Here is a 44,809-nt window from a genome sequence, read left to right on the forward strand (position 1 = left end):
GGCAAGGGTGCCGACCGTGGCGTCGAACGTGGGCCAGTCGACGTACCCGCTGCAGTTGGCGGGGTTGGTGACGGTCCCGGCGACACATCAACTGACCGATCTCAGAGCAACCGACCGAACTCGGACTACGGCGGAGGCAACCGCCCCCCAAGAGTGCGACCTGAGCATCAGGCGCGAGGACGTCAGCGCCTGATCTCAACAGGGCGGCTCGGGCGGGCGGGGGCGTCGTCAGTCCCGGCGATGCTGCTCAGCACCTCCGCGGCGGCGAGCTCGTCCCGCGCGGCGAGCCGGTCGAAGCCGTCCACCGCCGGGTAGGCGTAGCGGCCCAGCGTCGCGATGAGGACCGCGCCGACCACGAGTACCCCCATCAGGACCGGCATGACCGGGTCGTAGGAGCCCAACTCGTCGTAGCCAAGCCCGAGGAGCAGCGGCCCGACGGCGCTGCCCAGGATGAACATGGCCTGGACCGGGCCGATGATCTGGCCGAAGCTGCGCATGCCGAGGTAGCGGGTGATGAGGAGGGCGAGCAGGTCCCCCTCGATGCCGAACGCGACACCGATGAACGCGACCGCGAGGGCGGCGGTGGAGAAGGGTGGCTCGAGGAAGAACATCCCGGCGATCGGGGCGAGCATCACGATCGGGCCGACGACCGAGCCGTGGACCCGGTCGATGATGAAGCCGCCGACGACCCGGCCCACGAGCGAGGCGAGGCCGAAGACGACCAGCAGCTGTCCCGCCTGGCCGTTGCTCAGCCCGCGGTCGGTCATCATCGGCACGAGGTGCACCTGCAGGCCGACCACCACGACGCCGACCATGCCCAGGCCGAGCGCGATGCCCCAGAACTGGCGGGTGCGCAGCGCCTCGCCGAAGGTCAGGCCCGGGAGCTCCAGGCTGACGTCACGGTCCCCGACGTGGGCCTCCTGGACCAGCCGCCCGCGGACGTGCCGCTCGGCACGGCCCCGGACGAACAGGGTGATCATCGTGACGGACACGAGGGCGGCGACCACTGCCAGGTAGCCGTACGTCTGCCGCCAGCCGACGCTGTTGATGAGCGCGCCGGCCAGCATCGGGCCGAGGGCGGCGCCGAGGCCGATGATGCCCGTGACGACGCCGACGGCGAGCGCGCGGTTGTTGTCGAACCAGCTCACGACGGCGCGGGTCGCGGGGACCGCCGTCCCGCCCCCGAAGAACCCGACGAAGAAGCACGGGACGAAGTAGACGGCCTCGACGGGCGGCACCAGGCCGATCGTGGCCATCGAGGCGGCGTACAGCACGAACGCGGGGACAAGGATGTAGCGCGCCGCGTACCGGTCCACGAGCCGGCTGGTGATGAGCAGCCCGATGACCATCCCGACCGCGGCGACCGAGTACGCGCCGGTGACCGTCGTGCGGCTGAAGCCGGTCTCCTCGACGATCGGCAGCACGAACAGGCCGGTGGTGGCCATGTACATCTGAGGGCCGACGGCGTTGGCCGTGCCGGCACCGACGACCACCCACCAGGGGCTCCGGCGTCGGGCGGCGGGCTGGGGGACGGAACTCATGTGGCATCTCCTGCGGCTCGGCTCGCGGCTGTTGGCTGTGCGGTCAGGCGGTCGGGACGGTGGTCCTGGTCAGCTCCTCGGAGACCTGCCACACGCGCACGGCCTCGGTGAGGCTGCGCAGCGGCCGGTGCATCCGCTGCTCGGCCGGCGCGCCGCCGAGGGTGCCGGGGCCGCTGGGCCCGTACAGGGCGCCGGGCTCGGCGGCCGGGTCGGTCGCGGCCATGAGCGCGGGCAGCCCGGCGGTCTCGGCGGTGCCCAGCAGGATGCCGTGCTCGGAGAGCCAGCGGATCCGCCGGATGTGGGGCGTGTCCTCGCTGCGGCCGAGCTCGGGGCGGGCGGCCAGCAGGCTGGTGGGCGCGACGCCGGGGTGCGAGAGGTTGCTGGTGATGCCCCAGCCGTTGGCCCTGCTGCGGCGCTCCAGCTCCAGACCGAAGAGCCCGAACGCGATCTTGGACTGGCGGTAGGCGCGCATGCCGTCGTACGAACGCTCCCAGTTCAGGTCGTCCCAGTTGATGGCGCCGCTGGCCGAGGCGACGCTGACCTGGGAGGTCACGCGGGCGCGCCCGGCACGCAGGAGCGGCAGCAGATGGGCGACCAGGGCGAAGTGGCCGAGGTGGTTGGTGCCGAGCTGCACCTCGAACCCGTCGACGGTGGTCTGTCGTTCCGGCGGCCGCATGAGACCGGCGTTGTTGATCAGCAGATGGATCGGCTGCCCCTCCTCGCGCAGGGTCTCGCCGAGGGCTGCGACGGATGCCAGCGAGGCGAGGTCGAGGTCGCGCAGCGAGACCTTCGCACCAGGGGCGACCCGGGTGATCCGGGTGATCGCGGCCTCGCCCTTGGCCTTGTTGCGCACGGGCATGATGACCTCGGCACCGGCGGCGGCCAGGCGCCCGGCGATGCCCAGACCCATGCCGTCGCTGGCGCCGGTGACCAGCGCGCGCTTTCCGGTCAGGTCGGGGACGGTGATGTCGATCGGTGTACGTGGCATGGTCCTGCTCCTCGAGGTCGTGATGTCCGGGTCGGTTCGCGGCCCGCTCGGGCCATGACATCGATCCTCGGCGGACGGCGGAGACCTATCCAGGACCTCCCGATCACAGGCTGGCGAGGCCACCGCTGGCACGACCGACCGCCGGATGGGGGGATCGACGAGCCGTGGCTAGCGGCGTTCCCAGGCGGTAGAAACGACGCAGTACCCGAGACAGGAGCGTCATGATCGATCGCACCGGGCTGGCGAGCTTCTTGCGCCATCGCCGCGAGGCACTGCAGCCGGAGGACGTCGGCATGCCGCGCGGGCAGCGCCGCAGGACCAGCGGGCTCCGGCGTGAGGAGGTCGCCACCCTCTGCAACATGTCCGCCGACTACTACTCGCGTCTGGAGCGCGAGCGCGGGCCCCAGCCGTCGCAGCAGATGCTCGCCTCGATCGCGCAGGGGCTGCACCTGTCGATCGACGAGCGCGACCACCTGTTCCGGCTGGCCGGCCACAACCCGCCGCCGCGGGGAACCTCCAGCGAGCACATCAGCCCCGGCCTGCTGCGCATCCTCGACCGGCTGACGGACACCCCCGCTGAGATCGTCACCGAGCTCGGCGAGACGCTGCGGCAGACGCCGATGGGCGTCGCCCTGACCGGCGACACGACCCGGTTCACCGGGCCTGCCCGCAGCATGGGCTACCGGTGGTTCACCGACCCGAGAGCCCGGGACCTCTACGCGCCGGGAGAGCACGCGTTCATGACCCGGATGTACGCCGCCGGCCTGCGCGGGCTCGTCACCCTCCGCGGCCCCGACTCCCGTGCCGCCTACCTGGCCGACCTGCTCCTGGACAGCAGCGAGGAGTTCCGGCGGGTGTGGGACGAGCACGAGATCGGGATACACCCCCACGAGGTGAAGCACTTCGTCCACCCCGAGGTCGGCGCGCTGGAGCTCAACTGTCAGCGGCTGGTCGACCCCGACCAGGCCCACTCCCTGATGGTCTACACCGCCGTCCCCGGCACCGAGAGCTACGAGAAGCTGCAGGTCCTGTCCGTCATCGGCGCCCAGACGCTGAGCTGAACCAGCATCCGACAAGATTGGTGGCATCCCGGACTCCACATCTCGGCGGTGGGCGGCGTCTTAAGGGGGTACGCACATCCCCACCACCTGGAGGTCCACGTGACCAGCACCCCCAGCACTCCCCGCACTGCCCGCTCCAAGACCCTCCGCCTCACCGCGATCGGCGTAGCGGCCACCGGCCTGTGCCTCGGCGGCGCCGGGATGGTCGCAACGGCCAACCCCGCCTCGGCCTTCGGCCAGGCCGTCGGCACCGCCGTGCACGCCGTCGGCGTCGACTGGTCGGACATGCCCGCCGGCTACACCCAGGCGCAGTACGAGGCCTTCTGGGCCGCCGAGTACAGCGGCGAGGACCTCGCCGAGCTGCAGGCGCTCTGGTCGCTCGGGGAGACCGAGACCAAGTCCCGCGCCGGCCAGATGCTCCTGGACGGCGAGGCGCTCCCGTTCGCGCCCGGCACGCACACCACCCCCGAGCTCCCGGCGGACGAGCAGGCGGCGATCGCCGCGTTCTTCGAGGCCGGATACTCGTCCGAGGACGTCGAGACGCTCAACGACCTGTGGGACACCGAGCACGTCGAGACCAAGGCGCGCGCCGGGCAGATGATCCTGGACGGCGAAGAGCTGCCCATCGGCCCCGCCACCAGCTGATCCTGTGCGCCCGGCACCGCTGACGACTCGCCAGGAGGCGACCATCAACACCCTCACGTCGCGTATCGGCTTCGAGATCGAGCTGCTCGCACCCGCCGGCTCCGACCGGCAGGCGCTCGCGGACGCCCTTGCGGCCCGGAGCGACGGCCGGGTGCGCCGGTCGTTCCATACCGACAGCGAGCCGTCGCCGGTGCCGGGCGTCGGGGTCTTCCGGCACCTGTCGCCCGCGTTCGACGTGGTCGACGGCGCGGGCGCCCCGGTGGCGCGGCTCGTCGACGACATCACCATCGTGTCCGACCTGGCCGGGGCGACCACCCGTGGCCACCGCGGCTGGTACCGCGTGCTGTGCGACGAGGCGCGCCTGCTGCGCCTGATCGAACGGCGCGCGGACCCCTCCGCCGCCCTGCCCGACGTCCTGGCCCCCGTCGCCGAGCTGTTCGGCACCCAGGTCGAGCTGAAGGGCGGGGCGGCGCGGGTGAACGACGCGACGGGCGCAACGATCGCCGTCGCGATGCCGCTGCCCGCGGGGCGCGAGCGGCCCTGCGAGGTGGTCACCCCGCCCATCGCCGAGGACCACGGCCGGCGGCTCGACGAGCTGCTCGCTCCCGCGCGGGACCTCGGCTTCACGGTTCCCGCGGAGGCCGCGGTACACCTGCACCTCGACGGCGCGGCCTTCCGGCGGACGGCGTCGTTCGCCAACCTGGTCCGGCTGTTCGGGCACTGGCGCGAACCCCTGTGGGAGGCGCTGGGCACCAACGGGGCGTGCCGCCGGCTCGCGCCGCTGCCCGCCGAGCTGCTCCTGCTCGTGGAGCGGGACGACCAGTCCTGGGCGGAGCTGGGTGCCGCCGCGCGCGGGATCGGCCTGACGAAGTACGCCGACGTCAACCTCACGCAGCTGGTCGCCCCGCAACCGGTCCGCGACACGGTAGAGGTGCGCATCCTGCCCGGGGTGCTGGACGCGTCGGACATCGTCCCGCGGGCAGCGCTCGTCGAGCGCCTGATGCGGCGGTGCCTCGACGACACCCCGGTCCCGCGGCCCGACGGCGGGGCGGCGCACGATCCGGTGGGCGCCCTGCTCGACCTGGTGTCGAGGGGTGCCGCTCGATGACGATCTGGGTGGAGTCCTCCGGACCGGCGAGCGCGCCCACCCCGCGGGTAGGCGCGCCGGCGTCCCCACGCGGCACTGACGGCACCGGCTCGGCCGGAACGCTCGACGAGCTGGTGCGGACGCAGCTGCCGGGCCTGATCCGCTATGCGACGGTGCTCGTCGGGGACCAGCACACCGCAGCTGACCTGGTCCAGGAGGTGCTGCTCCGAGCGCACCAGCGCTGGCGCCGGATCGCGCTGACGGACCGTCCGGACCTGTACCTGAGGCGCATGGTCACCAACGAGCACCTCTCGTGGCGGCGGCGCTGGCACGTCCGCATGATCCGGCCCACCGCCCACGAGGCCCTGGTCGGCCATGCGGGCACCGGCGGGGACCCTGCGGAGCACCTCGCCCAGGAGGACGCGATGTGGCACCGTCTGGAACAGCTGCCGCCGCGGCAGCGCACGGTGCTCGTGCTGCGGTACTACGAGGGGCTGGCGGACGCCGAGATCGCGACGGTGCTCGGCACGTCGTCGGCCACCGTCCGTTCGCACGCCGCGCGCGCTCTGAACACGCTCCGGAACACCGACCCGAACCACCTGGAGACGCGATGACCAAGGACCGTCCCGCCGGTACGCCGGCGCCCGGACCCCGGCCGGGGGGCAGCGGCCGCGACGACCTCGCGGAGCTGGTCGCCGCCGCCCTGCGTTCGCGTGAGCCCGACGCCGCTGCCACCGCCGCGACCGCACAGCGCATCGCTGCCCAGGTCGAGGCGGCCGACGGCCGGGGCGGAGTCGTCACCCCGTTCGCCCGCCGCGCCGGCACCATCGCGGTCACCGGCGTCGTCGCGTCGGCGCTCGGCGTGGTCGGTGCCGGCGCCGCCGCCGCGGCCAACCCCTTCTCAGGCTTCGCCGTAGCGGTCGACGGCGTCGCGCAGGCGGTGGGCGTCGAGTGGTCCGCCATGCCCGACGGCTACACGCGTGAGCAGCACGACGCGTTCTGGGACGCCGAGTACTCGGCGGAGGACCTGGAGGCGCTCTGCGACCTGTGGAACGTCGACGCGCTGGCGGCCAAGGCCCGCGCCGGCCAGATGATCCTCGACGGCGAGACCCTCCCGGTGGTGCCGGGAGCGTCCGGCTCCGGCGAGGTGCCCTACCTGGAGCCGGACGCCCAGGATGCCCTCCGGGAGGCCGGGGTCACGTTCGAGGACGCCCAGCAGCTCGCCGAGCTGTGGGAGGTCGGCACGTACGAGGCGAAGGCACGCGCCGGGGACATGCTGCTCCGGGGCAAGACCCTCCCGCTGCCCTGACCCGGCGGCTCGCGAACGGGATCTCGGGCCGACCGGAGGGATGACACCTCCGGTCGGCCGAGCCGCCTACGCGACCGCGGTCGTGGCCTACGCCGGGACCGTCGTCGAGATCTCGAAGTCGAAGTAGGTGTCGGGGAACGGCTCGTCCCGCAGGGTGTAGTGCCACCACTCGTTGTCGTAGCGGTCGAACCCGCTCTCCTCCATGACCGTGCAGAGCGTCTGCCGGTTCCCGGCCTCGAGGTCCGGGACGCCCGCGGCTCCGTGGTGCGAGACCGGATCCATCAGATCGTGGTCACCGCCCATGCTCGCGAGCTCGCCGCTGTCGAGGTGAAAGAGCGTCAGGTCGACGGTGCTGCCCCGGGTGTGGCCGGACCTGGCCGCGACGTAACCCCGCGAGAACATCTCGTCCCGGGCGATGTTCGGGTAGTGGCGCTGCTTGGTCCGGCCGTCCTCCGGCTCCCGCGACCACTGCAGGAAGCGGTCCACGGCACGCTGCGGCCGGTACCCGTCCCAGATCAGCAGCCCGAACCCGAGCGACCGGGCATGCTCCTGCGCGCGCTCGAGAGCCGCGCACAGGGCCTTGGTGCCCACTATCCGGTTCGCCAGGTAGCCGTCGACGGGCCTGCCGGTGAAGTTGTCCCAGGTGGCGTACTTGGCATCCCAGCGGATGCCCGGGACGAGCTCGTCGACGAACGCGAACTCGCCGTTCACCGCGCTCCCTGCAGTGCCAGCGGCACCAGGCGGTCGATCACCTCGGAGAGCGGCAGCCCGGCCGCGGCCATCATCCGGGGGTAGCGGCTGTACGACGTCAGGCCGGGCAGGGTGTTGACCTCGTTGAGGATCACCTGGCCGTCGTCGGTCAGGAACGTGTCGACGCGGGCCAGGCCCTTGCAGCCCAGGGCGCGGTAGATGGCCTTGGCGGTCTCCTGGACGAGCGTGCGCTCCTCGTCCGTGATGTCGGCGGGGACGATGAACGTCGAGTTCTCCGAGCCGGTCTCGGGCGACTTCTCCTGGTGGATCCGGAAGAACCCGTGCGAGAGGTCGACGCGGTCCACCTCACCGGTGAACAGGTCGGGGTCGTTGCCCAGGACGGCGCAGCCGACCTCGCGACCGACCACGGCCCCCTCGATCAGGATCTTCGAGTCGTACTGGCGCGCGTCCGCCAGCGCGGCCGCCAGCTCGTCCGGGCCGGTGACCTTGCTGACGCCGAACGAGGAGCCGGAACGCGCGGGCTTCACGAAGACGGGGTAGGTGAGTGCGTCGGCGTCGACGGCCTCGTCACCCTGCACGATCTTGAGGTCCGGCGTCCGGATCCCCGCGGCCTGGACGACCGTGTAGGTGAGGGACTTGTCGATGCACACCACGGACGCCTGGACGTCGCAGCCGACGTAGGGGATGCCAGCGAGCTCCAGCAGGCCCTGGACGGCGCCGTCCTCACCCAGCTGGCCGTGGAGCACGGGGAAGACCACGTCGAGCCGGATCGCCTCGTACCCACCCTCCTCGAGCACGAGCAGACCGTGGACGCTCCGGTCGGGCGACAGCGTGACCGGACGAGAGCCGGCGTCCTCCCAGCCCTCCCCGGGACCGTCGCAGAGCCGCCAGTCGCCCTTTGTCGTGATGCCGATCCAGAACGGCTCGTACTTCTCGGTGTCGAGGCTCTTCGCGACCTCCCGCGCGGACTTCACGGAGATCGGGTGCTCCTCGGAGAGGCCGCCGAAGAGGATTCCGACATTGAGCTTGGACATGCAGTTTCTCGCTCTCGTAGTTTCAGGTAGTCGAGCAGGGCAGATATGAGCGGTTCAGATACTTATGTGGTTCAAGCAGTTGATCAGGCTGTTCTCGACGGTGTCCGCCAGCGCGTGATCCGTGAAGTACGCCGTGTGCGGCGTGATGACGACGTTCGGCAGCCCGTGCAGCCGCGCGAGCGCTCCGTCGTCGAGGGGCTTGTGTCGGCGGTCCGCGTAGAAGACCCCCTCCTCACCCTCGACGACGTCCAGCGCGGCACCACCCAGGTGCCCGCTCTCCAGCGCCTCGAGCAGAGCCTCGGTGTGCAGGAGCGGCCCCCGGCCGGTGTTGATGACGTAGGCGCCGGGCTTCAGCTGCGCGATGCGCCGCCGGTCCAGGAGGTGGTGCGTCGCCGCCGTCAGGGGGGTGTGCAGGGTGACGATGTCGCTCTCGCGGAACAGGTCGTCGAGGGGGACGTGGTCGTCCGAGGTCGCGGCGCGCGTGTCGTAGGCCAGGACGCGGCACCCGAAGCCGCGCAGGCGGTCGATGACCGCCGTGCCGATCCGCCCCGTCCCGACGACCCCGACGGTCAGGTCGCGCAGCTCCCGGCCGCGCGTCTCGCTGAGGCGGTAGTCATGAGCCTCGACGCGGAGCAGCACGGACTTCATCTGGCGCACGGCCATCAGCATCAGCATCAGCGTGTAGTCGGCGACGCTGTCGGGGGAGTAGGCGACGTTGCCCACCGTGATCCCGACACTCTTCGCGTACGACACGTCGATGTGGTTGTAGCCGACGCTCCGCGTGGAGATGTACTCGACCCCGACCCGGCTCAGCGCGAGCAGCGTGGGATTGGTGATCTGCGTCTTGTGGCCGACGCTGACGCAGCTGTTGCCGAGGGCGAGGTCTGCGGTCTCCTCCGTCAGAGCGGCATCGATGATCGTTGGCACGACGTCGAAGCGGGGCGCCATCGTCCGGAACAGGGCTGCCTCGTCTGCTCCGCAGCCGTAGACCGTGATTCCCGTCGTCGCGACAGTGGGCGAGGCGGACGTCCGTGACCGGACGTCGGAGGTCATCGCCGGTGCGGGTCCGCTGGAGCTTGTTCGACCAGTCAAGAGAGCGTCGTGTGGCCGGGGCGTATCGCTTTGTGCATACCCGGATGGTACCGGCCGTCCGGCTACCTGTGGACATCTCGCACCTTGTCCGGCTAGCGTTCCGGCCATGACGTCGCACCTCACAAGCCAGGACTGGTGGCCCGCCGAATAGGCGAGCCGCGACGCATCCACACACGTCCACGACCGCCTCGCCCCGAGGCGGTCGTTCGTGTTCTCCACGAGGCTGCGGACCGGGGCGGGGCACCCCGAACCGAGAGGCCCCGCATGTCCGACAGCCTGATCCCCGCCACCTCCGACCACCCCCTCCTCGCCCGTGTCCTGGCCTCCGACGGCACGCTCCCGTTCGCGCTCCTGCGCCGCGAGGGCAGCCTGGAGGTCGAGGTGCTGGTCGGCTCCGTCGTCGACGTCGACCTCCTGGGCGACGTCCCGCTCGACGGCGCGCCGGTGCTCGCCGTCGTCCCGTTCCGGCAGGCGGTCGAGCGCGGCTTCACCGTGCACGACGACGGCGCCCCGCTGCGCTGCATCGTCGTCCGCGAGTCGGAGCGCGTCTCCGTGGCGGACGCCGTCGCCGCGCTCCCGCCCGAGCCCGTCCCCGCAGAGCCGCTCGGCTTCGACATCCCCGACGACGAGTACGCGGGCATCGTGCGCCGCGTGATCGACGACGAGATCGGGCAGGGCGCCGGCGCCAACTTCGTCGTGATGCGCCGCTTCGAGGCGCGCACCTCCGCCGCGCCCGTGAGCACGCTGACGTCATGGTTCCGTGCGCTCCTCACGCACGAGATCGGCTCGTACTGGACCTTCGCGGTGCACGCTCCGGCGTCCGACGGCGAGGCGCTGTCCCTGGCGGGCGCCACGCCCGAGCGGCACCTGACCCTGCACGACGGCGTCGCCCGGATGAACCCGATCAGCGGCACCTACCGCCACCCCGCGACGGGCCCCACGCGCGACGGCGTCCTCGAGTTCCTGCGCGACACCAAGGAGAACGAGGAGCTCTTCATGGTGGTCGACGAGGAGATGAAGATGATGAGCGCGCTCTGCCCGGACGGCGGCCGCATCGTCGGCCCCTACCTCAAGCAGATGGCTCGCCTCAGCCACACCGAGTACCTGCTGGAGGGCCGGACCGACCTCGACCCCCGCGAGGCGCTGCGCCAGACGATGTTCGCACCCACCGTGACGGGGTCTCCCATGGAGAACGCCTGCACGGTGATCACCCGCCACGAGTCACGGCCGCGCGGCTACTACTCGGGATTTCTCGCCCTCTTCGAGCCCGAGGAGCCTTCCGTCGCCGGGCCCGGCTCCGCTGATCCTTCGGCGGACGGCTCCGCGCGCTACTCGCTCGACGCCCCGATCCTCATCCGCACCGCCTATCTGCACGACGGCGGCCGGGTGTCCGTCCCCGCGGGAGCGACCCTCGTGCGCCACTCGGTCCCCGAGCACGAGGTCGCGGAGACACGGGCCAAGGCGTCCGGCGTGCTGACCTCGCTCGGGCTCGTGCCGCGCGGTGCCGGGCCCGACGTCGCCGTCGACCTGAACGCGCAGCCCGGCGTCGCCGAGGCGCTGGCCGCCCGCAACAGCCAGCTCGCCGAGTTCTGGGTGCGCCCGCAGGACGCCGTCCGCTCCGTCACGACGACGGCCCTGACCGGCCCGAACGTCCTGATCGTCGACCACGAGGACCAGTTCACGACGATGCTCGCGCATCAGCTGCGCCACCTCGGCATGAACACCCGCATGGTCCGGTGGGACGCCGACTACGACGTCCTCGCGGACGACCTCGTCGTACTGGGCCCCGGGCCGGGCGACCCGCGCGATCACGAGGACCCGCGCATCGCCTCCATCGCGCGGCGCATCCACGAGCGGGTCGCCGCAGGACGGCCGCTGCTCGCGGTCTGCCTCAGCCACCAGGTCCTCGCCGGCCTCGCCGGCTTCCCGCTCCGCGCGCTCCCCGCGCCGCGCCAGGGCGTGCGGCTCGACGCCGACGTGTTCGGCAGCACGGCCGCCGTCGGCTACTACAACACCTTCGGCGCGCACGTCACCACCACCAGCGCCGCCGCCGACGGTCCGGTGCCCCGGCTCGCCCTGGAACCGTCCGTCGACGCGGACGGCGTGCTCACCGCGCTGCGCGGTCCGCGTGTCGCCTCGGTCCAGGGCCACCTGGAGTCGGTGCTCTCGTCCGACGGCCTCACGGTCCTCGACGCCCTCACCCGGCACGTCCTGGGTGTCTCGGCGGAGTCGTCCGCGGTGTGATGAGTCCGGTGCGATCTGTCGGGTGCGACGAGTGCGGGGTGTCGCCCGCTGCGTAGGCTTGCGTCATGGCTCGCATCCTCATCACCGGCATGTCGGGCGCCGGGAAGTCGACGCTGCTCGGCGAGCTCGCGCGGCGGGGGCATCGCACGGTCGACACGGACTATGACAGCTGGGAGCTGCCGGGCGCTCTGTGGGACGAGGACCGGATGAACGAGCTGCTCGCGGGGCACGACGACGTGGTGGTCTCTGGGACCGCCGAGAACCAGGGCCGGTTCTATGACCGCTTCGAGCACGTCGTGCTGCTGAGCGCCCCGGTCGAGGTCTTGATCGAGCGCGCGGCGACCCGTACGAACAACCCGTACGGGCGCTCGGCGGACCAGCAGGCCGAGATCCGCGAGTACGTCGTCGAGGTCGAGCCCCTGCTGCGGCGGGGCGCGGACGTCGAGCTCGATGGTCGCCGCCCGATCGCCGAGCTGGCTGACACGGTCGAAGGCCTCATGTGAGCGACCCCTACACGCTGCATGCGACACGCCGGTGACGCGATGCAGTGTGTAGGGGCCGCGAAACGGTCGGTCAGTCCTCGCTCAGGCCGAGGCCCTCGGCGAGGTCGGACAGGGAACCGGACGGCGCCGACGGGCTCGGCGACGTCTCCGGCGGCGGCGGTTGCCGGCTGGGTTCCGACGGGCCGGGTGACGGCGAGGGGGAACCGGAGGGCTCCTGGCCGGGGTCCGAAGGAACCGGCGTCGGCGACGGGACGGGCGACGGAACGGGTGACGGGACGGGCGACGGAACGGGACCGGTCGGGGGAGTCGTCGGCTTCGGCGCCGGCTTGCTCGGCGTCGGCTTGGGCTTCGGCTCGCTCGGGCTCGGCTTGGGCTTCGCGACCGGCTTGGCTGGCTTCTTGGTCGGCGGCTTGGCGCTCGGCTCGTCCTTCGGCTTCGTCGGTCGCTGACGGGCCTCGGCACCGGGAACGTCGTCCTTCGGCCGGCGGTCGACCGCCGGTGTGGGACGCGAACCGGTGTTCCCGGAGGAGGTCGACGCGAAGGGCGGGCCCCACGTGTCGACGTCGGACGGGTCGATCGCGCGGTCGGGAACCGGCCCGGCCGCGAAGAACTCGAAGTGCCACGGTTCGGGCTTCGCTCCGCCCAGCCGGGCCCACGACGGGTTGTCCCACCCGTAGTCCGGACCGTGTATCCGCAGCCAGGTGTACTCCGGGGACGCTCCGCCCGAGATCGGGTCGCTGAGATCCACCGCGAGGCCCCAGCCGTGGTTGGACGTGCCCGGTACGGCGGCCAGGTGCGGCTTCGAACCCGCGAGGCTGATCTGCTCCACGTAGGAGCGGTACGAGTCGGTGATCGGGATCGGGTAGCCGAACTTCCGCTCGAACTTCCTGCTCAACGCCGTCAGCCGTTCCGCGGCGTCACAGCGCAGCATGTGCCCCGGCGCGAACTCCAGGTCGCAGAGCACCGCTGCCGGGATCCGGCCGTTGGCATAACCGAGCGTCGAGTCGCCGAACACGGCGACCACGTCGTGCAGGTTCGAGCGCAGCGAGGAGCCCTGACGCCCTGGACCGCCCGCGAGCAGCGGTGAGCCCTCGAACCGGTCTGTGTGCTGTACGTCGACGGAGGCGTCGGGCATCGACTCGTCCAGCATGCCCGCCAGCCGCACCGCCGCGACCGCCACCTGGTCGTAGGTGACGAGGCCGGTCTCCGGGCCCACCCCGTGCGGCTCCCCCTCCGCGGCGGGCCGGCTGTCCGCATGCGAGTGGCCCTCCGGGGCGCGCACGTAGGACACGGCAACTGCCGACAGGACCTCCTGCCGCGCGGGCTCCTCGACGTTCTGCGGGCGCTGGCCCTTCTTGGCGGCACGTGCGACCGGCGCGTCCTGGACGCGCAGGCCCCCGTCCTGCTCGCCGGACGGCTGCTGCTGGGCCTCATAGGTCGTGTACAGCATCCCGAGCTCTGCGGCTGCCTGCGCGATCGTCGGGCTGAAGTCCGGGCCCTGCTCTCGCGCCAGCGTCTCGACCCGCTCCAGGAGCACCACGATCTGCTCCACGCTCACGTCCGCGGGGACGGCCCTGACGACCGGCTCGGTCCTGATCTCTGCGGGAGGCTCGGCAGAGTGCTCGGCGGAACGTTCGCGGTCGCTGTCGGACAGCTGCCCGGGTGGGACATTCGCCGAGACGGTGAAAAGCAGACCTCCCGCAGTCACGGTGGCGACAATGCCTGCCCAGCCAGTGCGGACCCATCTTTCATGGAGAGATCTGTGAGAAACCGGTTCGGATACGGGCATAGCGAACTTCTTCGCCTCGTCCTTCACACGTCGCTCCCTCGGTTGGTGCGTTCATTCGTGGTGCGTGTCGTTCGGATCTGTCCACGGCGGTTAAAGGATCTCTTGGGGGCCGTTAAAGGAGTATCACGAGTTGGGTTGACGCACGAGGTGAAACCCGTGCGGCAGTCGCTCTTCCGGTCGCGGAGACGTAGGCCGGCCGTAGGCTTCCTCTGGCATTGCCCATTGAAAGGCATGGGAGTTTCCTGAAAGGGAGCGAGCGTGGATCCAGAGGACGGGCCCTGGGCGGGCGGCTGGTCGGCAGGATCGTCGGGGCAGGCACCGGACCAGGGCGGTGGGGGGCTGGATCGCGTGGTTCACGGCCGGGAGCGGGAGCTGCGGCTCATCGAGGCGTTCGTGACCGGTCTTGATCCCACGACCCTGGTCGTGAGTGGCCTCAGCGGTATCGGCAAGAGCACCACGGTGCTGGCCGCGTTGCACCGGATCGGCGCACAGGCTTCGGCGGTGCGGCTCGTGCGGTCGTGCTCGTCGCGTCCGTACGCCCAGGCGCTCTCCGGTCGGCTGCATCTCGATCTGTCGGCTCACTCGGTGCCGCTCGGATCAGTGCCGGTCGGTTCGGCGCCGGGGCACGAGCTCGACGCGGCCGGCCTCCTGGACGCGGTGGGCTCCGCCGTCGGACCGGAGCACACCGGGCCCCGGATCCTGTTCGTCGACGACCTGGACGTGCTCTCGGCCGGCCGGGCCGCCTGGTTGCAGCAGCTGGGGGACCTGGCCTACGAGCGCGGCTGGCGCATCCTGGCCGCAGCCCGGCACGTTCCCGTAGGCCCGCTGCCCGACGACGTCGAGGTGCTCGACCTCGGGCCGCTCGACCCTCGGTCGCTGCGCCTCCTGCTGGACGCCGCGCTCCGGACACCACTGGCCGCCGACGTCGCGGAACGGCTGCACTGGTGGAGCTCGGGCAACCCGCGGATCGCCCTCGAGCTCGCCGACGGGCTCAGCCCCGGGCAGCGGCGCGGCGGCGCGCACTGGCCGGGGCCGGACGCCGTCGGCCCGGTGGCCCGGCGGGCCTTCCAGGTGCTGCTCGGCGGGCTCGACGAAGCCGCGACGTCCCGTCTCGCGAACCATCCGGTCCTGGCGGCGGCAGGCGTGCTGGACCGCACGGTCGACGACTCCGCGCAGTGGAGCGTCGGCCTCGGCACCATCTCGGTTCCGCCGGGACCCGGCGACGTGAACCGGCTGGCCGCGCGCTACCCGCTGCTCGCGCTGCTGTGCCGGGAGCAGGCCCGCGAGGCGGCCGACGGCGAGTCGGCCGACGCGGGACCATCCGGCGCCGGGCCATCCGACGGCGGCCCGCCAACGTTCCCGGTCGCCGCCACGCTCGCCGAGGTGATCCTGAACGGGCTGCACCTGGACGCCGTCGACGGGCTCTCCGCGGGCGAGCGGGAACCGCGCGCGGCGGCCCGTGCGGTCGGCCTGACGCTCCTGAGCGGCGCCACCTGGGCGGACGACCGCGCCCGCTGGTGGACGCCCGCGACGGTCGGCCCGGAGTGGACGGATCACCTGTGGTGGAGCGGAGCGCCCGCCGTCGAACCCGCGCAGAGTGCCGCCGGAGAACGCGCCGCCGCCGCGCTGATCCAGCTCGAGCGCACCGGCTGTCTGGCCGATCCTGCCGGCCTTCGTGCGGACCTCGATGTGATCGGGTCCACGCGACGCCTGGACTGGGTGGGCGTCTGCCTCCAGGTACGGGCCCGGTTGCTGCTGGGCGACGCGGCCGGAGCGCGTCGGCTGCTGGACAGCGAGTCGGGGACGTCCTCCGGGAGAACCGTCGCGGAGGTCGTGGCACGGCACCTCGCCGCCGCCAGGGTCGCGATGTTCGAGGGGTGCGCGGCCGACGTCCGGCAGTGCCTCGCGCAGGTGACCGACCTGCGCCCCAGCGTCGGGGACTGGCTCCCGGTCCAAGGGCTGCGAGCCGCCGCTGACGCGATGCTCGACGGCAGGGCGCCGACCAGCTCGGTGCCGCTGTCGGCCGAGGCGTGGTCGACCAGGGCGCTCGGCGAGTTCGCCGTGGACCTCGGCGCGGCGCACCTCGCCGTCGGGCAGGCCGAACGGGCCGCCGAGCTCCTGGCCCTCGGGCTCGAACGCTGCCAGTGGCCCTACCGGGGCCGGGTCCAGGCCCGGGCCGACCTGGTCGAGGCGGTCCTCGCCTCGAGGGGTATCCATGGCGAGGTGCCCCGGGCGGCGCTCGCCGACCCGCCGATCGAGGACCAGGAACGGGCCGGAGCGGACACCGGTGCGGCCTACGCGCGGCTGCAGGCCATGCTGGCGGCCGCAGGCCCGCAGGGGGGCAGCGTCGAGGACTGGCTGCCTGCCTCGCACCTGGTCTCGCCGTGGCAGCGGCTGCGGTCGCTCGTCGCCTACGGCCGGTACTGCCTGGCCCACGGCGACCGGGCGGCCTCCGAGCCCGCTCTGACGGAAGGCCGGGTGCTCGCCCGGCTGGCCGGCACACCCGGCTGGCGCAAGGCGATCGACGTCTGCTTCGCCGGCTTCGGCGCCTCGGACGGTCCCGGCTGGGCTCGGCTGAGCGGGAACGATCGTGAGTTCGTCCGCCTGGCGCTCCGGGGTGTCACCAATGCGCGGATCGCGGAAGCGGCATATGTCTCCGAGCGCACGGTCGCTAATCGCCTGCGCCAGATCTATGCGCTTTTGCGGGTAAGAGATCGCAAGGAATTGATGGAACTGGCCGAGATCGACCCGCCCGGCTGGCTCGCCGGTAACGGCTGAGGTATTTTTCACCCACTCCTTTTCACCCTCTTTCGTCGTTTGCTGGGCCAATGACCGAAATTCCCTGTCCTTTGTGCCGCGAGTTGTCCGTTGTTGCATCGACGCACTTCGTCATGCGTTGTCGTGCGCTCGTGCATGATTGCCCTTTACGCGTGGCAGATCATTTCATTCCTGTGTCTTCTGAGGGCGGGCACGTACCGGATCTGGTGCGGGTCACAGCAATTCCGACGCCGTTGCAGCAGGCGCGAACGTGAGGAGTGATCTTCTTGATCTCGACGCATGTGCCGTTCATCCGAAGGCGAGATTCCCGAAGGCGAGTGCGAGGTGGCGCGACGTTGCGCCGGGGCCTCGCCGCAGTGGCCGCCTCAGCACTCCTGATCACAGCGGTCGGCGCTCCCGCCGTCGCCGTGGACAACTACCCCGACGAGCCTTCAGAAGCGGAAGCCAGCGTGCTGGCGTCCGAGCTCATGCAGCAGGAGCTGCTGGGCGCGGCCACCTCCGACGCCGGGTCGCTCAGCAACCCCGGCCCGAACACGGAAAACCTCAACGTCGACCTCCTCGGTTCCCAGGTGCTCGCGCTCGGCGACATCCAGCTCCCGGTGGACCAGTTCCTGGACTTCGGACAGATCGGCGCACTCGCCAGCACTAGCGAGGCATCCGGTCCCGTGGACGCGCACGCGGTGTCCGGCCTGCTGGGCGCTGACGGCGGCGTCACGCTGGACGGCGCGGAGGACTCCTTCGGCACCGCGTCCATCGACGTGCTGTCGCTGGCGGACCTCGTCGGCGTGGACGGCATCACCGACGCGGTGGTCGACGAGCTGACGATCGAGCTGGGCGCCCTCGGCGCCGAGGTCATCGCCGAGGACGGCGTGATCCTCGACCCCGACGGCGGCGTGACCGGACCGGGGCAGTACCGCCTCGCCGACGGCACGCTGCGCCTGCACTCGCCGGTCATCGAGGGCGCTGCCGACACCATCTTCGACATCGGTGGTGCGATCGACACGCAGATCGAGACGCTGGTCAACGACACGCTCGACATCGACGCACTGACGGCGCTGCTCGCGGCCGTCCCCGGCATCCCGGAGCCGACGGTCACCGTCGACTCGGACATGCAGGAGACGCTGTTCCAGTCCGTCGTGGGGGAGCCGATCACGTCGGCGAACCAGCTCGTGACCCTCGACCTCTCCACCGGTGAGCTGCAGGTCCACCTGGAGCACCTGGTCGAGGGCAACGACCCCTGGGGTGGTGGCGACGACGTGGGCATGAACGGTCTCGCCCCCAACTACGAGCTCATCGACGACCAGACGTACCCGCAGATCGCCGAGGGCGTGCACGAGATCATGCAGGAGGCCACGCGCATCCTGATCGGTGCGATCGAGGACTCCCTGAACGCGGTGACGATCGACATCGCGTTCTTCGACCAGTCGCCGCTCGGCACGCTCGACGTGTCCTGGTCGGTACCGCTGGCGGACGCCGTGAACGGCGACTTCCCGCAGGCCGTCAACAACAGCACCGGTGTCCAGGCGGTCACCGGAGCGCTGCTGGCGACGACGATCAACGGCCTCGGCAACGCCGCCGCGCCGATCTTCGGGGCGGTCTACGACCTCATCATCAGCGACGCGGGCGACCAGATCTTCGAGCTGCTGATCAACGACATCAAGACGGGCATCACCTCGACGATCGGGGCCGCGCTGTCGCCGGTGTTCGACATAGTGGTGCAGTTCGTCTCGCTGCAGATCAACCACCAGGAGACGGCTACCTGCACCACCGCCGACGGCACGGAGCTGCTCGGCCAGCTCGAGGTCTCTGCGCTCAGCCTCGGGCTCGTCCAGGCGGCGGACGCCGGCCGGATCGGCCTCGGCAACGCCGGCGTGCGGATCGACGCCTGCGACCTGGCGGCCATCGCCCCGACCCTGGCGGTCGACCCGGGCGAGGTGGCCCCTGGCGGCACGACGACGGTGACCGGTGAGGGCTACACGCCGAACGCTACGGCCACGGTCCAGCTCACGGACGCCGACGGCAACCCCGTCGGTGAGCCGATCACGGTGGACACGGACGAGAACGGCGCCTTCACGACGCCGCTCGTGGTGCCGGAGGCCGCCGAGCCCGGTGACTACACGGTCGTCGGCACGGACGACACGACGGATACGCCCGCCGAGGCGCCGCTGGTCGTGACCCCGCCGTCCGCGATCACTCCGGAGCTGACCGTCGATCCGGCGGAGGTGGCTCCGGGCGACTGCACGGAGGTGTCCGGCTCCGGCTACACGCCCAGCTCGACGGTCACGGTGCAGCTCACGGATGCCGACGGCAACCCGGTGGGCGAGCCGGTCGTCGTCGACACGGACGAGAACGGTGCGTTCACCACGGAGCTCTGCGTCCCCGAGGACGCCGAGCCGGGTGACTACACGGTGGTCGGCACCGACGACACGACGGGTACGCCCGCCGAGGCGCCGCTCGTCGTGACCGAGGCACCGGCGATCGACCCGTCGATCACGGTCGACCCGGCCGAGGTCGTGCCGGGTGGCACGACGACGGTGACGGGTGAGGGCTACACGCCCAACTCCACGGCGACGGTCCAGCTGACGGACGCCGACGGTAACCCCGTCGGTGACCCGATCGTCGTCGACACGGACGAGAACGGTGAGTTCACGACGCCGCTCGTGGTGCCGGAGGATGCCGAGCCGGGTGACTACACCGTGGTCGGCACCGACGACACGACGGACACGCCGGCCGAGGCGCCGCTGACTGTGATCACGGGTGCCGAGCAGTGCGAGTCGGCACCGGAGCTCACCGTGACGCCGAGCTCTGTGCCGGCGGGCGAGACCGTGACGGTGGTGGGCACCGGCTTCCCGGCCGGCGTCGACGTCACGCTCCAGCTCACCGACGCCGAGGGCAACCCGGTGGGCGATCCGGTCACGGTCACTCCGGACGAGGACTGTGGCTTCACGACCGACTACACGGTTCCTGAGGGGACCGAACCCGGTGACTACGAGGTCGTCGCGGAGCCCGAGGACGGCAGCGAGGGCGCCACTGCGCCGCTCACGGTCGAGCCCGCGGACATCGCGCCGTCGCTCACGGTCGACCCGGCGGAGGTCGTGCCGGGTGGCACCACCACGGTGACGGGTGAGGGCTACACGCCCGACTCGACCGTGACGGTGCAGCTGACGGACGCCGACGGTAACCCCGTCGGTGACCCGATCGTCGTCGACACGGACGAGAACGGTGGCTTCACGACGCCGCTCGTGGTGCCGGAGGACGCCGAGCCGGGTGACTACACCGTGGTCGGCACCGACGACACGACGGGGACGCCCGCCGAGGCGCCGCTGACCGTGATCACAGGTGCCGAGCAGTGCGAGTCGGCACCCGCGATCACCGTGGCACCCAGCTCTGTGCCGGCCGGCGAGACCGTGACGGTGGTGGGCACCGGCTTCCCGGCCGGGGTCGACGTCGTGGTTCAGCTGACCGACGCCGAGGGCAACCCGGTGGGCGATCCGGTCACAGTGACTCCGGACGAGGACTGTGGCTTCACCACCGACTACACGGTTCCGGAAGGCACCGAGCCTGGTGACTACGAGGTCGTCGCGGAGCCCGAGGACAGCAGCGAGGGTGCCACGGCACCGCTCACGGTCGAGCCCGCGGACATCGACCCGTCGATCACGGTGGCTCCGGCGGAGGTCGCGCCGGGTGGCACCACGACGGTGACCGGCGAGGGCTACACGCCCGACTCGACGGTGACGGTGCAGCTCACGGACTCTGACGGCAACCCCGTCGGTGACCCGATTGTCGTCGACACCGACGAGAACGGCGGGTTCACGACGCCGCTCGTAGTGCCGGAGGATGCCGAGCCCGGCGACTTCACGGTGGTCGGTACCGATGACACGACGGGTACGCCCGCCGAGGCACCGCTGACCGTCATCACGGGTGCCGAGCAGTGTGAGTCGGCACCGGAACTGACGGTGGCGCCGAGCTCTGCACCGGCCGGCGAGACCGTGACGGTGGTGGGCACCGGCTTCCCGGCCGGGGTCGACGTCACGATCCAGCTCACCGACGCCGACGGCGAGCCGGTGGGTGACCCGATCACGGTCACTCCGGACGAGGACTGCTCGTTCACCACCGACTACACGATCCCCGAGGGCACCGAGCCTGGTGACTACGAGGTCGTGGCGGAGCCGGAGGACGGCAGCGAGGGTGCCGAGGCGCCGCTCACGGTCGAGGCTGGCTCTGACCCCGAGGAGTGCACGGACCCGACCCTGGTCGCCGACCCGACGACCGTCGAGCCGGGGGGCGAGGTAACCGTCACCGGTACGGGCTTCCCCGCGGGTGTCGAGGTCAGCGTCACGCTGACCGACGCATCGGGTGACCCCGTCGGCGACACCGTCACCGTGACCCCGGACGAGTCGTGCGGGTTCACGGTCACCATCCAGATCCCGGACGACGCGGATCCCGGCGTGCACGTCATCGTCGCGGAGCCCGAGGACGGCAGCGACGGCGCCGAGGTGCCGATCACTGTGACGGGACCTGACTCCAGGACGCTGACCGCCTGGTTCGAGGAGGACTCGGTGAAGCCTGGTGCGAGCCAGACTCTCTACGCCTCGGGCTTCGAGCCGGGTGAGATGGTCGTCGGCGTGATCCGCTCGACGTCGGTCCGGCTGCAGGCCGCCGCCGCGGACGAGACGGGCAAGGTCGAGTGGACCTTCATCGTCCCGGCCGGGCAGAAGGCGGGTTCGTACCTCGGGACCGCCACCAGCCAGACGATCGGGGACTCCGCGGCTGCCTCGTTCAAGGTGGCACTGACGTCCACCGGTGGTGGCAACGGTGACGGCAACGGGAATGGTGACGGCAACGGGTCGGGGAACGGCAACGGGTCGGGCTCCGGCTCGGGCGGTCTGGCCTCTACCGGTGCGGACGTCGCCACCCTGGTGACCGTCTCGATGCTCCTGCTCGGAGCCGGTGCACTGCTGATCCGGCGTCGACGTGAGCTCGCGATGGCCGCGGCCACGGCCATGGGCAAGATGCCTGACAAGCAGTAGGAGGAAACCTCTGCCGGCCGGTAATCCGGCCGGCGGGTGAGCCGGCCCGGCACGAGAACCTTCGTGCCGGGCCGGCTTGCGTCCCCCTAGCGGGCGGGGGAGTGCCGGAGCAGTGCTCCGAGCCAGGTGGCGGCGTGCGTCCGGGCCGAGGCCGTCGCGGCGAACCGCGCGGCGTGGGCGTGGATCTCGGATCGTTCGTAGACCTGACGGCCCAGCAGGAGGGCTGCCTCCTCGCGGTGGTGCCTGGCGCAGAAGGCTCGGACCTCTGCTGCCTCGAACAGGTCCCACGACGACATCAGGTTGGACAGGCGGCCCGCGTGGACGAAGGCGGCGGCGGGCGCCAGGTCGTCGAAGAACGCCCAGCGGTCGGAGAGGTCCACGGCCGCTCCGCGGCAGACCCGGGACGTGGCGGTCTCCATGGCTCCGGGCAGCGTGGGCTGGTCGACGACGGCCGTGTACTCGCCGTCTGCCGTCGCGTGGGTGTCAGCGGTGTGGGGGGAGCGCTCGCCGTACTGCCGGCAGATCGACGTTGCGATCCCCTCGAGCACGGAGCTGGTGGTGCTGGGTGGCATATCGGTCCTTCACCTGGTCTTGCCCGGATCTGTTGGTGGGCATACGGGAAAGTATCCATGCAGAGGCATGGAATTCCGGTTGTCATTCACCCTGTGTGCGGAGCGATATGGGGGGTGCTTCGCCTGGGTGGTTCGGCGGATGTGCTGGCGATCAGTCGTTGGCCCTGGGGGCCATACGGTCATTCTGTCAAAAAAGGGTCGAATTCGCCCGGCGTACGCCCCGGCCGGCGACGGGGTCCATCTGTACATCGTGTTGTAACCGTGGTTACATCCATCCATGACCGGTGAATGGGTGCTGCTGAGCTACCGGCTGCCGCGGGAACCGTCGTCGCCGCGGGTGGCGTTGTGGCGTCGGCTCAAGCGGCTCGGCGTCGCGCAGATCTCCGACGGGCTGGTCGCGCTGCCCGCCGATGCCCGCACCCGTGAACAGCTGGAGTGGGCGGCCGACGAGGTGGTGGAGCACGGCGGCACGGCCAGTGTCTGGCTCGCCAGACCGGCGTCGGCCGCGCAGGAGCGTGAGCTGGCGACCGCCATGGCGGCGGACCGGGCCGCTGAGTACCTGGGGCTGGCGACGGCCGCCCGTGAGGCGCTGGCCCAGCGGCTCACGGAGCGGCGCAAGGTGCTCGCCAAGCTGCGCAAGACCTTCCGCGAGGTGTCCCGGAGGGACTTCTTCTCGCCGGACGAACGGGAGCGGGCGTTCGCGGCGCTGCGCGAGCTCGCGGAGCAGCCGCAGGCCGATGCCGACGGGCTGCTCGCGGCGACGGCGCCGACCGCGGCACCGGGTGAGCGGGGTGCGCGATGAGGTGGGCGACACGCGCCGGGGTGCACATCGATCGCGCGGCCTCCGCCTGGCTGATCCGCCGGTTCGTCGACCCGGACGCCGAGTTCGTGTTCGTGGGGGACCCCGCTGACGTGCCTGACGACGCCACGCCGTTCGACATGCGGGGCGTCGAGCTCGGGCACCACGGCGACCGGTGCAGCTTCGAGACGATCCTCGTGCGGTACGAGCTCACGGACCCGGTCCTGACCCGGATCGGCCAGATCGTGCACGAGGCAGACCTGGACGACGCGAAGTACGACGCGCCGGAGGCACCCGGTCTCGACGTCGTGCTGCGCGGGCTGTCCATGACAGGCGACGACGAGCACACCCTCGGAGTCTCCGGCCCGCTCTTCGACGGGCTCTACGAGTTCTTCCGGCGCTCGTACCTGCTCGGCCGGGAGCCCGCCTGATGACCGACCTGATGCCGACGACCGGATACCCAGGACCAGATGCTCATGACCAGGAGTGACATGACCGACGACGACACCGGCGCGACCTCTGCGGCCGCGTCGCCACCGCGAGACCTGATCCCCTTCCGGACCGCGGTGCGCGCCTGGTTCGCCATCTCGTGGCAGACCTTCGGCGGCCCGGCCGGGCAGATCGCCGTCATGCAGCGCACCCTCGTGGACGAGAAGCGGTGGATCGGGCAGGGCCGGTTCCTGCACGCGCTCAACTACTGCATGCTCCTGCCCGGACCCGAGGCGCAGCAGCTCGCCGTCTACACGGGCTGGCTGCTCAACGGCTGGCGCGGGGGCCTGGTCGCGGGCGGCCTGTTCGTGCTGCCGGGGATGCTCGCGCTGCTGCTCCTGTCGGCGATCTACGTCGCCTTCGGCGAGACCACCGTGGTCTCGGCGGTGTTCGCCGGCCTCGCGCCGGCCGTCCTGGCCATCGTGGTCCAGGCGGTGCTCCGGGTGGGCAAGCGGGCCCTGACCAGCCCTGCGCTCGTGGTCCTCGCGATCGCGGCCTTCGTGGCGCTCACCTTCTTCGCGGTGCCGTTCCCGCTCGTCGTGCTCGGCGCCGGTGTGATCGGGTGGCTGGTGCACCGCTACGCACCGGCCTGGATCGCCACCAAGCCGCGCAGCGACCAGGCCGACGGTCCCGCCCCGCTCATCCCCGACGACGCCCTGCACACCGAGAAGCCGTCCGGGCGCCGGGCGCTGCGCGTCCTGGTGCTGGGCCTCCTGGCCTGGTCGCTCCCTGTGCTCGCGGTCGCGCTGCTGACGGGGGTCGACAGCGTGTTCACCCAGCAGGGGCTGTTCTTCTCGGGCAGCGCCCTGGTGACGTTCGGCGGCGCCTACGCGGTGCTGGCCTACGTCGCGCAGCAGGCGGTGCAGACCTACGCGTGGGTCACGCCCGGCGAGATGACGCGCGGCCTGGCGCTGGCCGAGACCACGCCCGGGCCGCTGATCATGGTCGTGCAGTTCGTCGCGTTCCTCGGCGCCTACCGCAACCCCGGCGACCTCGACCCGTGGGCGGCGGCCGTGCTGGGCGCGCTCCTGACGACCTGGGTCACCTTCGTGCCGTCGTTCCTCTTCATCTTCCTCGGCGCGCCCTATGTCGAGCGGCTCCGGGGCAACCGGACGCTGAGCTCCGCCCTCACGGCCATCACGGCGGCGGTCGTGGGCGTCATCGCCAACCTCGCCCTCTACTTCACCACGCACACGCTCTTCGCCACCTCGAACCCCTGGACCGCCGGTCCGCTGTCGTTCGACGTCCCCGACCTCACCACGATCCAGCCGGCCGCACTGGGCATCGCCGTCGTCGCGGCGCTGCTGCTGTTCGTGGTGCGCTGGTCGGTGCTGCGGACGCTGGGTGTGTGTGCCCTGCTCGGTCTCGCGCTCGGCCTCGCCGGCCTGCTCTGACGTCGGTGTGCGCCGTCGCGCTCGCGGGACTCCGGAGCCGCCGGACAAAGCGCAGAAGTCGCCCCACGGCCCGGCAGGAACCCCTGGCCCGTGCAAATGTGGGTTGACGCCGACGTCGGTGTCGCAGCCACAACGGAGGGCAGCCGCATGAGTCTTACCGACATCCACGCCGAGCACACGACCGCCGAGCACCAGCACGGCGAGAGCTGCGGGCATGTGGCGGTACAGCACGAGGGACACGTCGACTTCCTGCACGGTACGCACCGCCATGCGCTGCACGGCGACCACTACGACGAGCACGAGTCGGTCGCCGAGCACACGGCGACCGAGCACGCGCACGGCCCGGACTGCGGGCACGAGGCGGCTCCGCACGAGGACCACACGGACTACGTCCACGACGGGCACAAGCACGCCGTCCACGGGGACCACTACGACGAGCACTGATCCGGGCGGGCACGTCCTCCTGCGGCTTCGGTCGCTCGTACGGCAGGAGGACGTGATCTTCCCCGTCACCTGAGATCCGTGTTCGGCTTTTCCTTGTCACCGTCGGTGCTGGAGGCGCACAGTGGGGCGCCGTCACCACCAGCCGTGGGGCCGGCGTCAGCCCCCGGTGAGAACCAAGGTGACGGAGCGCGATGCGCGAGCTGGATACGTCGGACGCGGTGCGGGACTGCCTGGCACCCCTCAGACCTGTGCACGCGGAGCTCTACGACCGCGCCGTCGGCTACGTGCTCGACGGCGCCGCGCCGCACGTGCTGCACACGCTCGCGACCCAGCGGCCGCTCGACGTCGCGCTGGTCGCGCGGCCGGACGCCGTCGCCGCCGAGGAGCGGCTCGACGCGGTTGCCGCCGCGCACCCCGGCTGGACCCAGGACGGCGCACAGGCCGCGCGCCGCGCGGTCTACCGGACGGCTCCGGCTCCGGTGCTCGCCCGGTTCGGACGGCTGCTGACCAGCGTGTCCCAGGACGACGGCGCCGACGTCACCGAACGGTTCGTCCGCCTCGTCGACGACGTCGGCCGGCTCACCGCGGGCGCCCGAGGGTGCCGGGGGAGCGAAGACGTCGAGGAGACGCTCGCCCGCTGGACGCCCGAGCTCATGTCCGAGGTGGTCCGCGAGTACGGGCTGCCCGACGACGCGGCGGTCGCCGTCGTGCTCCAGGTGCTGCTGCGCCGCGACCGGACGAGCGATCAGCGCCGCCGCCTGGTCCTGACCCCGGCGGTCGATGCGTTCCTGGTGCGGCACGCGGGCATCCTGGCGCGTGTGGTGACCGCGCTCGACGCGGCGGGCAAACGGTCCTTCCTCGACCTCGCCGGGCGGAACCTGGAGGCGCACGCCGGGCTCGTCGCCACCCTGGCGGTCGACAAGGCCCCGGAGGTCCGCGCGAACGCGACAGACCTGATCGGACGGCTGGCCGACGACGCGCAGGTCCGTGCGCTGGCCCCCCACCTCACCGTCGCGGACCCGGACCGGCTCGGCGCGGTCATCGCCCACCTGGCCGCCGTCGACGGCGGCGTCGCGGCTCTGGGGGACGCGCTGGCCAGGATGGCCTCGGGGAGGCTCGACGACGAGCGGGAGCAGCTGCTGCGGCGCGCGCTCGACGGTGAGCCGAACCCCTGATCCAGCCGCTGGCCGCCACCCCACCCCGTTGGTCGAGCCTGTCGAGACCCGGCCGCCGAGACGACGAGCCCGCAAGCGGTTCAGCCCATGCCGCCCAGCAGCGTGGCGGGCAGGCCGGGGACGGTGAACCCGCTCGTGTCCCGCTTGCCGTGGTCCGAGCTCCGGCCGTTGCCCTTTCCGATGCCGCCACGGTTCCCGTGGCCCTGGCCGTTCCCGCGCTCGTCGTCGTGACCGTTGCCGCGTCCGTTGCCCTGTCCCTGTCCCTTCCCCTGGCCGTTGCCGCGCCCGTTGCCGTTCCCTGGACCCTGGTCGTTGTACTTGGCGGGGCCCCGGCCATTGGGGTTGCTGGGATTGCCGGGCGGCCCGCCGGGATCGACAGCCGGCGGCGGGGTCGGCCTCGGCGGCTTGGGCTCAGGTTCGGGTTTCGGCTCAGGAGCCGGTGCCGGAGCGGCGGGCTTGTCGGCGGGCGCCCGTGGCGCGGGTCGGTCCACGGCCGGCTCGATGTCCGGAGCGGACGGCGGGACGTCCGCCGGCTCCGGCTCGGCCGCCTTCCGCTCGGGATCCGGCGCCGGGACGGCGTCCTCCTTGGGCGTGGTGGCCGGGCGCGGCGCAGGGTCTGCGGGCGGGATGGTCGGGGGGCGCTCCTGTGCGGGTGGCTCCGGCGGACCCGGGAGACTGGGCGGCCCGGCCTCCTCGACGGCCTGGACCGGAGGTTCGTCGCCCTGGTTGGCGATCAGCGCCGCCGCACCCGCCCCGACCGCCAGGACGGCGAGAACTCCGGCGGCTACTGCGGTCTCTTTCCTCCCGAACGAACGCGGCTGTGCACCGCTCGCACCGGCGGTGCCACCGGTACCGACCGCGCCGGTGCCGATCGCGCCCACGCCGATCGCGCCGGTGCCGACCGCTCCGGTGGCCCAGCCGCCTGCGACGAGGTGTTGTCCGAGGTCGCGGAGCATCCAGGACACCTCGCGGACGTCGACGAACGCCCGCGTGCACTCGGGGCAGCCGTCCATGTGGACCTCGAGGCGCTGCTGCCGGCGGGGCAGGAGGCGTCCCTTGAGGTAGTCGTGCATGGCGGCGCGGGTGGTGCGGCACTCGGGTTCGTTGACGCCCTGGGCGTGGGCTGCGGCGAAGGCGCCGGCGAGGCGTTCTTCGGCGCGGCGTAGCCGCATGGTCACGGCGTGGGGCCGTACGCCGAGGTGGGTGGCGATGTCGGCGACCGCGCGGTCGTGGACGTGGCGTTCGAGCAGGAGCTGCCGGTCGTCGTCGGCGAGGTCTGAGAGTGCGGTGCGGAGCATGGTGACGTCGGCGTGGCGTTCGGCGTCGAGCTCGGCTCCGGCGATGGGTGGTGTGAGGCGGTCGAGGGTGTCGTCCTCGACGGGGTGGGCGCGTCCGGCCTCGCGGGTCATGCTGATGGCTTCGTTGACCGCCGCGCGTCGCCAGTACGGTGCGGGGTCCTCGATGGTGGTGCCGGTGGACACGATCCGGACCATCTTTTCCAGGGCCCGGCTGGCGGCTTCTTCGGCGTCGATGCCGGGCACGCGCGCGGCGACCGAGCGTACGACGTTGGGCCGATGCACCACCCAGTCGACCCGGAGGTCACCAGTGGCGGTCACGCGACGCTCCCCACGTAAAGCTGCTCGTCATTGAAAGGCCCGGAAAGGTCCGGAACAGGTCGGGTCGGCGGCGTCCGCCCAACACCACCGGCTCAAGCATACGGAAACGCCGTTCCGCGCTTGTGATCTCGAAGATTGGAAGGCTGCGGCAACCCGTGGTATCACCCCCAAAGGCTTGCGGGCGATGCTCGGCCTGTGAATCCATGGCGGCATGAAGTCACTTCCTGTTCCCGGAGATCAGGCCATCTGGTCAGTGGGCGACCTGGCCGTGCGGTTCGGCCTTGAGACACACGTGCTGCGCCACTGGGAGGCGATGGGCCTGCTGAGCCCGGCCCGCGACGGCGCCGGCCGGCGCCGCTACGGCTCCGACGACGCCTTCCGTGTCGCCACGATCATCCGCAGCAAGGCCGCGGGCATGAGCCTGGAGCAGATCCGCGTGATGCTCGACGGCGGCGCGTACGACCGCCACGTGATCCTCGAGGAACACATCGCCGACCTCGGGCGGCGGATGGCCGACATGGAGCGGTCCCGCGAGATGACACGCCATGCCCTCGAGTGCCGCGCGCACGACATCACCTCGTGCCCCAACTTCCGTGCGCACGTCCAGGACATCGTCGACGGAAGGGCCGGCTACCGACAGTCCCTTGCCGAACCCCTGCGCCGAGCCCGCTGAGCGCGTTCCGGTAAGGCCCGCCGCCAGCATGCGGAGAGAGCATCCTGCATTCCTCTCCGTTCGTGGTGCACGGCACGACTGGGCCCGGGGACCCAGTCGTTCTGGGCGCACAGTTGGGCCGCCGGGCCGTCGTGACCTGCGGGTCCGCTCTCTAGGTTGGGCGAGTGACCAGTGCCGAGCCCCGGAGCCGCCGTAGCACCGCGTCGCCGCGTGCCGGCCGGCCGCGCCCGGCCGGCAGCGCCCGCCCGCCGCACCCCGACCGCGAGGCCGGGCAGGCCATGCCCGAGTACATCGCGGTCGTCGGGTTCCTCCTCGTGCTCGTCGCGCTCCTGTTCGTCGCGGTGGCGCCTGTCGCGGCCGACGTCCGTGACCAGCTCGTGTGCGCGGTGAACTCGGTGGGCGAGGAACCGGGCACGGTCACCTGCGCCAGCGCGACCGGTGACCCCGGGGGCGAGGAGTCGCAGGGGGACGGCTACGGCCCGCCGTCGGGCGACTGCAAGAACGACGTGACCTTCGACCTCGTGGACAACCCCGCGGCGGCGGAGGACACCGAGGTCGTGCAGATCAACTGTGTCTGGTATCCCAACCCGAAGAACTGCATGGAGGAGCACCAGCCCGCGGGACACCAGGACCGGCCGCGCGCGGACCGCGTCTACCTGGAGGAGGAGATCCAGGACTTCGCGGACTGCGTGATCAACGGCTGGGGGCCCCCGAAGGACGACCCGAACGACCCGAGCTGCGTCAACACGATGCCGACCAGCGGGGAGTTCGACGAGGACGCGCCGCCAAAGGTGCAGGTGGGCTGCCGCGAGCTGCCGGTGCCCAAGGGCTGCGAGAAGGAGTGGAAGGCCTACGAGGACGCGGCTCCCGGCAAGGACCGTGCGGCCCGCTCTGGCGAGCTGGCCAACTGCGTCACCACGAAGTACACCAGCATGGAGCCGCCGTGCGTGATCGAGGCCACGGGGCATGTCGAGAGCGAGAACGTCCAGTTCCTGTTCTTCCGCTGGGGCAACAGCAACGGCACGCTGATCGAGAAGCTGGGTGACGGCCGCATCCGTATCCACATCCTGACCGGCGTCGAGATGGGGGCCGGAGTCAGCGGGAGCGACGTGGGCGGCACGCCCGTGGCGTTCGACATCGCCGGTATCACGGGCTACTCGAAGGACAAGACCTACGAGTTCACCGACATGCGCAAGGCGCAGGACTGGATCGACTGGTACAAGAAGTACGACGAGGTCAACGGCAAGCAGGAGAGCTGCTCCGGCGCCATGCAGCAGTGGGCCGGCGGCTGCGGCAGGAACCCCTATGTCGAGCAGGCCGAGGAGCTGCGGGGTCAGGAGCCCGAGCACCACGAGCTGGCCGAGGCCGACAGCGACATCAAGAAGGTCAAGCTCAAGGGCGGCCTGAAGTGGGGCCCGCAGACCGGCGCCATCGCACTGAAGGGCACGGTCGAGGGCGGCTACGAGGGTGAGGTCCAGGTCGAGGACCGCCGGTGGTCCGACGGCAGCCGGCAGGCGACCTACACGTCGTCGGACATCGGCGGGTTCCTGATCGGTGCCGAGCTGTCGGGCAAGCAGCCGTTCACCAAGAACAGCAACGGCGCGGTCAAGGGCAAGGGACAGCTCGGCGCCGAGTGGAAGGGCACCACCAGCACCTCGGTGGTGTGGAACAAGGACGGCAAGCTGTCCCGCCTCATCATCGCCATGGACGACCAGGTGATGAAGACGCTCTACAAGGCGGGCATCGACGTCGACGTCGTGCTGCCGTACGGCTTCAAGGTCACCGGTGGGTACAGCTCGCAAGGCGAGGAGGGCACGCTCTCCAGGCGCGAGCTGATCATCGACTTCGAGCAGTACCCGGAGCTGCGGGACACGCTCGGCCCCAAGATCGACCAGATCTTCCCCCGCGACCGCGAGGGCAACCTCATCAAGGGTGACGTCGAGATCAACGGGGAGGACGGGGAGGGCGGCGAGCTGTACGAGGCCGCCGAGGACTACGCCAACGTCCGCGAGCTGAAGTACGACATGGACCGGGTCACCGGGAGCGGCGGGTTCGGTCTCAAGTGGGAGGGCCTTGACCTGTTCAAGGTCGAGTTCACGACGGTCGACGACACCCGCACGCTGTCGGAGTCGTCGTTCGAGGTGACCGACGTGGACGGCAACAGGCAGACCACGTCGCCCGCCCCGCAGTGCCGGGCCAAGGACTTCAAGATGCCCGACGGCTACTACAGCAACGACTACTCCGACCCACCCACCAGCCGCGTCGACTCCCGGCACGACCTCGGTGCGCAGTACGTGGACAACGAGTCGCCGATGTACACCGAGGGCACCTACCCCGGCACGAACTACAGCGGCGACGTGCCCGGCGACCGGGCCGACCGGGTCCGCTCCCTGGTGGACGAGTACTCCAAGGCCTTTCCCGACAAGAACATCCTGGTCGTCAAGGACTTCGAGAACTTCTCCTTCAGCAACCTGTTCGGGTTCGTGCACCTGGCCACCGTCGACGGCATGGACGTGATCGCCCTGAACTCCGGCACGGTCAAGAACAAGGGGGACGGCGGTTGGATCAACTGGGGCTTCACCGGCATCTACGACTACGACCCCGAGACCAAGGTCGTGAAGTTCAAGCAGCGGTGAGGCCGAGGGTCAGGCGGCTGTCCGGCCGCAGCCCCCAGCGGGCGAAGCTCCCGGCCGGGGCCTCGAGCACCTGGGTGACGCCGCGGCGCGGCCGGGTCATGCCCCAGGGGCGGAGCACCTGCGTGTGCAGCACCCGCAGATCGGCGGAGAGCAGTGCGACATCGAGCGGCACACGCATCCACGCGCCATGCACCGAGGTGCACGGCCGCAGCAGCAGCGCGTCGGGCAGCGCGCCGCGGAACAGCAGCCCGCGCGCCCTGGTGAGCACCGTGTCGGCGACCTCGACATTGACGACGGCGCCACCGTCCACCACGAGCCGGACCTGCTTCACCAGTGCGCTCCCGTCGTCGAGCGTCGTGCTCCGTACCGCGGACCGCGCGACCTGTGCGGCACTGAGGAGAGGCTCGCGCATGTCGGTGAACACCCCACGAACTCTTGTCAAAATGACAACCAATAAGGGGGATATGTCCCAATTGAATGTGAGGATGTCAACGTCTGCGGGGGCGGCACTGGTGGAGCACTTGACGAGGGGAAAGCCGTGCAGGTGATCGCGATCGGCGCGCCCGACGGCGTGCACCCGGCGGTCCATCGGGTCGGACGCACGCTGGACGAGGTGCTCACCGCGGTGGCCGGCCTGCTCGCTGACGACGTGGTGGTCGCCACCCGCGACGACGACGCCCGCGACGTCGCCCGGTCGGCCCGACTGGTCCTCGGACCCGAGCGGATCGGCCTGCTGCACGTGGACGCCCCGGTCACCGCGTGGGCCGTGCTGCTGGCCGGTATCTCGACCGAGGGGCTCACGGCGTCGGCCGCGCAGGCGGTGGCCACCGAGGTGCTCGCCCGGACGGCCACCCGGGTGCTCCTCTCCAGCGTCGCCGGCCTGGACCGGCCCGCGCCCACTTTCCGCCAGCACGCGGGCAGCTACCTGCCGCGGACGGCGTTCGTGGTCGACCCCGTCCTGGGCACCGTGGGCCGGTTCGGCGGACGTCTCGGGCTCCCGGACGGCGGCGACCTGCTCGTCGTGGCCCGCTCCGCCCGGCCCGTGGTGCCCGCCGATGGTGGCGACCTGCTCCACCGAGGCCCTGACACAACGTTGAACGGCGCCCTGCCGGGCTGGCCCGCGGCGCGCTGGTTCGAGGCCTCGACCGTCGTCGGAGCCCTGAGCTCGGCGGTCGCCGCGGCCGTGTCCGCCTCGTACCGCTGGGGCGCCTGCGACGTCTGCGGGCGGGCCGTCGCAGGGGCCTGCATCTTCTGCGGCGTCACGGAGCGGCGGGCCCGGCTCCCGCGCGCGGATCTTCTCCGTCCCGACCAGCCCGGTCCGGCCGTGCTCGACAGCCAACCCGACAACCTGGGAGTGATCAGTTGAACCCGCGCCAGCGCCGTGGAGTGTTCTTCCTCGTCGTCACCTCGATGCTCGCCGTCGCCGTGTTCGTCGGCGTCCTCTACTACGTGCGCACCGTGAGCACGCAGGTGGGACCCATGGTGACCGTGCTCCAGCTCAACCGGTCGGTGGATGCCCTGGAGCCCGTCGACGAGTCGATGCTGGACCTGGTCAGCGTCCCGGAGCGCTGGGCACCCGACACAGCGGTGCGGGACGTGGCGGACACCGCCGACCTCGTCGCGGCCACCGCCTACGAGGAGGGCTCGATGCTGCAGGCAGGAATGCTGGTCGAGCGGCCGGGTGTGCAGCCGGGGTTCCGCGAGGTCGCCATCCTCGTGGACGCCGAGACGGGCGTGGCGGGCAAGGTCGAGCCCGGTGACCACGTCGACATCATCGCCACCATGGGCGGCAGCGGGGACGTGCGGCCGGTCTCCCGGGTGTGGGTCTCGAACGTGCTGGTCCTCGAGGTCGGCCTCCCGCGGACCGTCGATGATCCTGACGACCTGTCCACCACGACCAGCGGCCTGCCGGTGACGTTCGCGCTGAGCACCCAGGACGCGCTGACCCTCGCCTACGTCGAGTCCTTCTCCGTCAAGCTGCGCCTCGCCCTGCGCGGCGCGGGCGACGAGGACCTGCTGCCGGCCGAGCAGCGGGTCTATGACGGCACGATCCCCGAGGGACGGGACTGACCATGGTGACCAAGGTGCTGCTGGCGACGCCGTCGCACGAGGTCCGGGACCATCTGGGCCACGTGTTCGCCGAGTCCGACGGATTCGAGCTCGCTGCCGCGGTGTCCGACGGTGCCGGGGTGCTGACGGCGCTCGACCGGCAGCCGGACATCGGGATCGTCGTCGTCGACGAGGCGGCCGACGACGGGCATGGGCACGCGGTGGCCCGCACCGTCGGCCTGACCAGTCCGCTCACCGGCATCGTGATGGTCGTCGACGCCCACAGCCCGGCCGAGATGAGCCAGGCCATGGCCCTGGCGATGGAGGTCGGGGCACGGTCGGTGATCGCGCGGAACGCGGGCCTCGAGGAGGTGCTGACCCGGCTGGAGGCGGTGGCGTCGTGGTCGGCGACGGCCCGCGCCTCGATCGCCGCGGAGCGCAACGGCGGCCGCAGCGGCCAGGTGGTGGCCGTGGCCGGGGCGAAGGGCGGCGTCGGGACGTCCGTGCTGGCACTGCTGCTCGCCCGGGCGGGGCGGGCCAGGGACACCATCCTCGTCGACCTGGACCTCGGGGCGGGCGACCTGACCGCGTACACGGGAGTGCGCACCCGCCGGTCGGTGGTCGACCTCGCCGCCGTCGAGGGTGAGGTCACCGGGCGCATGCTCCGCGAGACCACGTACGAGGTGCCGGGCGGCGTCCGCCTGCTCCCGGCCCCGAGCGAGGGGGAGCGCGGCGAGGAGATGACGCCGGGCGCGGTCCGGTCGGTGGTGAACGCCCTCCGGTTCGAGTCCGGCCTGGCCGTGATCGACGTGGGCGCGCACCTCGACGAGCCGCGTGCCACGGCGCTGGAGTTCGCGGACCGCGTGCTCCTGGTCACCACTCCGGACCTCCCGGCCCTGCGCGCCGCCCGGCGCACCCTGGCGCAGTGGGACCGGCTGGCGGTCAGACGGCCCGCGACGGTCGAGCTGGTGCTCAACCGTCGCACGTCACGCGACGAGGTGACGCCGGCGCTGGTGGAACGGATAGTGGAGCGCCCGGTCGCGTTCACGGTGCCGGACGGCGGGGCAGCGTTCTCCGGGGCCGTCAACACCGCCACGCTGCTGGAGACGCCCACCGCCGTGCACGCGGCCGTCGCCAAGGCCGGCGTCGCCGCGCTCCGGCGGGACGCCGGGGCCGCGCACGAGAGCACACCGGACGGGCCGACCGAGGTGGAGTCGCTGGTCGCCGGGTCGGTGCGGAGGGCAGGCGGGGCAGAAGGTGCCGGGCGGAGGCGAACGCGCCGCCGGCGGCCGGGCCGCTCGGACCCCGAGGCGGGCCAGTCCACGGTCGAGCTGCCCGTGGTCATCCTCATGGTGCTCATGCTGCTGGTGCTGTGCGTCCAGGGCATCGGGTGGGCCTCCGGCCTGCTGGCGGCGCGCGCCGCCGCGCAGGAGGGGGCACGCACGGTCGGCGTCCTCGGGTACTACGACGCGGGGGGCATACGCCGGGACGACGTGGTCGAGCAGGTCCGCGACGACGTGCGGGAACGGCTGCCGGACGCGCTGCGGGCGACGGTCAGTGACTCGGACATCGAGGTCCTGGCCGACACGGTGAGCGTGCGGGTGACCGTCTCGACGCTCGTCCCGGGCGTGGACCTGTCCGCGTCGTCGTCGGCCGCCGTCTACCGGGAGGGCTGATGGGGCCCCGCCGCGAGCACGGACGGCGCCGCGTGCACGGACCGGCATGCGAACGTGGACAGGCGAGCGTCGAGCTCGTCGGCATCGTGTTCACGATCGTGCTCGTGGCGCTCCTGTCGATCCAGGGCATCACCGTGGCGCAGACGGCGTCGATCGCGCAGGAGGCAGCCCGCAACGGCGCCCGCGCCCTGAGCCTGGGCCAGGACTGGCAGGCGGTGGTGGAGCGCACCGTCCCCGAGGGGCTCGACCTGCGAGAGGTGGACCCAATCGTCGTCGACGGCGCCGCGCGCGTACGCGTGACCGTCGCGGCCCCGCTGGGGCTCGCCGGGATGGAGCTCGTCGACGTCTCGCTGACCAGGACCGCTGTGTTCCCGATCGAGGACTGAGGACCGACATGGCGCTACGTGACCGGCTCGCCGCCGACGAACGGCACGGCGAGGACCACGACCTCGCGAAGATGTACCGCGAGCGGCTGCTCGAGGAGATCGACGTCGACGAGCTCGCCCGGCTCTCGCCGTCCCAGCGGCGGGTGCGGCTCGAGCGGGTGCTGTCCCGGATCCTGTCCGTGGACGGACCGGTGCTGTCGGCACGCGAGCGCAGCGCGCTGGTGCAGCGGATCACCGACGACGCGCTCGGGCTCGGCGTGCTGGAGCCGCTGCTGGCTGACGAGTCCATCACCGAGATCATGGTGAACGGCCCGCACGACGTGTTCATCGAGCGGTACGGGAAGGTGGAGCGGGTGCCCGCCCGGTTCGCGTCGGTGGAGCAGCTCTACCAGACCATCGACCGGATCGTGTCGCAGGTGAACCGCCGCGTGGACGAGTCCTCGCCCATGGTGGACGCGCGTCTGCCCAGCGGCGAGCGCGTGAACGTGATCATCCCGCCGCTGGCGCTGGACGGGCCCACGCTGACGATCCGCCGGTTCCCGACGCCGTTCCGGATGGGCGAGCTCGTGGACCGCGGCACCCTGGACCTGAGCACGGCGAGCCTGCTGGGCGCGTGCGTGCGGGCGCGGCTGAACATCGTCGTCTCGGGTGGCACGGGCTCGGGAAAGACGACGTTCCTGAACGCGCTGTCCGGCCTGATCCCGGAGCACGAGCGGATCGTCACGATCGAGGACGCCGCTGAGCTGTCCCTGCAGCAGGGGCACGTGGTGCGGCTGGAGTCGCGTCCGGCGAACGTGGAGGGGCGGGGCGCCGTCGCCATCCGCGACCTGGTGCGCAACGCCCTGCGTATGCGGCCCGACCGGATCATCGTGGGCGAGGTCCGCGGCGGCGAGACCCTGGACATGCTGCAGGCGATGAACACCGGCCACGACGGCTCGGTGGCCACCGTGCACGCCAACACCGCGCGCGATGCGCTCGGCCGGCTGGAGACGCTCGCCTCGATGAGCGAGCTCGACCTGCCGGCCGCGACGCTGCGCGACCAGATCAACTCGGCGATCGACCTGGTGGTGCACCTGGAGCGGGCGCAGGACGGCTCCCGCCGCGTGATCGAGGTGCAGGCGGTCACCTCGCAGCGGCGCGAGGAGTACGCGCTGACGCCGCTGATGCGGTTCGTCGCGGACCCGATCGGTCCCGACCGCACGGTGAGCGGCGAGTTCGTCCGCTCCGCAGCTCCGCGGGAGCTGGTGGAGCGGCTGCAGCGCGCCGGCGAGACGCTGCCCCAGGCGGTCGAGCCCGCGGTGCCCTCGGTGGCCGGGCCTGTCGAGACCTCCGGCGGTGCCCGGTGACCGTCCTGTTCATCGCCCTGGGCCTGCTGGTCACGCTCCTGATGGCGGCCGCGACGGTGGCCACGCTCGTCAGCAACGCCGAGACCGAGCGGCGCATGGTCGAGACCGCCGACCTGGACCGGCTCGCCGGCGTCTCCGTGTTCGCCCGCCTCGACGAGCGGCTGACCCGGGCCCGGTGGGGCCAGCGCCTGGTGGCGCTGCTTGCCGGGGCGGGCCTGCCGACGTGGTCGCCGTCGCTGTTCCTCACCGCCGCGTGCGCCGGGGCGGTCGTGGCGGGCCTGATCGTCCTGCCGCTGTTCGGCTGGGCGACGGCGGGGCTCGCGGTGGTGCTCGTCGCCGTCGGCGCCCGGCGCTGGCTGGACCGGCGGCGCGACCAGCGCGTGGACCGGTTCGTGGCGCAGCTCCCGGAGCTGGCCCGGCTGCTGGCGAACGGTGCGTCGGCCGGGCTGGCCGTACGCCGGTCGCTCGAGATGGCGGCGCAGGAGATGACCGAGCCCGCGGCGTCCGAGGTGGCGCAGGTCGGTGCCGAGATGGCGGTCGGCCGCTCGATGGGGGACGCCCTCGCGAGCCTGAGCGAGCGGCTGCCGTCCCGGGAGCTGTCGGTGCTCGTGCAGACGCTCACGATCCAGGGACGCTCGGGCGGCGAGCTGGTGACCGCCCTGGCGGGGATCGGGCAGACGCTGGAGGAGCGGCGGCGGCTGCGGCGCGAGGTGGTGACCGCCACGATGGGCGCGCAGTTCTCCGGGTACACGGTGATCTTCCTGGCGTTCGGGGCAGTGGCGCTGATGAACGCGTTCAGCCCTGGCGTCGTGGACGTGATGATCACCAACCTGGCGGGCCAGGTGGTGCTGCTCGTGGCGACCGGGCTCTTCGTCGTCGGGTACCTGCTCGTCCGTCGTCTGGCGAAGGTGGAGGTGTGACGTGCCGGAGCTCCTGATCGCGGTGGCCGCCGCCCTGCTGGCGGTGTTCGGGATGGCCTCGGGCCGGCTGCTGACCAGCACCGGGCTGGAGGACGTCGAGGCCGAGTACGCGCCGGACGCGGAACCGAGGCAGCGCGGCTTCGTCGTCGTGCTGGACCGTGTCGGGGCGCCCCTGCTCGCGCCGGCCGTGCGGCTGCACGGGCGGCAGCGCCTGCAGCGGCTCGACACCGCGATCCGCCGGGCGGGCCGGCCGGAGGGCGTGACGCTGACGATGTTCGTGCGCCGCGAGGCGGCGCTCGTCCTGTTCGGCCTGCTGTTCGGGCTGTTCTTCACGCTCCAGGGGCTGTGGCTGGTCGGCGCGCCGCTGGCGGTGGCGCTGGGCGGCTGGATGAGGCTGTGGCTGGTCATGGAGGCGAACCGGCGCCGGCGGCAGATCGACGCCGAGCTGCCCGACTTCCTGGACGTGCTGAGCGTGACGGTGACCGCCGGCCTGGGCTTCCGGCAGGCCCTCGAGCGGGTGTGCGACCTGCACGGTGGCGCCCTGGCCGCCGAGATGCGCACCGCGCTGCAGGAGATGAACGTGGGCGCGTCCCGGCGGCAGACCTTCGTGGCCCTGCGCGAGCGCAACCGGTCCGCCACCGTCGGCACGTTCGTGACGGCGCTGCTGCAGGCCGAGGAACTCGGGGTGCCGCTGGCGGACGCGCTCACGGACATCGCCTCCGACGTGCGCCGCGAGCACGCGGAGACCGTGCGCCAGCGCGCGGCCCGGGCCGCGCCGATGGTCTCGCTGGCCGTGACGATGACCATCCTGCCCGGGGCGCTGATCCTGATGGTGTCGGCCGTGCTCATCGCGAACGCGGGGGTCCTCGGTGACCTTTTCTGACCGGCTGAGCCCGCCGCACGCGATGGACGCGCTGACCCAGCGTGCCATCGGCCCCGCGGTGCGGCTGCTGTGCCAGATCCGGCTCGTGATCCTGGCGTTCGCCCTGGTGCTGGCCCTGCTCGACGGCGCGGGCTGGCTCGGTGTGTTCCTCGTGCTGCTCGCCGCCCCCTTCTCGTTCGTGCCCGCGCTGAACTGGGAGAGCCGCGGCCGCGTCTACGCCCGCAACGGGATCCTGCTGGCGGCGGACACCGCAGTTGCCGTCGTGGCCCTGCTGTCGCTGGCCGGTTCGCCGTTGATGGCGGTCTACGCCGCGGCGACCGCCGCGCTCTGGGGCCTCTTCGCCGGCCTGTGGCTGGCGCTGGTGATGGCCGCGCCCCTGTGCCTCTACCAGCTCACTGCGTACGACGACGGCTGGCGCGGGGTGGTCACCGGCGGCGCCGGTGCGGGCCTCACCATCATCATGGCCTGGACCGGGACCCAGCTCGGGCGGCGGATGCGACGTCAGGCGATCCTGTCCGCAGAACTGGCGACAGCACGCGCGGACCAGGCGGCCCTGGCCGAACGGCTGCGCCTGGCCCGCGACCTGCACGACACGGTCGCGGGCGACCTCGCCGGGCTCGCCCTGACCGCGCACGGGCTGGCCGACCGGCTGGGCCGGGAGGGCGCCGCGCCGGGCACCGTCGAGGTGGCTCGCGGGCTCAGCGGCGCCGTCCGGACCGTGCACGAGCACACCCGGCGGGCGCTCGGCGAGCTGCGCGACGACCACGACGGCGTGGCCGGGCTCCTGACCGAGATCGCCCGCCGCTGGACGGGACGGACCGGGATCCCGGCGGCGGTCGACGTCGGCCCCGGGGTGGACGGCGCGGCCGCCGAGCGCCGCGTGAGCCACGTCCGTGCGCTGGTGACCGAGCTGTTGGAGAACGTGCGCAAGCACGCGGACGCCTCGCGCGTCGAGATCGCCGTGACCGCGGCGGACGGCGTGGTGGAGCTCGTGGTCGCCGACGACGGGGTGGGGCTCGGCACCGGGGCGTCCGGCGGCGGCCGGTACGGGATGCGCGGCGTCCGCGAACGGGCGGAGCTGTGCGGCGGCGACGCCACCTGGGCGCCTGGGCCGGACGGCGGGACCGTCGTCCGCGTCGTGCTGCCCAGGGAACCCGCCGGCGTGGGTCCCCGGCCCGTGGCGGAGGTGGTCTGATGCGCATCCTCGCCGTGGACGACAACCCGATCATCCGGATGGGCCTGCGGACGCTGCTGGACGGCGCGCCCGGGGTCACGTCGGTGCTCGACACGGGCGACCCCGACGAGGCAGTGGCGCACGTGCACGCCGGCCGGGTCGACGTCGTGCTGCTGGACGTGCGGATGCCGCGGACGAGCGGGCTGGAGCTGCTGCCCCGGCTCGCCGGCGCGACCGTCGTGATGCTGACGCACACCGACGACCCTGTGACGGTGTCCGAGGCGCTCGCCGCGGGGGCTGCGGGGTACCTCGTGCACGGCGCGCTGGAGCCCGAGGCGATGGTGGACGCGATCCGGCTGTGCCGGAACGGGAGCCAGGTGGTCTCCGGGGTGGCGCCCGCACCGGCCGCCCCCGCCCAGGGCCCGGCCGTGCGGGACCTGCTGTCCCGGCGGGAGGCCGAGGTGATGGACCTGGTCGCCGACGGCCTGTCGAACGGAGAGGTCGCGGCCCGCCTGTTCATCTCCCAGAAGACCGTGAAGAACCACGTGAACAGCCTGTTCGCCAAGCTTGGTGTCACCACGCGGAGCCAGGCCATCGTGCGCTGGCTCCAGCGGGACCCGGACACGGGTAGTGCCGTGGGCCCAGGAAGAACGGGCCCCCGGGTGGGGCCGCGCACCCTGGGCGCGCGACCCGCCGCTCCGTAACTTTGCTGGCATGGCCGCGGTCCCGGACCCGCGGTCGGCAACCTGAAGACCCTACGTGGAGGACACCATGAACACGCTGACCGAGAAGGCAGTCGCCGCACAGGTGACGCTCAAGGCCTACGCCGCGCGCGTGGCGCGGCAGGCGCGCGACGACGAGCGCGGACAGGGCTCCGTGGAGTACGTCGGCATCATCCTGGTCGTCGTGGCGATCGTCGGCGCCGTCGTGGCCGGCGCCACGCCCGTCGGCACCGCGATCCTGACCCAGCTCACGACCGCCGTGAACAACATCGGTGGCGGCGCCCCCGCCCCCTGATCCACCCGAGACAACGGAGGTGTCGATGCGCCGGGCCCTGGTCACACTGCTCGCCGTCGGTCTGGTGAGCCTGTCGGCAGGTTGCGGGCTCCTCGGCACGGACGGGCCCGGCCCGGTCGTCGAGTCCTCGCCCGGCGCATCGGCGTCGCCCACCTCGCCCGGAGGCTCCCCGCCTCCGGGCGAGGTCGTGTCCGTCGACCGGGAGTGGCACGGCGCACGCGTGCGCTTCGACGTGCGTCCCGTCGAGGCCGACGGCGAGCTGGCGGTCCTGCGGTACGAGTTCGGCGCGACGGCGGCCGACCCGTCGGACCCGCCCTCGTTCTCGACCGTCGTGCTCAACCTGGGCGGGCTCGGCAGCGCGGGCACCGACGGCAGGGGCGTCCGCCTCGTCGACACAGGTGCAGGCCTCGTCCACCCCGTGGCGTACGCACCCGGCGGGTCCCCGGCGGCCGCGATCGAGTGGGTGGAGGACGGCGCCCTGACGGGTACTGCCGTCGCCGTCTTCGCGGCTCCTGGGAGTGACGCGGTGGACGTGCTGCTTCCCGGCTTCGGCGCAGTGACGGTACCCGTCGTCCCCGCGGGAGACGGCTTCCAGGACGCCGTCGACCAGGTGGGCGGCGTCGGCGAGGCCGAGACCAAGAAGCTCCGCGCTTTCACCCGTGCCTACGACGCCGGGTCCGCGACGTCCGCCGAGGACGACGACGTCACCGTCACGCTGGCCTCGGACGTGCTCTTCGACTCCGACCAGCACGTGCTCTCGCGGCAGGCACGCGGCGTGGTGGACCGCGCCGCGACATCCATCCGGGAGCAGGCGGACGACGGCGACGTACACGTGGTGGGACACACCGACGACGTCGACACCGACGCCTACAACCAGACGCTGTCGGAACGGCGCGCCGAGTCCGTCGCTCAGCGGCTGCGCGCGAGGCTCGGCGACGGCTTCGTGGTGACCGAGGAGGGACGGGGCGAGGACGAGCCGGTCGCCGAGGGCACGAGCCCCGCAGCCCGCGCCACGAACCGCCGCGTCGAGATCGAGTTCCAGGGCCACCTCGTCGTGGAGGCGGGCCATGGGACCGACGTGCCGGACGCCGACGTGCCGACGGCGGAGAACGGCGCCGTCACCATCGCCACGAGCGGCGGCGAGTACACGGTCGCGGTCGAGTCGATGGTGCGCCGGCCCGGCGCGATCGTCGGCACGCTCGTCGCCGAGCGCACCGAGGGCTCGACCATCGATGTCGCGTGGTTCCTGCCCTCCTACCTGGAGCAGATCGGCGACAGAAGGTTCGGGGTCCTGGGCGACCTCGCCGGCCCGCACAACCTCTCGCTGCTCGGCGCGCAGGAGCGGGTGCTGCCGTTCGACTACGTCGAGGAGGAGCGGTCCGGCGGGTTCGTGCTGCGCCGGCTGCTCGGCGACGAGGAGATCAAGCCGCTGGACCATGGCGGGTCGACGACGATCACCGTCGTCTGGCCCGACACCGGCCAGGACGCAGTGACCGTCGATGCCCCGGACCGGTTCCGGATCACCGACGTGCCGGTGACCACCTCGCCCACGGGAGACTGACCATGGCACGCACCACGCCGGAGGACCGCGAGCGCGGATCCATGCACGTCATGACCATCCCCGTCGCCGTCGGCATGCTGACGGTCGCGGTGCTGGTCATCACCATGGTGGGCTCGGCGACGAACGACCGCCGCGAGGCCGGCACCGCCGCCGACGCCGCTGCGCTCGCCGCCACCCAGGAGTGGGACGAGCACCTGGGCCTGCTGCACGGCCTGCACCTCGGAGTCTCGGAGCCCGAGGCGTTCTGGGAGCTCGCCGAGGAGGCCCTGCTGGGCCCGGAGCTCGAGGAGGAGATGCGCGAGGCGGCCGAGGCGTACGCGGAGAACAACGGCGCCGAGCTGGTCGGGCCGCCCCACATCGACCCGGCGCGGCTCACGGTGACCGTCGAGGTGCGGCACATGGACGCGGTCCCGGGTACCGACCTCCGCTCGACGGCGTCCGCGACCGCGGGCATCACGCTGCGCGGCGGTCTGTGCGTGGACGGCGACGGCCTGGGCTGGCTGATCGACGGGCTGTGCTTGACGGAGCCGGAGGACGACGGGGAGGAAGAGCCGGACGGCGACGAGGAAGAGCCGGACGAGGGCGACGACGAGGAGGACTGGACCCCGCCGGAGGTGGAGGGTTACTCCAGCGCCGTGGTGCTCGTGGGCTGAGCCGCATCGGCATGCGCACGGCGAATCCCTTGGGCAGAGACACTGACGACGCGCTCAGGGGCTTCCCTGGCTTGTCCCTGGAACCTCCCGAGAACCCTTGGTTCGCAGGTCAGCGCCGTGAAATAACCTCCACATGAAGACACCCAGACTTGTCCCGTCCGCACTCGTCGCGACGGCCCTCGTGGCCTGCACGGCGGTCGTCGCACCCAGCGCGGCGGCCAGCTCGGCGGTGGCCGGCCCGACGTCGGCCACCGCGCCGTCGTCTGACGAAACCCCGGCCCTCTCCCTGCCCGCACCGACCGGGCAGTACCCCGTCGGCATGACGCCGGTCCACCTCGTCGACGAGGACCGCGCCGACCCGTGGCGGCCCGAGCGGCGCCGAGAGCTCATGGTGTCCGTCTGGTACCCGGCGGTGCCGTACGGCGAGCCCACGCCGTACACGACGGAGGCGGTCTCGGCGGCGATCGTCGCGAGCGCGAACCTGCCGGTGCCCTCGGACATCCTGACGACCGTCGAAACCCACTCCTACGACCGGGCCCCGGCGCTGCCGGGCCGACGCCCGCTCGTCGTGCTGTCGCCGGGCGCCGGTCTCAGCCGGGAGTCGCTGAGCTCGCTCGCCGAGGACCTCGCGTCCCGCGGGTACGTCGTGGCCGGCGTCGACCACACGTACGAGGCCCGTGCCATCGAGTTCCCCGACGGCACGGTCGCCCCCTGCCTGCTCTGCGAGCGGGAGAACAGCGCGGAGGTCGGCGCGTGGGTCACGCGTGGTCGCGCCCTCGACATCGACTTCGTCCTGGACGAGCTGACGCACGGCCGGCTCTGGCGGCACGGACCGGTCGTCGACGCGCGGCACATCGCCGTCGTCGGCCACTCGATCGGTGGCGCGGCCGCCGCGGCGGCGATCGTCGACGACCGGCGCGTGGACGCCGGGGTCAACATGGACGGCACCTTCCAGGTGGACTTTCCCGGGTCCGGGATGGACCGGCCCTTCCTCATGCTGGGCAGCGCCTCGCACGAGCCGGGCGCCAGCGACGGGACGGACTGGCCGGACAACCGGGCTCGCCTGGGCGCTACGGGCCTGTGGCTGCAGGTCCCGACGGCCAACCACGGGTCGTTCACCGACCAGCTGATGTTCCTCGACCAGCTCGGCGTGCCGGGGCCGGGCGGGTTCGTCGGTGGTGAGCGCGGCGTCGAGATCACCAACGCCTACGTCGGCGCGTTCCTGGACCGCCACCTGCGAGGCCGGGCCGCACCGCTGCTGGACGGCCCGGTGGTCGAGTACCCGGAGGTGGAGTTCCGGGACGTGTAATGACCGCGGTGATCAGCGCGGCCCCACGAGGTTCGACGAGCTGGTCCGCATCGCGGGCGGACGCCGACGGCGGTCGAGCCGGCGACCTGATCGTGCGCCGGTAGCTCGGGGGGACGTCACGTCGGCGGGGTGTGTTGCTGCGAGTAGAACGGCCACTTCATCGATGGTGATGAACGAGTTGAGCTCGGACTGCGTGCGCGCGCGGCGCAGCAGCGCTTCGGCGTA

39 protein-coding genes are annotated in these 44,809 nt (G+C 72.1%); 29 read left to right on the plus strand and 10 right to left on the minus strand.

Features of this window, described 5'->3' with window-relative positions; translation table 11 throughout:
• Positions 1 to 182: 182 nt before the first annotated feature.
• Together AB0I32_RS23855 and AB0I32_RS23860 are read right to left on the minus strand one after the other, a co-directional pair.
• Positions 183 to 1,541, minus strand: a complete 1,359-nt coding sequence (locus tag AB0I32_RS23855; protein ID WP_357510574.1) for an MFS transporter — start codon at positions 1,539 to 1,541, stop codon at positions 183 to 185.
• Positions 1,542 to 1,584: 43 nt separating this feature from the next.
• Entirely contained in the window at positions 1,585 to 2,529 is a 945-nt protein-coding gene (locus AB0I32_RS23860; RefSeq protein ID WP_357510576.1) for an SDR family oxidoreductase, read from the minus strand.
• A 221-nt stretch (positions 2,530 to 2,750) separates the two neighbouring features.
• Between AB0I32_RS23860 and AB0I32_RS23865 the strand changes: the two genes are divergently transcribed.
• The 5 genes from AB0I32_RS23865 (at position 2,751) to AB0I32_RS23885 (ending at position 6,631) form a co-directional block, all read left to right on the plus strand.
• The gene (locus tag AB0I32_RS23865) at positions 2,751 to 3,590 is read left to right on the plus strand and encodes a helix-turn-helix transcriptional regulator (protein ID WP_357510578.1); all 840 of its coding nucleotides are present in this window, start codon (positions 2,751 to 2,753) and stop codon (positions 3,588 to 3,590) included.
• Positions 3,591 to 3,689: 99 nt separating this feature from the next.
• Positions 3,690 to 4,235 carry a hypothetical protein gene (locus AB0I32_RS23870; RefSeq protein ID WP_357510580.1) on the plus strand — a complete coding sequence of 182 codons (546 nt, stop codon included), beginning with the start codon at positions 3,690 to 3,692 and terminating at the stop codon, positions 4,233 to 4,235.
• Between the two features lie 4 nt (positions 4,236 to 4,239).
• Positions 4,240 to 5,343, plus strand: coding sequence for an amidoligase family protein (locus AB0I32_RS23875; RefSeq protein WP_357510582.1), 1,104 nt, complete (start codon positions 4,240 to 4,242; stop codon positions 5,341 to 5,343).
• Positions 5,340 to 5,936 carry a SigE family RNA polymerase sigma factor gene (locus AB0I32_RS23880; RefSeq protein WP_357510584.1) on the plus strand — a complete coding sequence of 199 codons (597 nt, stop codon included), beginning with the start codon at positions 5,340 to 5,342 and terminating at the stop codon, positions 5,934 to 5,936. Before AB0I32_RS23875 ends, AB0I32_RS23880 begins: the two co-directional genes overlap by 4 nt.
• Positions 5,933 to 6,631 carry a hypothetical protein gene (locus tag AB0I32_RS23885; protein WP_357510586.1) on the plus strand — a complete coding sequence of 233 codons (699 nt, stop codon included), beginning with the start codon at positions 5,933 to 5,935 and terminating at the stop codon, positions 6,629 to 6,631. The genes AB0I32_RS23880 and AB0I32_RS23885 overlap by 4 nt, the downstream gene beginning before the upstream one ends.
• 87 nt (positions 6,632 to 6,718) lie before the next feature.
• On the opposite strand, the gene vanX is transcribed toward AB0I32_RS23885, so the two are convergent.
• The 3 genes from vanX to AB0I32_RS23900 are packed head-to-tail and all read right to left on the minus strand — an operon-like array spanning position 6,719 to position 9,429.
• Positions 6,719 to 7,342 (minus strand): D-Ala-D-Ala dipeptidase VanX, encoded by a 624-nt coding sequence (vanX, locus tag AB0I32_RS23890; protein WP_357510588.1) that lies wholly within the window; start codon positions 7,340 to 7,342, stop codon positions 6,719 to 6,721.
• Positions 7,339 to 8,376: a D-alanine--(R)-lactate ligase gene (vanA, locus tag AB0I32_RS23895; protein ID WP_357510590.1), complete on the minus strand. Its 1,038-nt coding sequence runs from the start codon at positions 8,374 to 8,376 to the stop codon at positions 7,339 to 7,341. The genes vanX and vanA overlap by 4 nt, the downstream gene beginning before the upstream one ends.
• 54 nt (positions 8,377 to 8,430) lie before the next feature.
• Positions 8,431 to 9,429, minus strand: a complete 999-nt coding sequence (locus AB0I32_RS23900) for a D-isomer specific 2-hydroxyacid dehydrogenase family protein (protein WP_357510592.1) — start codon at positions 9,427 to 9,429, stop codon at positions 8,431 to 8,433.
• Positions 9,430 to 9,732: 303 nt separating this feature from the next.
• Between AB0I32_RS23900 and AB0I32_RS23905 the strand changes: the two genes are divergently transcribed.
• Both AB0I32_RS23905 and AB0I32_RS23910 read left to right on the plus strand, forming a co-directional pair.
• Positions 9,733 to 11,712, plus strand: a complete 1,980-nt coding sequence (locus AB0I32_RS23905; protein ID WP_357510594.1) for a chorismate-binding protein — start codon at positions 9,733 to 9,735, stop codon at positions 11,710 to 11,712.
• A 65-nt stretch (positions 11,713 to 11,777) separates the two neighbouring features.
• Positions 11,778 to 12,215, plus strand: a complete 438-nt coding sequence (locus tag AB0I32_RS23910) for an AAA family ATPase (protein WP_357510596.1) — start codon at positions 11,778 to 11,780, stop codon at positions 12,213 to 12,215.
• 70 nt (positions 12,216 to 12,285) lie between these two features.
• Here AB0I32_RS23910 and AB0I32_RS23915 read toward each other — a convergent pair whose 3' ends face one another.
• Positions 12,286 to 13,923: a M15 family metallopeptidase gene (locus AB0I32_RS23915; protein ID WP_357510598.1), complete on the minus strand. Its 1,638-nt coding sequence runs from the start codon at positions 13,921 to 13,923 to the stop codon at positions 12,286 to 12,288.
• A gap of 339 nt (positions 13,924 to 14,262) precedes the next feature.
• On the opposite strand from AB0I32_RS23915, the gene AB0I32_RS23920 reads away from it, so the two are divergent.
• Positions 14,263 to 16,782 carry a LuxR family transcriptional regulator gene (locus AB0I32_RS23920; RefSeq protein WP_357510600.1) on the plus strand — a complete coding sequence of 840 codons (2,520 nt, stop codon included), beginning with the start codon at positions 14,263 to 14,265 and terminating at the stop codon, positions 16,780 to 16,782.
• 335 nt (positions 16,783 to 17,117) lie between these two features.
• Positions 17,118 to 21,812, plus strand: a complete 4,695-nt coding sequence (locus AB0I32_RS23925; RefSeq protein ID WP_357510602.1) for a choice-of-anchor G family protein — start codon at positions 17,118 to 17,120, stop codon at positions 21,810 to 21,812.
• Positions 21,813 to 21,898: 86 nt separating this feature from the next.
• Here AB0I32_RS23925 and AB0I32_RS23930 read toward each other — a convergent pair whose 3' ends face one another.
• The gene (locus AB0I32_RS23930) at positions 21,899 to 22,384 is read right to left on the minus strand and encodes a hypothetical protein (RefSeq protein ID WP_357510604.1); all 486 of its coding nucleotides are present in this window, start codon (positions 22,382 to 22,384) and stop codon (positions 21,899 to 21,901) included.
• 277 nt (positions 22,385 to 22,661) lie between these two features.
• On the opposite strand from AB0I32_RS23930, the gene AB0I32_RS23935 reads away from it, so the two are divergent.
• From AB0I32_RS23935 to AB0I32_RS23955, 5 genes are all read left to right on the plus strand, one after another.
• The gene (locus AB0I32_RS23935) at positions 22,662 to 23,186 is read left to right on the plus strand and encodes a Chromate resistance protein ChrB (protein WP_357510606.1); all 525 of its coding nucleotides are present in this window, start codon (positions 22,662 to 22,664) and stop codon (positions 23,184 to 23,186) included.
• Complete coding sequence (locus AB0I32_RS23940; protein WP_357510608.1) at positions 23,183 to 23,614, plus strand: chromate resistance protein ChrB domain-containing protein; 432 nt, start codon at positions 23,183 to 23,185, stop codon at positions 23,612 to 23,614. Before AB0I32_RS23935 ends, AB0I32_RS23940 begins: the two co-directional genes overlap by 4 nt.
• A 60-nt stretch (positions 23,615 to 23,674) precedes the next feature.
• Positions 23,675 to 25,066 carry a chromate efflux transporter gene (gene chrA / locus AB0I32_RS23945; protein WP_357510610.1) on the plus strand — a complete coding sequence of 464 codons (1,392 nt, stop codon included), beginning with the start codon at positions 23,675 to 23,677 and terminating at the stop codon, positions 25,064 to 25,066.
• 147 nt (positions 25,067 to 25,213) lie between these two features.
• Positions 25,214 to 25,510 carry a hypothetical protein gene (locus AB0I32_RS23950; RefSeq protein ID WP_357510612.1) on the plus strand — a complete coding sequence of 99 codons (297 nt, stop codon included), beginning with the start codon at positions 25,214 to 25,216 and terminating at the stop codon, positions 25,508 to 25,510.
• Positions 25,511 to 25,701: 191 nt separating this feature from the next.
• A complete protein-coding gene (locus AB0I32_RS23955; protein WP_357510614.1) occupies positions 25,702 to 26,685 on the plus strand; it encodes a hypothetical protein in 984 nt (327 codons plus the stop codon).
• 80 nt (positions 26,686 to 26,765) lie between these two features.
• Here AB0I32_RS23955 and AB0I32_RS23960 read toward each other — a convergent pair whose 3' ends face one another.
• A complete protein-coding gene (locus tag AB0I32_RS23960) occupies positions 26,766 to 28,301 on the minus strand; it encodes a sigma-70 family RNA polymerase sigma factor (protein ID WP_357510616.1) in 1,536 nt (511 codons plus the stop codon).
• A gap of 211 nt (positions 28,302 to 28,512) precedes the next feature.
• Here AB0I32_RS23960 and AB0I32_RS23965 point away from each other — a divergent pair, with 211 nt between their 5' ends.
• Both AB0I32_RS23965 and AB0I32_RS23970 read left to right on the plus strand, forming a co-directional pair.
• The gene (locus AB0I32_RS23965; protein ID WP_357510618.1) at positions 28,513 to 28,974 is read left to right on the plus strand and encodes a MerR family transcriptional regulator; all 462 of its coding nucleotides are present in this window, start codon (positions 28,513 to 28,515) and stop codon (positions 28,972 to 28,974) included.
• A 164-nt stretch (positions 28,975 to 29,138) separates the two neighbouring features.
• Positions 29,139 to 31,610: a hypothetical protein gene (locus tag AB0I32_RS23970; protein WP_357510620.1), complete on the plus strand. Its 2,472-nt coding sequence runs from the start codon at positions 29,139 to 29,141 to the stop codon at positions 31,608 to 31,610.
• Here AB0I32_RS23970 and AB0I32_RS23975 read toward each other — a convergent pair.
• The gene (locus AB0I32_RS23975) at positions 31,597 to 32,022 is read right to left on the minus strand and encodes a DUF192 domain-containing protein (protein ID WP_357510622.1); all 426 of its coding nucleotides are present in this window, start codon (positions 32,020 to 32,022) and stop codon (positions 31,597 to 31,599) included. The two genes, AB0I32_RS23970 and AB0I32_RS23975, sit on opposite strands and share 14 nt — an antisense overlap.
• Before the next feature lie 126 nt (positions 32,023 to 32,148).
• Here AB0I32_RS23975 and AB0I32_RS23980 point away from each other — a divergent pair, with 126 nt between their 5' ends.
• The 13 genes from AB0I32_RS23980 (at position 32,149) to AB0I32_RS24040 (ending at position 44,584) form a co-directional block, all read left to right on the plus strand.
• Positions 32,149 to 32,976 carry a hypothetical protein gene (locus AB0I32_RS23980; protein ID WP_357510624.1) on the plus strand — a complete coding sequence of 276 codons (828 nt, stop codon included), beginning with the start codon at positions 32,149 to 32,151 and terminating at the stop codon, positions 32,974 to 32,976.
• Complete coding sequence (gene cpaB, locus AB0I32_RS23985; RefSeq protein WP_357510626.1) at positions 32,973 to 33,680, plus strand: Flp pilus assembly protein CpaB; 708 nt, start codon at positions 32,973 to 32,975, stop codon at positions 33,678 to 33,680. The genes AB0I32_RS23980 and cpaB overlap by 4 nt, the downstream gene beginning before the upstream one ends.
• Positions 33,681 to 33,682: 2 nt before the next feature.
• Positions 33,683 to 35,335 carry a hypothetical protein gene (locus AB0I32_RS23990; RefSeq protein WP_357510628.1) on the plus strand — a complete coding sequence of 551 codons (1,653 nt, stop codon included), beginning with the start codon at positions 33,683 to 33,685 and terminating at the stop codon, positions 35,333 to 35,335.
• The gene (locus AB0I32_RS23995; RefSeq protein ID WP_357510630.1) at positions 35,335 to 35,721 is read left to right on the plus strand and encodes a hypothetical protein; all 387 of its coding nucleotides are present in this window, start codon (positions 35,335 to 35,337) and stop codon (positions 35,719 to 35,721) included. The genes AB0I32_RS23990 and AB0I32_RS23995 overlap by 1 nt, the downstream gene beginning before the upstream one ends.
• Before the next feature lie 8 nt (positions 35,722 to 35,729).
• The gene (locus AB0I32_RS24000) at positions 35,730 to 37,067 is read left to right on the plus strand and encodes a CpaF family protein (protein ID WP_357510632.1); all 1,338 of its coding nucleotides are present in this window, start codon (positions 35,730 to 35,732) and stop codon (positions 37,065 to 37,067) included.
• Positions 37,064 to 37,987 carry a type II secretion system F family protein gene (locus tag AB0I32_RS24005; protein ID WP_357510634.1) on the plus strand — a complete coding sequence of 308 codons (924 nt, stop codon included), beginning with the start codon at positions 37,064 to 37,066 and terminating at the stop codon, positions 37,985 to 37,987. The genes AB0I32_RS24000 and AB0I32_RS24005 overlap by 4 nt, the downstream gene beginning before the upstream one ends.
• A 1-nt stretch (position 37,988) precedes the next feature.
• A complete protein-coding gene (locus tag AB0I32_RS24010) occupies positions 37,989 to 38,870 on the plus strand; it encodes a type II secretion system F family protein (RefSeq protein ID WP_357510636.1) in 882 nt (293 codons plus the stop codon).
• Positions 38,857 to 40,065: an ATP-binding protein gene (locus tag AB0I32_RS24015; protein ID WP_357510638.1), complete on the plus strand. Its 1,209-nt coding sequence runs from the start codon at positions 38,857 to 38,859 to the stop codon at positions 40,063 to 40,065. The genes AB0I32_RS24010 and AB0I32_RS24015 overlap by 14 nt, the downstream gene beginning before the upstream one ends.
• On the plus strand, positions 40,065 to 40,748 hold the full coding sequence (locus tag AB0I32_RS24020; protein ID WP_357510640.1) for a response regulator transcription factor: 684 nt from the start codon (positions 40,065 to 40,067) through the stop codon (positions 40,746 to 40,748). Before AB0I32_RS24015 ends, AB0I32_RS24020 begins: the two co-directional genes overlap by 1 nt.
• A 67-nt stretch (positions 40,749 to 40,815) precedes the next feature.
• Entirely contained in the window at positions 40,816 to 41,061 is a 246-nt protein-coding gene (locus tag AB0I32_RS24025; protein ID WP_357510642.1) for a hypothetical protein, read from the plus strand.
• Between the two features lie 25 nt (positions 41,062 to 41,086).
• Positions 41,087 to 42,622 (plus strand): OmpA family protein, encoded by a 1,536-nt coding sequence (locus AB0I32_RS24030; RefSeq protein WP_357510644.1) that lies wholly within the window; start codon positions 41,087 to 41,089, stop codon positions 42,620 to 42,622.
• Between the two features lie 2 nt (positions 42,623 to 42,624).
• Positions 42,625 to 43,275, plus strand: coding sequence for a pilus assembly protein TadG-related protein (locus AB0I32_RS24035; protein WP_357510646.1), 651 nt, complete (start codon positions 42,625 to 42,627; stop codon positions 43,273 to 43,275).
• Positions 43,276 to 43,408: 133 nt separating this feature from the next.
• The gene (locus AB0I32_RS24040) at positions 43,409 to 44,584 is read left to right on the plus strand and encodes a hypothetical protein (protein ID WP_357510648.1); all 1,176 of its coding nucleotides are present in this window, start codon (positions 43,409 to 43,411) and stop codon (positions 44,582 to 44,584) included.
• A 12-nt stretch (positions 44,585 to 44,596) separates the two neighbouring features.
• Here the strand turns inward: AB0I32_RS24040 and AB0I32_RS24045 are convergent.
• Positions 44,597 to 44,809: hypothetical protein (locus AB0I32_RS24045; protein WP_357510650.1), on the minus strand; the 213-nt coding region annotated here is incomplete at its 5' end.

The sequence above is a fragment of the Promicromonospora sp. NPDC050249 genome (assembly GCF_040656015.1).
Classification (GTDB): domain Bacteria; phylum Actinomycetota; class Actinomycetes; order Actinomycetales; family Cellulomonadaceae; genus Promicromonospora.

Excerpts from the sequence above, each read along its gene's own strand:
- AB0I32_RS23855 (WP_357510574.1), bottom strand. The coding sequence starts at position 1,541 with ATGAGTTCCGTCCCCCAGCCCGCCGCCCGACGCCGGAGCCCCTGGTGG.
- AB0I32_RS23860 (WP_357510576.1), bottom strand. The coding sequence starts at position 2,529 with ATGCCACGTACACCGATCGACATCACCGTCCCCGACCTGACCGGAAAG.
- AB0I32_RS23865 (WP_357510578.1), top strand. The coding sequence starts at position 2,751 with ATGATCGATCGCACCGGGCTGGCGAGCTTCTTGCGCCATCGCCGCGAG.
- AB0I32_RS23880 (WP_357510584.1), top strand. The coding sequence starts at position 5,340 with ATGACGATCTGGGTGGAGTCCTCCGGACCGGCGAGCGCGCCCACCCCG.
- AB0I32_RS23885 (WP_357510586.1), top strand. The coding sequence starts at position 5,933 with ATGACCAAGGACCGTCCCGCCGGTACGCCGGCGCCCGGACCCCGGCCG.
- vanA (WP_357510590.1), bottom strand. The coding sequence starts at position 8,376 with ATGTCCAAGCTCAATGTCGGAATCCTCTTCGGCGGCCTCTCCGAGGAG.
- AB0I32_RS23900 (WP_357510592.1), bottom strand. The coding sequence starts at position 9,429 with ATGACCTCCGACGTCCGGTCACGGACGTCCGCCTCGCCCACTGTCGCG.
- AB0I32_RS23905 (WP_357510594.1), top strand. The coding sequence starts at position 9,733 with ATGTCCGACAGCCTGATCCCCGCCACCTCCGACCACCCCCTCCTCGCC.
- AB0I32_RS23910 (WP_357510596.1), top strand. The coding sequence starts at position 11,778 with ATGGCTCGCATCCTCATCACCGGCATGTCGGGCGCCGGGAAGTCGACG.
- AB0I32_RS23930 (WP_357510604.1), bottom strand. The coding sequence starts at position 22,384 with ATGCCACCCAGCACCACCAGCTCCGTGCTCGAGGGGATCGCAACGTCG.
- AB0I32_RS23935 (WP_357510606.1), top strand. The coding sequence starts at position 22,662 with ATGACCGGTGAATGGGTGCTGCTGAGCTACCGGCTGCCGCGGGAACCG.
- AB0I32_RS23940 (WP_357510608.1), top strand. The coding sequence starts at position 23,183 with ATGAGGTGGGCGACACGCGCCGGGGTGCACATCGATCGCGCGGCCTCC.
- chrA (WP_357510610.1), top strand. The coding sequence starts at position 23,675 with ATGACCGACGACGACACCGGCGCGACCTCTGCGGCCGCGTCGCCACCG.
- AB0I32_RS23950 (WP_357510612.1), top strand. The coding sequence starts at position 25,214 with ATGAGTCTTACCGACATCCACGCCGAGCACACGACCGCCGAGCACCAG.
- AB0I32_RS23955 (WP_357510614.1), top strand. The coding sequence starts at position 25,702 with ATGCGCGAGCTGGATACGTCGGACGCGGTGCGGGACTGCCTGGCACCC.
- AB0I32_RS23965 (WP_357510618.1), top strand. The coding sequence starts at position 28,513 with ATGAAGTCACTTCCTGTTCCCGGAGATCAGGCCATCTGGTCAGTGGGC.
- AB0I32_RS23975 (WP_357510622.1), bottom strand. The coding sequence starts at position 32,022 with ATGCGCGAGCCTCTCCTCAGTGCCGCACAGGTCGCGCGGTCCGCGGTA.
- AB0I32_RS23990 (WP_357510628.1), top strand. The coding sequence starts at position 33,683 with ATGGTGACCAAGGTGCTGCTGGCGACGCCGTCGCACGAGGTCCGGGAC.
- AB0I32_RS23995 (WP_357510630.1), top strand. The coding sequence starts at position 35,335 with ATGGGGCCCCGCCGCGAGCACGGACGGCGCCGCGTGCACGGACCGGCA.
- AB0I32_RS24000 (WP_357510632.1), top strand. The coding sequence starts at position 35,730 with ATGGCGCTACGTGACCGGCTCGCCGCCGACGAACGGCACGGCGAGGAC.
- AB0I32_RS24020 (WP_357510640.1), top strand. The coding sequence starts at position 40,065 with ATGCGCATCCTCGCCGTGGACGACAACCCGATCATCCGGATGGGCCTG.
- AB0I32_RS24025 (WP_357510642.1), top strand. The coding sequence starts at position 40,816 with ATGAACACGCTGACCGAGAAGGCAGTCGCCGCACAGGTGACGCTCAAG.
- AB0I32_RS24030 (WP_357510644.1), top strand. The coding sequence starts at position 41,087 with ATGCGCCGGGCCCTGGTCACACTGCTCGCCGTCGGTCTGGTGAGCCTG.
- AB0I32_RS24035 (WP_357510646.1), top strand. The coding sequence starts at position 42,625 with ATGGCACGCACCACGCCGGAGGACCGCGAGCGCGGATCCATGCACGTC.
- AB0I32_RS24040 (WP_357510648.1), top strand. The coding sequence starts at position 43,409 with ATGAAGACACCCAGACTTGTCCCGTCCGCACTCGTCGCGACGGCCCTC.